We start from the raw sequence: 57,228 nt of genomic DNA, 5'->3' as shown, positions 1-57,228 counted from the left end.
AAAGCAGCTGAATGGATTTCATCCTTCTTCTTTCCGTTTACATACAGGATAATTTTGCCTTTTTCTTTGCTGCTTTGCTTTCTAAAGGACACATCCTGCACAATACATTCAATAAAAACGTCTTTTCCTTTTATTTGATGCCTTACAAAAAAGGGATCCCTGGCAGAGCTTTCCACACCCGAAACCGGCACCGGCTGTTCTGCTTTAACGGCATTCACAGCAGGATTGGCTTCCGCTTTTGTTTCGGGCTCAGGAATATCTTTCTGGCACGCTGCAAGAACAAAAATAACCAGCAATATAAAAAAGTATATTTGCCTTTTCATTATTTTACACTCCTTTAGGATGTCTTCCGTAACGCTCTAATAAAGTTAGTGTTTGCCCGGCTGCTTATTTTTACTCTATAACAAATAAAAAGCTTCCTCGTGTGCGAGAAAGCTTTCTAATTGGATTGAGAATTCATGGCCTGAAACATGCTCATCATCATGGAGGCCATTTGCACTCCATTCGTGAATTTTTCAACCTGATGTGGAATTGTTTTTTTATAATAGTGCAGTGCGGCCACTTCCAGAGATTGAATTTCGTTTGGATTTCTGCTCAATTTTCTATACCAATAAGGCTGCTCACGGATAAATTGCCTAAGATCCTGCTTTTGTTCAAGATACTCGACGATATCTTTTCTCATCTGATTAACCCCTTAATCCTTATTAAATGTAAAAGGGCTGCTTGGTTTAGTCATACTTGGCTTTGAGCCTCCCGATGGTTTCTGGCCGCCGCCTTGAAATTGCGAAATAACCCCCTGCACAGTTGAAAGTGCCTGGCTGAGATTAGTGATGTAACCCTGCATTTGATTCGCATCCATTTGCTTAAGGGTACCCATAATGCTGCCCATCCAGTCACTTTTTTTCTCTTCGGTCTTTTGTGTATTTTCTTTGTTTTCTCTATAAGAGTCCCACCTTGAATCTTCTTCCCCAAGCAAATACCAATCCTCATATAATTCCTGCCACGTTGCATTACCATCCCTGACTTCTTTGATGATCCGGGGATTCTGTTTAACAAACTCTTTAAACTTTTCAACAGAGGGATGAAGCTTCGTTTTGGACATAAAATATCACCTCGTTCTAATGCAAATGCCTATAATACCATATGAATATGAATGAAAAAGGTGAATATTTATATCTGCTTTATTGGTCCATTAAAATTCAAAAATTCAGCCATTAATGGTAATATATGAATGCAGAAAGATATTGAAAGGTGAATAATAATGAAAAGAGATCTTATGGAATTATTTGATCAGTGCACCAGGAATGCCACTGACGAAGAATTAACCGCATTAGAATCCCTGCTTTTAGGTTTTCATAAAAAACAAACCGGTCAAAACAGCTCTTATATTGGCGGACTGCTCCATATGGAACGGCATATAACTGAAGATGAATGCATACTGACAGTTCCTTTAAGTAAGATTGTCAATAATCCGCTCGGAATTCTCCATGGGGGAATAACCGCTACAATTATTGATTCTGCCATGGGAACACTTGCGGCTTCGCTTCTTCCTGAAGGTTTTGGCGCTGTTACGACACAGTTGAATATTCATTATCTTGCAGTCGGCAAAGGGGAATACGTAACATGCAGAGCGACAATTGACCATAAGGGAACAAAAAGCATGGTATTATCTGCAGATGTACTCCGTTCTGATGGAAGAAAAATTGCACAGGCAACAGGCAGCTTTTTTATCATTGAAAAGAAAAATGTAAATAATTAAAGGCAGGTGGAAAGATGGTCACCGCTATCGTTATTCCAATTATTTGCCTTTATTTTTATTGGCTGACAAAAAAGGAAATGCGGGAAGGCTATGAGAAGTGGGTGAGCCTTGCAGAGGTCCCCGAGGAAGCCATTATTTCAGGCGAAGTCGTCCATCTTAGCGATAGCAGACAGCGCTATAATTACAGCCGCTATGTACATGTTCTTGAACTGACCGTCCAAACAAAGAGCCTCAAGCATTCAAATATAAAAAAAATTACTCCTTTAATGACTAATGCTTCAATTCCTTCTGTCAAGATCGGTGATTCTGTCCACTTGTATGGAAATTGGAAAGATGACTATTTTCAGGTTGGCCGGATTCAGATTGCTAATAGTAAAAAAGAGCCTTAATTTAGGCTCTTTTCATTTTTTAGCTTCTCCATCAGCTTTTTTTATGAAATTTTGCGTATAATGCTTTTTATAAACTCCAACTCCAAGATGGGTAAACTCTTCTTTCAGCAGACTATCCCGATGGCCTTTGCTGTTAAGCCAGCCTTCAACAACAGCGGGAGCATCTGTATAATTTGCAGCTATGTTTTCCCCGGCCTCCTCATATGAGACCTCCGCAGCTTCAAGCCGGTCCGCCAAATCGCCGTAAGTTTTAGAAGTATGAGAAAAGTCTTTTGTTTCATACATATCTTTGCTATGAGCTAAAGCTGCCGCTGCAGTCGGATCATCCCATTTCAGCGGCTGTAAATGATGGCTGACTCTTATAACATTGGTAATGTCGAAAATTTGCTTCTCTTTCGCTCTCTCCACATCGTCTTCAAAAGCAGGAGAAGGCAATGGGGGCTCCAATAATTCACCACGGTAAACCATTTCATACGGGCGAAGCTTTATTAAAGTGGCTGCATCCATTAACCTCACGCTGGAAAGCGTCCCTGTAAATCTATCTATATTAAGCTGTGCATAGTATTCACCAACCATAACAAGCGGCCTTGTATTAAGGTCATCTTCAGATAACTCGAAACGGTATGAACTGTCTTTTACTTTAAGACTGAATTCTGTTTCAAAAAAGACGGATGAATATAATTCACCAATTGGCTGCCCTATTTTGAAAGGGTAAATGTCTGAATGTTCACCTGTCGCAAACAAACTAACCACTTTATTATTGCTGACGCCAGCCTGAATATACTCAGCGCCGCTTTTATTATATATCCACCAATCGTATCCATAAAAAGAGGGATCTATTCTGGACGGCTCTCCCAAACTTTCTTTAAGCTCCCCAGCTGATTTTCCCATTAGTGAGGCCACACCCTTTTCAGGGAACCCTGTATTGGAAGATAATTTATTTTCCTTATTATTTATATCCTTAATTGTATTTTCCTGACTGACAAGGATTTCCCCTTTTTCTTTACGCCCAATATCGATGTAAAAGCCTGCTGCCAGAAAAATGCAAATCAATACTAAAATTCGGAAAAGTGCTCGCAGAGAACCGTACCTCCCTTCTTTTACTCGCTGTATTTAAGGAAATTTAAAGTATAACATGCAGGCGTTCTGCTAAATGGAATCTAAATAAAATTATTGCATATATACTATTAATCATACCATTAGGTGTATTGTTTATCTATTATAAATAAGTTCCGTAACAGCATTTGCTGCAAAAAAAAAGAACACCCAGGTGGTGTCCTCTTAATGCTGTGCTTCAGATTCGTGTTTAGAAATATCAGTAAGGGCTTCTCCAGCCTGGTCATCTGTTAAATGACGCACGGCGAAGTCACCTAGTGAAACTATCCCAACAAGCTTGTCACCTTCCACAACAGGAAGCCTGCGAATCTGATGTTCTGCCATCAAACGGGCTGCTTCCCGAGCCTCTGTATCACTTGACACAGTTACTAAATGGCTGCTCATAATATCTTCTACTTTAGATGAAGCAGGGTGTTTTTCTGCCACACAGCGAAGAACAATATCCCGGTCGGTGATCATTCCGACGAGCTTATCACTATCCACAATCGGGATAGCACCTACGTTTAATTCTTTCATCTTAACTGCCACTTCATAAACATTGTCCAATAGTGAACAGCTTTCAACCTGGTCTGTCATAATATCGCGGATTTTTTCCATTTTTTATCCTCCTTCATTTTTTTCAACAATGAATATGGTCCAATAGTGACCGTGCAGGCCTCCTTGACAATATCCGGCACCGATATGGGTTGCCTTTTTGTTAAGAATATTTTCCCGGTGGACCGAGGAATTCATCCAGGCAGCAAAGATTTCATCAGCTGTTTTATAGCCCGCCCCGATATTCTCCTTAACGGTGAAAAATGAAATCTGCTGATTCCTTAACATTTCTGTAGGATTTCCATATGTAGGAGAATTATGTGAAACATATTGTAATTTCATCATATCCGAAGATTTTTTTTGGGCTTCAGCATTCAGCTGCAAATCTACAGACAACGGTTTTAGACTTAATTCCCTTCTTTTTTCGTTGGCGAGTCTCATAAGTTCATTTTCATTCTCACCCATATTTGGAAGAGCTATCTTCTTTCCATGGTCTGGAATGATAATCATTTCACCTGGAAAAATTAAATCAGGATTTTCTATCTGAGGATTGCTATTAATAATTTCCTTCAGATCTTTCTGAAATCTAAGGGCAATTTCCCAAAGAGTATCTTTTTGCTCAACTCTGTAATCTACAGCAGCACCTGCAGGCTGAGGTGTAAAGAATATTAGAAAAAATAAGATGCTGATGGCTTTGTATTTCTGCAATTGACGCTTCCCCTTTCACAGTTTTGCAGCTGCTCAGTTCCATTTGCTCAAGATATGCCAGACAGACGTTAAATATGGCATTTCAGCTAACGTTCTTTGACAGATGAATGTTTTCTTGCATGAATCCGTTGCAAGTTACGCTTTTTTCTACTATTATTAAATTTGAGATAAACTTGTTAAAATTATGCATGGATCCGTTCATCAGAACCATGGATTGTTTTCAGGAGGGACAATTATGAAATTTGAAAACACAGGTCTGGAAAATAATAAAGCAGACTTAACCCGCTTAGATGAAGTAATGCTTTCACACGGCCTTGTCCGTGAAGGGCAATGGGATTATGAAAGAGTTACATATGACCGTAAATTCGAATTAAAAGAAGGCGTTTTTTACCTTCGTGTATTTGGATATGCTGCTGAAGGAGATGTAGGAGCCCATAGAGCAACTATTCAGCTTATGACCCCGCTGCTAGGCAAACATTACTATCCGCACGGTGTAGAATACGGCGAAGGCGAAAGCTTCCCTAAATCATTAGTAAGCCAATGCGAAAAAATTCTTAGTGAAATTAAAGCTGAAATTGACCAATTTGCTGAGTAATTTTTGCTAAGATTACAGAATGTTTTTTCTGCATAAAAAGACGCATGAACATCATGCGTCTTTTTTATATCAACTTTGGACCCGCTAAATTTAATTTTCTGAAAGAGCGCTTCCTGCAGATATAATTTTTTGGACTGAGAGATCCACTCTTTTTACCTTCAGTCCTGTAAAATGGACAATCTCATCCTTGATTTCTTTCTGAATCCGGAGAGTTTCCTCCAAAATATTTTTTCCATTTACTATGTTAAGCTTAATTCTCAAATATACTTCAGTGTTCTTAAAAGTTATGGAGATTGGTTCTTCTTTTCTCTTAAAGAAAGTGAATCTTTCATGCTTAAGAGGAATAACATTTTTTCTTTCCTCCAGGCTGGATTCTACGATTGCGGAGATTATATCACTGGCTGCCTGAATCGTCTCGAAGTCAAGATGGGCGTTATGCATCTACCGTTCACTTCTTTCTTTACGATTTTTAATATACGGGCAATAATCTCTCAGCTTTAAACCGTTTAATTTTTTGTTTTTATAATATTTAATGCATACTATAATCAAAGTGTTACGGTCTTTTGATGGTTAACAAAATTGGGAAAGGGGACTTATTTTGTCTGCAATATTCACAAAACGTTTTTTATTAATATTGATTGCTGTAATTCTTATAACTGTCCTTTTTTATTTCATTTTGCCTGTTTCTGTTCCGCTGATTGTTGCATTTATTACTGCATTAATCCTGGAGCCAGTTGTGAAACTGCTGCAAAATAGAATAAAAATAAGCCGAAGAGTATCCGTGCTGATTACTTTTCTGGGATTTGTCCTCTTCATTGGCTTATCAGGTTACTTTATTACGACAAAAGTGATTACTGAAGCCATTAAACTTGTTGAAAATGCTCCTATGTACATTAATGAAATTACAAAAGCATGGCTCAGGGCAGAAGCGGACTTTTCCAATGCCGCCAAAGACCTTCCTAAAGACCTTGTTGATGAATTAAGCAACCAGATTCAATCCTTCTTGAATAAAACGAAGAATGACCTTGTCGCTTACGTAAATATAGATAGCTTAAAAGCACTTCTGACAAACATCCCGAATTATCTTGTCAGTTTCATCGTATATTTGATTGCCTTATTTTTGTTTTTAATAGATCTTCCGCGATTAAGGAAAGGCTTGTATAATCACCTTACAGAAAAAACAGCAGATAAAGTCAAGTTTATGACTTCACGGCTCTCTTATGTCGGGTTTGGCTTTTTCAAGGCTCAATTTCTTGTAAGTGTGATTATCTTTATCGTTTCACTGATTGGATTATTATTCATCAATCCAGAAATGGCATTGATCATGTCTATAATCATTTGGGTTATTGACTTTATCCCTATTATTGGCTCCATTGTCATTCTAGGCCCATGGGCATTGTTTCATCTGCTGACAGGAGATTTAGCTATGGGGACACAATTGGCAATTCTTGCAGCCGTCCTCTTAATTATCCGGAGGACAGTTGAGCCAAAGGTAATGGGCACCCATATAGGGCTATCTCCGCTTGCTACGCTAATAGCCATGTATCTAGGCCTGAAACTTATTGGAATACTGGGCTTCATCATTGGCCCATTACTGGTCATTGCCTTTAATTCCGCAAAAGAAGCAGGACTTATTAAGATGAATTTCAAAATATAAACTTAATAAAAAAATAAAAAAGCGTCCGCCTGGACGCTTTTTCTTTCCTGCAAACATCTCAACTTAGTTTCCTTAAAAAAAGTCATAGAAAAAGGACTTTTGCACAGGAATTTTTCCTTCAAGTATTTCTGCATCATTTCTTGGACCTTTAATTTCACCTAAATCATATAACTCCATTGGCCTCTTATAGCCAATTATAATCGCTGAAAGGGCATTGATAGACATATGAAGACCCCGTGCTGGAGGGTTAGTGCATTGGCTTCCTGCTTTCTCTTTAAACACCCTGACACCTTCGTCAGCAATTAGGTAACTTCCATTATTCCATGGTGCATGGTGATCCTCAATATGCAGAAAGACATTTTCACTATATTCATTGAAAGAATATTGGCCGAGACACTTTTCAGCATTGACGATTCTCCCCATAAAGTACGGAAAAACCTCCATTTTTAAATTAGGCTGATTCAGGTAATAAGGAAATGGATCGTGTACTGAAGTAATGATCTTTACTTCCTCAACCATCGAATCATGCTGACAGATAAAATTCCATAAGTTCAATCTGGCTTCCTGATATAAAGCTGCGAATTCTTCGATATCCATTCTATTGTCTTTTACCTTAAATAATATATAGCCCTGTCCTTCACCTGATTCGTTAAAATACACCGCAATCTGGTAATCAGAATACACAAAGTTTTCCCACCAGTATGTGTCTCTTACAAGCCCTCCTGAATAACGCTGCATATATTCTTTATAAATCTTTTCGATGGTTAATGTGTGCTGGTTCTTAGTAAATCGCTTAATGGTCCCTGAAGATTTTCCCGTCATTTTTAAATCTATTTTCTTAATATGCGTTTTCTTATATTCAGTGAATATCTCCCATCCGTATTTTCGATAGAAAGAAATATCAAATGGATGCAAAAATGAAAATAGCTGATCCTTATTATTCATCTCGGCTAAAGCGTGCTTGATCAGACTGCTTACATGCCCCCTTCTTCTGAATTCCGGATATGTTGCCACACCAGCAACACCTCCCATATCCCATTCAAAGCCATTAATATGAACTTTCAGGGGGATGATGTGAAGTTTGGCAGCCAAACTTTCCCCTTCCCAGATACCAAAAATGGCATGATTTTTTAAACGTTCCATCCTGGCCGGGATGTCAGCTTCAGGCACATTATACTGGAAGGCATACATGGAAAGCTTCATGGCCTCAATATATTCATTCTCTGTTAATTTACTTACCGACACAAAATTCACTCCCAATTAAATATCATTCATAAATATTCGCCATATACTTATTAAGTCCTTTTAATTAAGAAGTGGATAATTTTTTGGGCATAAAAAAAATACCGCTAAACAGCCAGCGGCATCTCATAACCTGTTACGTACCCAGGATTGCTTTTATAACTGATGTGGTTTCTCCTCCATGGTAGAAAACATACAGCAGCAGATAGACTGCAACACCTGTTATGCCAGTAAAAAACCAGACCACACTGGTTATCGGTCCCAATTTCCTATGTGCTGCCACTTTATTTTTATAGCCCGTATATAACGAGATAATTCCTAAAACTGCCCCAACAGTTGCCAGGGTAATATGGAAAATTAAGAAAATCGTATAATAAATTTTTATATCATCAGGGCCGCCAAATGCAGTATTCCCAATAAAAACAGTTCTGCTGGCATAAATGATAAAGAAAATAACAGCAAACACAGCAGCCAAAGTCATTGTTTTCTTATGAGCCTCAAGCTTTTTTTTGCTGATTTGTACCCAACCAATCGCAACCGTTATTGCACTTAATACAATAAAGGTCGTGCTTATGGTAGGGAGTATAGGTAATGAGTATTCCATAAATTATTCCTCTCTCCACTATCAGTTTAAAATTCATCTTCACGGTATTATTTATCACAAGGTTCATTTTATTAAAGTGTACTATATTTTTCAACAAACTGTATGAGCTTTTAATAAAAGTTCCTTAAATGTTCAATATTTGTTTCATTCCATGTGATCATGATCATTGCAATATACATTTTTTACTTTTTCAAAAAAATAAACTCCAGCCTCTGACTGGAGTTATTTTTTATTTTACTAAATGCGGATTTAATAATGCTTCTTCTTCTGAAGGCGTAATTTCCTGTTCTTTTTTGTACCAAGCATAGAAGATTTGCGCAAGAATAAAGCCATATACAATTTCCTGGATAATCTTCATGATGACCCCGCCAAGCTGCTGATCGTGTATAAGAGACATTGAATTGAACATTTCCGGCCCGCTAAGATTCAGGCTTGCCAGTGTCGCAGAAGGAACACATAACTGAAGGGCCTGTGCCCATGCATTTGGATCAGAATATGTGCTGTACATTGGAGTATCTGCAAAAATGATCAGAGCACATGCAGGAGTCAATAAAACACCATTTGCAAAAATATATCCTACCTTTTTCAAGCCGTCCAGTGACTCCATTTCAGGAAGCTCATTAATAGTCGGCCACCACATAAAGATTGCCAGAAGAAACAGGCCAGATGTATATACAGTATGAAACATCATATCCGTTTTTACCACGTCAAAAACATCTGGTATGTGGTATATAGAAAATACTCCATTAAACAGAATAATGGCGATTAATGGCTTTGTAAAAATACTGAATACAGGTTTAATAGCTTTGTGATTAATCACTCTTCTCCACACCCACTGAGGGGTTCCCATGACTACAAGGGGAGGAACAACTAAATACAGGATAGCCATCTGTATCATATGGGCATAAAACATTAAATGGCCCATCAGGTCCAGCGGAGAGCCTTTGATCGCATACAACACAATCATAGCGACTGTAAAATACCCACCCTGCCTTTTAGTTAATGGCTCACTATCTTTGAACTTTCCACGATACTTTACTGTTAACATAAAGTATCCTGCAAGAATCAGTGCTACAAATAAAAAGAAATATGGACTCCAAAGTGCACGGAAACCGAATATTTCCAAAGACATGCTATCACCTCATTAAATATTGCTCAATCGGCCTTAAACGTTTCCAATACTAAGCGATATTGACAAGTACTATTATACTCTCTTCAGTCTGCAATCTCAATAAATCGGAAATTGGGTATTTGCAAATACTTCATTACATAAAAAGAAAATCGGCCAACAGCCGATTTTCTTTTTGAACTTACCACCAAATAACAGTCAAGAAAGTAATGATAGTGATAAATCCGACAAATGCTCCTGAGTATAAGAACAAAGACGGTGCTTCATGACCTTTGTGGCTCATATGCATGAAATAATATAATTGGAAGATTACTTGCACAAGAGCAAGAATCAGGATGAACGGCACTATAAACCATCCGGAGAAACCTTCATAACCTGCTGCTACGAACGCAACAATTGTCAGGAAGATCATTAGTGCAAATGTGATAACTTGATGTCTCATCTCTTCTGCACTTTTTTTGCGTCTATATTCAATGTCTACTCTTGGGTTACCTGAGTTTGGTTGTTGATTGGCCATCAGTTTATCCCACCATTCCCATTAAATATACTACTGTAAAGATGAAAACCCAAACAACGTCGATAAAGTGCCAGTATAGGCTGGCTACATAAAACTTAGGAGCATTGTAAAGGTTCAATCCTCTTTTGCTGTTGCGGATCATCAAAGTAGTGATCCATAATAAACCGAATGCCACGTGAGCACCATGGAATCCAACTAACGTGTAGAAGGCTGAACCAAAGGCACTGCTTGTAAAGCTATGATGGAATTCATGTACATAGTGATTGAACTCGTAAATTTCCAAACCAAGGAATCCAAGTCCAAGCAAAACAGTAATTCCAAGCCATAGCTGCATTTTTTTGAAGTTGAAGTTCTTCATGTGATACATAGCATATACGCTTGTGAGCGAGCTTGTTAATAGCAGCATTGTCATAATAAATGCCAATGGAATTTCAAACAAGTCTTTCGCAAGAGCCATGTCACTGCTAGGAACTTTGTCTTTTAAAGCAAGGTAAGTGGCGAATAGGGAGGCGAATAAAACCGTCTCTCCCCCAAGGAAAAACCAGAAACCTAAGAATTTGTTCTTGGCTTCGAGGGTTTGCTTTTCAGGCGAAGCAGGCCATGTTTCATAAGTCATTTTTTGTTCAGTAGCCATTATGCCTTAACCCCCTTATCATTATTGTCTTCCAAATCTTCTTTATGAATGTGGTATCCATGATCATCCTTGACAGAACGAACAAACATGGAGCCTAGAGTAATAAGCATACCCACAATTAGTACTGGAATACCCCAGCTGTGTTCTTCGTGATACATTGCACCAAATGCAGCAACAAATAGTCCGAAAGAAATCACAAAAGGAATGAACGAGTTGTTTGGCATATGGATGTCACCTAGCGGCTCTGCAGGCGACATGCCTTTTTTGCCTTCCATTTTTTCAAGCCAGTATGCATCAAGGCCGCGAATCAGCGGAAGCTGCTTGAAGTTATAGAATGGAGGCGGTGAAGGAATGGCCCACTCTAAAGTACGGCCGTCTCCCCAAGGATCATTGCCAACTTTTTCATTTTTAACGCTGGTAATAACAACATTTATTAACAAGATGATTACTGCAGCTGCCATGAAGAAAGCACCAACAGTACTTACCATATTCGACGTTTCAAATCCCTGTCCAGGAAGGTACGTGAAGATACGGCGCGGCATTCCCCAAAGTCCAAGGAAATGCTGGATAAAGAATGTTAAATGGAATCCAATAAAGAATAATACGAACGTAATTTTTCCAAGGAATTCGTTTAACATTGTACCGAACATTTTAGGCCAGTAAAGGTGAGCACCCGCAAATAGTGCAAACACAACACCGCCGACAATAACATAATGGAAGTGGGCCACTACAAAGTAGCTGTCATGGTACTGGTAATCCTGTGCAGCAGACGCCAGCATAACACCAGTAACACCTCCGGCTACGAATGAAGGAATAAAGGCAATAGCCCAAAGCATCGGTGTTGTGAAAGTGATGCTTCCTCCCCACATTGTAAATAGCCAGTTAAAGATTTTAATACCGGTCGGTACTGCAATTGCCATTGTTGCAACAGCAAAGATCGCGTTTGCAATCGGCCCCATACCAGTTGTAAACATATGGTGAGCCCATACCATGAATCCTAAGAAACCAATAAGAACCGTTGCGAATACCATTGAAGAGTATCCGAAAAGGCGCTTTCTTGAAAAAATCGCAAAAATCTCGGAGAAAATACCGAAAGCCGGCAATACCAAGATGTAAACTTCAGGGTGTCCAAAAATCCAGAAGAAATGCTCCCAGATAATTGTGTTACCGCCCATAGCAGGATCAAAGAAGTTAGATCCAAACATACGGTCGAAAATTAACAGGAATAGTCCTACTGTTAAAGCAGGGAATGCAAATAAAATCAATGCTGATGTAACAAATGTAGCCCAAGTGAACATAGGCATACGCATGTATGTCATACCAGGGGCACGCATGTTAATGATGGTAACAAGGAAGTTGATCCCCCCGATTAACGTACCCGCACCTGATATCTGCAGTCCAAGTGCATAGAAATCGATTCCATGCCCTTCAGAAGCAATTGATAGAGATGCATAAGAAGTCCATCCGGCATCAGGAGCTCCTCCTAAGAACCATGACAGATTCAAGAAAACTCCACCAAAGAAAAACAGCCAGAATCCTAAAGAATTCAAGAATGGGAATGCAACGTCACGCGCACCAATCTGAAGTGGCATAACAGCATTCATAAAAGCAAAAATCAGTGGCATAGCCGCCAAGAAGATCATCGTTGTACCGTGCATAGTTAAAATTTCATTATACAATCCGGCACTTACAAAGTCATTATTTGGTACTGCAAGCTGGATACGGATGAACATAGCTTCCAATCCGCCAAGCAAGAAGAAAAATCCGCCAGCTATAAGATAAAGGATTGCGATTTTTTTATGGTCAACTGTAGTTAAGTAATCCCATAAAACCGCTCCGAAACCTTTTTTTTGTGCTAAGGTACTCACAATTTTACCTCCCTTTTCAAAAAATCCCCTATTGTTCCATAACTTTCAAGCCCATTAAATATTCTGTCAGGGCATCAAGCTCTTCTTCAGATAATTCACCATAAGTACCTGTCATTTTATTGCCAGGTTTGAATGTTTCCGGATCTCTTAACCAATCCTTAAGATCTTCTTCAGTATGATCAAGGACACCGGCAATACGGTCACGATCACCGAAGTTTGTTAAGTTAGGAGCTAAACGGGCTGCTTCAGGAGCAGTGTTTGCCGGAGTTACAGCATGACAGCCGATACAGCTGTTATTGAAGACTTCCTGACCATCTTGAGCCAGATCTGTCTCTGCCTTTTTAGGTTCTTTTACTTCTGCCATCGCAGTTGCCCATTGATCGAACTCATCACGTGGAACCGCTTTAACTTTGAAATCCATTAATGCATGGGAAGGACCGCAAAGCTCAGCACATTTTCCATAAAAGTAATTGTCCGCATCAGCAGCCTTTTCACTGTCAAACTTCAGCCAGAACTTATTCACGTTGTCCGTGTTCGTATCCAGCTTACCGCCTACAGCAGGAATCCAGAAGGAGTGCTTAACATCAGAAGCAATAAGATTGAAATAAACTTTTTCATCCGTTGGCACAACTAATTCCTGGCCAGTGATAATTTCCTGGTTTGGATACTCAAATTCCCACCAGTATAAGTTTGCACGCACATTAACGACAAGTGCATCTGTTTTACCTTCTTCATTCTTCTTTTCCATTGGGCCTACATCAGCAAGCTTAAAGGTAGCTGAAACTGTCGGTACAGCAAGAATAAGAAGCAAAAGAATAGGAATAACAGTCCAAATGATTTCCAGTTTGTGGCTTCCTTCAACTTGTTTTGGAATTCTGTCGTCCTTGCGGCGGAATTTAAAAACAACAATAAAGAAGATTACTGTTACGACCGCAATTACTCCTACCATTATTACAGTACTTAACACCATCAAATCAAATTGTGTCTGCGCCACTTCGCCGGCAGGTTTTAGCGTAGATAAATACGGTTTGCCGGAGCAAGCGGAAAGAATGAGCGCCATCATTGCAAACAGAGAAAAAAGACGCCACTTTGCAAGCCTTTTCATAGCTTAATCAAACCCCTCTTTCGTAAAGATTTCATTTTTTGAATTGTTTGATCAAAAAATATGGATAAATCCCCTCTCGTTATTAACGAAAGAAGGAATTTCCTAACTAAGTTAAATAAGTGTGATAATTACCATGGCTACAAACATGATGGTCAGATATTGCAGGGAGTATACAAACATTAATGTAGCCCATTTAATATCATCATTAAACTTCCTTGCATATAACCCAGTCATTAACCAGCCGATGTTTAAAACCTCAGCAAGTATTATGAATGGCAATCCAAGTGATGGCATAAGAAACGGCAGCGGTAATAATGCTGCAATCCAGATATAAATATGCCATTTAGTGGTTTTAAATCCTTTTACTACTGGGAGCATCGGAACTCCCGCAGCCCGGTATTCCTCTACCCTTCTCATTGCCAGTGCATAAAAATGAGGAGGTTGCCAGATAAACACAATAGCGAACAGCATCCAAGCCATAGGATCAAGATTACCATCTGCAGCGGCCCACCCAATCAGCGGGGGAACTGCCCCTGAAATGCTGCCTGCAATCGTATTGGAAACAAACCTGCGTTTTGACCACATTGTATATAAGACAACATAGCTGAAAACACCAATTAATCCAATTACAACTGCTGTTGCTGTTGTAAACATTAAAAAGGCCGTACCAAGGCCAATAAGCAGAAAACTCAAAAGTGCAACCTTGCCTGGGTTCACTTTCCCAGTAACAGTTGGCCTCCCTTTTGTCCTTTCCATTAATGGATCAATGTCGCGGTCAATATAATTATTTAAGCTGCAGGAGCCCGCAATAATCAATGAGGAGCCGATTACTGTATAAAGAACCAGATCCAGATTATTGAAAAATCCTTTTCCTGAGAAATGCAGTGCAAGCCAAAGACCGGTGAAGGTTGTAATCAGATTGGAATTTACAATGCCAATTTTGATAAGAGCAAGGAAGTCTTTCCAAACTGTTGTCTCAGGTATATCTTGTTGAAGGCTTCGCTCTCTGTTCTCGATAGAAGCATCACTCAAAGCCCGTGAGTCAGACATATCTTTTCCTCCTTAATTCCTTATCGCGAACATTACACCTACTATAAAGTATAAATGCACTGAAAGCCATATTCACGATAAAAAACGAGGGGTGAACCCTGGATGAATAATAACCATACTAATAGTTTTCTACCATTAATAATGTATTTAAACTGTTTACTATCTAAATGAATCTAAACCATTTCTCTGTATATTAAATCACACTTTAAAACTCTTTTGTGAATTTTTTTAGAATAATTTATGACTAATTTGTGTCAAAGTCTAAATTCACTTAAAGAAAGGGTTTATTTTTGAGATAATAAAACTGTTTCAGAAAACTAAGAAGGAATAATATACTCACTTTTATGTATTTTGGCTTACTTTCCGCGACAGGGGACATCCATTTTATACCCCCTTTATATTTCTAGCAAACTCTATTATAAGTTTCAACCTTTTTTACTGTAATTAACTTTATAATTTTTATAACTGTTGTAAAAAGCTTTTTATTCCTGTACTATCGAAAAAGTAAATGGACGCACATTCATATATGGCTTTTTATAGAATCTTTGTTAAGATAGATAATGGACAAATACGCAGTAAATCAATTATGACACTAATATTAAACCTAGAATATTTAAAGAAGGTGAAAGGCTTTGCAACGATCTTTAAAATGGCTTGCTGTTCTTACATCAATCGGCATGCTTTTGGTTTTGCTGGGCGGTGCCCTGGTAACGAAAACGGAATCAGGAATGGGGTGCGGGAAATCGTGGCCTCTTTGCAATGGCGAGTTAGTTCCCACCGATATTACTCCTGAACTGATTATTGAACTGGCACATAGACTGGTTTCAGGCGCTATCGGATTTATGGTTCTTATATTATCGATTTGGACATGGAGAAAAATAGGACATATTAGAGAGACAAAGTTTTTAGCGCTGACTTCGCTTTTTTTCCTTATCCTGCAGGCTTTAATAGGCGCTGCCGCAGTAGTCTGGGGGCAATCTGATTTTGTGCTCGCCCTTCATTTCGGGATATCTTTAATATCATTTGCTGCTGTACTGCTCCTGACTTTACTTATTTTTGAAGTTGATAAAAAATTCGAGGCAGAAAAGCTTATTATCGATAAAAGAATGAGGAAACATATTATTGGAGTTTCTTTATACAGCTATGCGGTTGTTTACACCGGCGCACTTGTGCGTCATGTAAATGCCAGCCTTGTATGCCGTGACTGGCCGCTTTGTATAAATGGATCTTCCGCACTTCCGGCTAATATGTACGAATGGGTGCAAATGGGGCACCGGGCTGCCGCGGGATTAATTTTCATATGGATTGGTTACATTACCTATCTGGCCATTAAACATTACAAGAACCAGAAGGTAATTTACTGGGGCTGGATTATTTCATTTATCTTAGTATCACTCCAGGTTGCCGCTGGAGCATTGGTTGTTTTAACCAGACTTAACTTGTATATAGCTCTTGCACACGCCTTCTTTATTTCCTGCTTATTTGGAGTACTAAGCTATTTTATCCTCCTGTCTTCACGAAGCAGAAAAAATGAGCTTGCTGTTTCAGCAGTTAAGGAAAAAGACAAAAGTGATGAATCTGCTATCCCTACTTTTACTTCCATTCCATAAATACACTAAACAAAAGAGCTTCGGCAAATGCCGAAGCTCTTTTGTTTATTTTAACAACTCTATCAGAAGGTCTCCAGTTTGAATTGCTTCACCATTTGAGACGAAAATATCCTTTACAGTTCCAGAGAATGGTGCCTGTACAGTAGTTTCCATCTTCATAGCCTCTGTAATCATTAAGTGATCGCCTTTTTCGACTTTTTCACCTTTTTCTACAAGTAACTTGATGACAGTTCCCGGCATGCTGGCTGCAATATGGCTTTCATTGTGCGGATCAGCTTTTGCCTTCGCTGCGGCTGTAGCTTTTATGCTTTCGTCTTTTATGCTTACTTCACGCGGCTGGCCATTTAGCTCGAAATACACAATTCTTGTGCCGTCGGCTTGAGGCTGCCCTATCGAAACCAATTTAACTATTAATGTTTTACCTGTTTCAATTTCAATTTCCACTTCCTCACCAAGTCTTAGACCATACAGGAATGTAGGGGTATCAAGAACAGAAATATCACCAAATTGATCGCAGGTCTTAATATAATCCATAAATACTTTTGGATAAAGTGCATAGGCAATTGCGTCAAAGCTTGTAACCTGCCTGCCCAATTCTTTAAAGAGTTTTTCTTTTAAAGCATCGAAGTCTACATCTTCAAGAAGCTCTCCCGGTCGGACTGTGATTGGCTCCCTGTCTTTCAATATGACCTTTTGCAGTTCAGCCGGGAATCCACCATATGGCTGTCCCAGGTAGCCTTCAAACAGCTCTACAACTGAGTCTGGAAAATCCAGTGATTTCCCTTTATTCAAAACATCCTGTTCTGTCAGCTGATTCTGGACCATAAATAACGCCATATCACCAACGACCTTGGATGAAGGTGTAACTTTAACAATATCACCAAACATTTGATTCACACGGGAATACATGTCCTTAACTTCATCCCACTTATCCCCCAGGCCTACTGCTTTAGCCTGCTGCTGAAGATTACTGTATTGTCCGCCAGGCATCTCATGCTGATAGACTTCTGAATGAGGAGCTTTCATCCCGCTTTCGAAGTCCTGGTAATATTTGCGCACATCTTCCCAATAGTAAGATAATTGCTCGAGCGACTGGATATCAATTTTTGGCTGTCTGTCATTTCCCTGCAGCGCGTAATAGAGAGAGTTCGCACTTGGCTGGGATGTTAAGCCTGCCATTGTGCTCAGGGCCGTATCCACAATATCCACTCCAGCTTCAATAGCCTTTGCATATGTGTAAATTCCATTTCCGCTTGTATCATGGGTATGAAGATGAATTGGAATGTCAACAGTTTCTTTCAATTCAGAAATAAGAGTATATGCTGATTGCGGCTTCAATAAACCAGCCATATCTTTGATGGCCAGTATATGTGCTCCCTGATTTTCCAGTTCCTTTGCCAAGTCTTTATAGTATTTAAGATTGTATTTCGTTCTGGCAGGATCCAGAATATCACCTGTATAGCACATAGCGGCTTCAGCAATTTTCCCAGTCTGGCGCACAGCATCAATTGCGACTTCCATCCCTTTAACCCAGTTAAGGCTATCGAAAATCCGGAATACATCGATGCCTGCGTAGGCCGATTTTTCTACGAACTCTCTTATTACATTATCCGGGTAGTTTTTATACCCGACTGCATTCGAAGCACGAAGAAGCATCTGGAATAAAACATTTGGCATTTTTTCCCGTAATGTCAGTAATCTATCCCAAGGATCTTCTTTCAGGAATCTGTAAGCAACATCAAAAGTTGCACCGCCCCACATCTCAAACGAAAACATATCGGGAAGCAATTTTGCTGTCGGCTCTGCTATATGCTTCAGGTCATTAGTTCTTACCCGCGTCGCGAGCAGAGATTGATGCGCATCACGGAAGGTAGTATCCGTAATCAGGACTTCTTTTTGTTCTTTTATCCATTTAACCAGCCCTTCAGGACCTTGATTATCTAAAATTTGCTTAGTTCCATCCTGGTAATCTGTACTGTATTTTAATCTCGGTACTCGAGGCTCTTCAAATACCGGACGCTTCTTCTTTTCAATTCCCGGAAATCCATTTACCGTTACATTCCCGATATAATTCAGCATCTTCGTCCCGCGGTCTTTCTTTTTCGGGAATAGGAATAGCTCAGGAGTTTCATCAATAAATGATGTATCATACTCACCGATTAAGAATTTCTCATGTTTTACAACATTCTCAAGGAAAGGAATATTTGTTTTAATACCCCTGATACGAAACTCCTGAAGGTTCCTCACCATTTTTGATGCTGCCTGCTGGAATGTCATTGCGTGCGTTGAGAGTTTAACAAGCAGCGAATCATAATAAGGAGTGATTACTGCACCCTGAAAACCATTTCCCGCATCGAGCCTCACACCGAAACCGCCGCCTGATCTGTATGCCATTAACCTGCCAGTATCGGGCATGAAATTATTTAGAGGGTCCTCTGTTGTAACACGGGATTGAATGGCATAACCATGTACATGAATATCTTCCTGTTTTGGAACACCAACTTCTTTGCTGTGCAGCGAGTAGCCTTCAGCCACCATGATTTGCGTTTGTACAATATCGACACCTGTTACCATTTCGGTGATCGTATGCTCAACTTGCACACGCGGATTTACTTCTATGAAATAAAACTGGTCACCTGAAACCAGGAATTCCACAGTTCCTGCATTTAAATAATCTACATTCTTCATCAGGTTGACAGCAGCCTGGCATATCTCGTCTCTCAAACTCTCCGGGAGTGAGACGCAAGGAGCAACTTCAACAACCTTCTGGTGGCGCCTTTGGACTGAACAATCTCTTTCATACAGGTGAACAATATTTCCTTCATGGTCACCGATGATTTGAACTTCGATGTGCTTTGGTCTTTCTATAAATCTTTCAACATAAACCTCATCATTCCCAAAAGCTGCTTTTGCCTCTGATTTGGCACGCTCATAGGATTCCTTTACTTCTTCAAGGTTCCTTACGATGCGCATGCCTCTTCCGCCGCCGCCAAGTGAAGCTTTAATGATAATTGGGAAGCCATGATTTTTACCAAAGCTAATTACTTCGTCCAGGCTTTCTACTGGACCATCACTGCCGGGTATAACCGGAATTTCTGCAAGCTGGGCTTGAGTTCTTGCCTTAACTTTATCTCCAAACATATCCAGATGCTTTGAAGTCGGACCGATAAATATGATGCCTTCTTCCTCGCACCGTTTTGCGAATTCAATATTTTCAGATAGAAATCCGTAGCCAGGATGAACGGCATCAACATCACTGCTTTTTGCTATATCAATGATTCCTTCAATGTCAAGATAGGCATCAATTGGTTTTTTGCCCTCCCCTACCAGATAAGCTTCATCCGCTTTATAGCGGTGGTAGGAACCGGAATCTTCTTTCGAATAGATAGCTACCGTGCGAATATCCAGCTCTGTGCAGGCGCGGAAAACACGAATGGCAATTTCTCCTCTGTTGGCTACTAATACCTTGTTAATTCTTCTGCTCAAACAAAACACCCCGTCTTTATGTATTTTTTGGCAATATTCTGCCAAATCTAAGTTGAGGCCGGGCGGGTATTCCGTTAACCGGCCATAATAACTTTGATTGGCATCCCCCTGATGGAAGCAATTATGTAATCAGCATCTGCTGATTGATATATAAATAAAGCACTGTGAAGTTATCTGTGCTTATTTATGAATAGAAAATGTTTTTTCGGAAGCCATGTCCATGGATTCCGGATTTGTCTCTTCATGTTTATGTTTATATTTCTTTTCATAATTGACGAACATAGAAACATTCACTAGAATTCCCATTGCAATCGAAAGCTGAAGCAGGGATGACCCTCCATAGCTTATAAAAGGAAGTGTAACACCAGTGAGCGGCATAACACCCGAAATTCCCGCAAGATTAATGAACGCCTGAATTCCTATCATGGCGGAAATCCCGATAGCAAGCAAGCTGCCAAAAGCATCTTTACACTTTAAACTGATAAAGATTCCCCTCAGTACAATGTACCCGAGAAGCAAAATGACAAAACCTACTCCAAGTGCCCCGAGTTCCTCAGCAATTACGGCCATAATGAAGTCTGTATGGGCTTCAGGAAGATACCCAAGTTTTTGTATACTCTCACCAAGGCCCAGCCCTTTTAACCCGCCTGCACCGAGGGCAATATAGGAATTAGAAAGCTGATATCCAAACTCCGATCCAAAGGGATCTCTAAATGCTTCTACCCTCCCCATTCGATAAGGCGCAAATATCTTATCTTTTAATAGAAGGATAAAAGGAGCAGCCAGCAATACACCGAAAAGCCCCAATTTAAATATGTTCTTAAAATTCATGCCTGAAGTAAAGATCACAGCTCCAGCCACAAGCAATATAATCATGGACGAACCAAAATCAGGCTGTACAGCAACCAGGATTACGGCAAGAATCAGATAAGCAAGCGGGGGCAGAACACCTTTGTTAAATTCATTAATATAGGGCTGCTTCTTTGCATACACTGCAGCCAAATATATAATGACTGAAAGCTTGACAAACTCTGCAGGCTGAAGGCTTCTTTTTCCGATTTCAAACCAGCTCATAGCTCCGCCCGCTACTTTTCCAAAGATAAATAACGCAATTAGGCCGAATAACGACAGAAACACCATCGGAACAAGAAATTTGTTGCTTTGCATAGCTTTGTATGGAAATAGAGCGACAAAAACGAAAACAATGCCTGAGATAATTAAATTCATCTTTTGTTTATTGTAGAAAAAGTCGCTTTCCTGATCATAAATCTGCACAGCTGTTACCATGCTTGCACTGAAAACCATAATGAGTCCAAAAACAGCTAACAGGGCTACAGCTATTATCAGGGTATAATCATATGATTTTAATATTTTTTTTAACATCCAGCCCTCTTCCCTTATCTTCTAAGTTTATTACTTATTCTACTATAGTATTGAATATCCTGCTTTGAAGAAAAGAAAAGTTAATTTAAATGTAACACAGCAAAGAAAATAATTCTATAATTATGTTATACTATTTTTAAATTAAGTTATACAATATTGAGCATTCTTTTCTTTTGGATATACTAATACCCATTCTTATAATAATACGGTTATAAAAAAACTCAAACATTCTATGGAAGATGTTTGAGTTTTTTATTTTTATTTTTTTACTGAAGCTTCGTGGAGCATGGACAGCTCCCTTTCCAATTCATCTAAAATAGCCTTGCCTTCTGTCTCTTCAATTAATCCAAGACGGACAGCAAAATCTATTTCTCTGGATAAGCCAAACATCTGGGTATCAAGAACTTCCTCATATAGAGGGCATTGAGGCATGGTTAGATTATCCATTTGCACCTTTATTAACTTTAATATTTTAGCAGCATCTGCCTTCAAAAGGGCATTTGCTTTTTCTTTGTGATCAATAATCATGTCAGAAGCCAACTTTCAATCCCTCCATTTCCGAGCGATTATCCTATCTATAAATTTTATACTTAAGCATGGAAAAAAGCAAGGATAATAAGGGATTCGATAGAGAAATGATTACGGCATCAATTCAGAATGCACGAATAAGGCATGTCATCAATTATTGCCTGTATGACAAGCGCCTTAAAAATCTGTATACTTAAATCATACATATATTTAGAATAATAGCTGCTGCCAGGAGGTTCAATATGGAAAATATTATTGCTTTCAAAGGAAACGTAAAATATCAAATCACCTTAGATCCGGGAGTCTGGATATTTGATGACCGAAGGCTGGATTTGACAACATACTTTATGCAGGAAAATATCAGAAAAAATGAACTTGAGGAATATACTAAAGCTGTCTCAAAGCATTGGGATAGAGAAATCATGGAAGGCGCAGTTTTCCCTCCAACACTTAAAACAGAAAAGAAATTTGAAAAAGAAAAGGTCCTGACAGGCACATTCGGTATACCTTTTAAACCATTCCTAATGAATGCAGAGCCGGATGAGAGTGCAGAAATCGTTGTTATTGAAAGTGAAGATGGTGAAACCAGATTGACACTTTCTGAAGCCGAGGAATTAATATTGGGGTTCTCAAAGGATGGAAAACCATTAAAAGAGGATGGGCCAGTTCATGCCTATCTTGGGGATGGCAGCAACCAAAATTCCCCCATAAAAAGAGTGAAAGCTTTTAGAGTGGAATAACCGGAGAGGGCGATTTGCATCGCCCTTTTTCTTCGCAGTCTCTCCCCCGGCATGAAACCCCCAGAATCACAAATTCTGTCATGCAGGCTATAACAGGTCAGCAGCAAGCTGGGCCAAGCCAGATCTCTCACCTTTAACAAGTTTGACATGACCTGAGATAACCTGATCTTTAAATCTTTCCACGACATAGGTGAGACCGTTGTTATAAGCATCCAGGTAGGGATGGTCAATCTGCTCGGGATCTCCCATCAGTACAATTTTACTCCCTTCCCCTACCCTGGTTAATATGGTTTTTACTTCATGCTTCGTCAGGTTCTGAGCTTCATCAATAATAATGAATTGATCCGGTATGCTTCTGCCTCTGATATATGTCAGAGCCTCCACCTCAATCGAGCCCATACCTGCCAATATGGCATCCAATTCACCCGGCTTTTTGACATTAAACAGGTACTCCAGATTATCGAAAATCGGCTGCATCCACGGTCTTAACTTTTCCTCTTTTTCACCCGGAAGAAATCCCAAATCCTTGCCTACAGGCACAATAGGGCGGGCGACCAGCAATTTTTTGTACTGGCCATAATCTTCTGTCTGCATTAAGCCCGATGCCAGCGCCAAAAGAGTTTTTCCAGTCCCCGCCTTACCGATAAGCGTAACAAGCGGCAGGTCGTTTCTCAGCAACAGCTCAAGAGCCATTGTCTGCTGCACGTTCCTGGGCTTGATCCCCCATATATGGTCATGATCAAAAATGAGTTTTTTCACTTTCTTTCCACTTTTGTCCACAATACCAAGTGCAGACGATGAGGAACCAAGCGCATCTTTCATCACCAGAAACTGATTCGGATAGAAAGGATGATTTGCTATTTCAGATAGCGGCAGTTCTCCTTTTTCATAAAAACGGTTCATAATATCGAGACCTATATATACCTCCAGAAACCCAGGATATAAATGATCATTCTCAACTACACGATCACTTAAGAAGTCCTCTGAAATTAGCCCGATAGCATCCGCTTTAACTCTGACAAGGGCATCTTTGCTTACCAGGATTACCGTTCGTCCATTTTCTTTTGTCTCTTCCTCCAAGGATAAGTTTTTTGCAACTGCCAAAATCCGATTATCATTCGTTTTTTCTACAAAGATCTCCTGAAGTTCATGAAATGATCTATGATTTAACTCAATTCGCAGGCTTCCGCCATTTTCAAGAGGTATTTTCTCATGGAGCTTACCTGTCTCCCTCATGCTGTCAATCAGCCGGGATACTTGCCTTGCGTTCCTCCCAATTTCATCCATATACCTTTTCTTAGAATCAACCTCTTCCAGGACTACAGCCGGAATGACTACTTCATTATCTTCAAATGAAAATATGGAATTAGGATCCTGCAACAAGACATTGGTATCTAATACGTAAATTTTACTCAATATGATGCCTCCTGCTCCTCTTGTGTCTTGATAAAGCAAATTACAAAAGCAAGGTCCCCTGCCTGCAGATTTGCAGTTTCATGAAAAAGATCACCTTCATTCCTGATGGATTATAATCCTGTTGGTTTATATTATTCAGCCTTCGAAAGATGTTGATTAATTAGGAAGAAAGGCTTTCTTATGAAGTGGACAAATCTATCTTGGTAAAAATATATGTAATGCCGAATAAAGATAGAAGAAATTTTGCACAATAACATTAAACAATCCTCAATATTCCTGAACCTGAAAAAGTTCAAGCTTTCATTTTCAGGAAATTTTGATGTCCCGGAGGTGTCAAATATGAATAAATGGCTGCTGTTATGGATGACAGGATTACTATTAACAGGGTGCGGCATGATCAACAATGAAGCCCAAGATCAACAGGAACAGAAAAACATCAACTCCGTAAATGTTAAAAATAGTACAATACAGGAAGTTGACAGAGAGACTGGACAGCAGGTTTCCAGGCATCTTGTCAATTTGGCTGTCCGAGTTCCCAATGTCAATGATGCAACAGCTGTTGTACTTGGACGCTTTGCAGTAGTTGGCGTAGATGTAAATAAAAATCTCGACCGTTCTGAGGTCGGATCAATCAAATATTCAGTTGCCGAAACTCTTAAAAATGATCCTCATGGTGCAAGAGCAATTGTAGTGGCTGATCCGGATATTAACGCCAGGCTTCGGGAAATAGCCGCTGATATTCAAAACGGAGAGCCCCTGCAGGGAATCATGAATGAACTGGCAGATATCGCTGGCCGGCTAATGCCTGAAGTCCCAGCCGACCTGGTTGATCCTAAAAAGGAAAATGAGAAAAACGCAACCGAAGATCCAAAGAAAAGACTCAACAATGATCAGGAAAAACAGCTTGAACAAAAACAGGAAAAACACTCAAATTATTATAAGTAAAAGTGACTCCACCGATGGCATTTATTATTTAGCGGTAAAACGGCTGTAAGAACAACAAAAGCTTAGTTCCCTGGGGAACTAAGCTTTTTTCATTGCCTCCATTACCTGTTTGTCCAAACGGGCTGCTGCATCTTTATCGTATGTTTTGTCATATTGAGGTTCGACAGTGATTTTAGAGCCGTAAAACATGACATCACGGACTTCCTTCACAGTGATGACCATAAGAGCGAGCTTTAAAGGTACGCCTTCCATCTTTTCAGCCTTAACCGATGCTTCACCTGCGATGGAGTATGTAGATTCATTCGCGATAATATTCAGAACAACTTTGTTATTGCTATTTATGTTTTGAACAATTCTTGAACGGTTATCAACTGCAAAATATAATGTTTCGTCATCTTTTGCCAGTATCCATGAAATCGCATTAACATTAGGTCCGCCAGTTTCAAAGTCAATAGTGGCAAGTGTGACGAAACGTTCCTTTTGCAATTCGTCATATAATGGTTTGATTAATTTCGGTTCTACCTGATTTGCCATTCTTTTCCCTCCTTTATTAATTTCATCATAGTATGATAACGCTTTTCTTTCAACTTATAACATCTCTTCTACACGTTTGATTTAACCTGCAGCGCTTTCTATACTAATATAAACTAACACATAAAACCCGATACGGGATGACCGTAAAAAAATTTATTTGCCGCAAAGCATTCGAATCAGACCTTAACTTATACTATAATGGTAATAACAACAGTTAAAACAATATGAGGTGTCCCATGCGAGTAAAATGTGTACTATGTGATAAAATTGAATCCATTGAAAACGAGTCCTTACAGGCTAAACGTCTACGCAACCGCCCAATTCACACATATATGTGCAGACCATGTGAAACAAGAATTACAGAAAAAACACAAAAAAGAGCTGATACCGGAAACTTTAAGCTATATCGGAGCAAAGTCCAGGAGGAAGAATGGTGAACTGCACACCATTCCATGAACAGCAAAAAAGCCGCCCCAAACATTTTGTCTGGGCGGCTTCTTTTAATCCTCCGGATAATTTACATATTTTTCAGGTTCACTTTGAATCTGTTTAAGCATTACTTCTATCAATTCACAGGGAAAACGGCTCTTATTCCGTTCTTCACCCTTTGTGTAATGCACATAATACATCAAATCATCTTTTTCAAAGTGAATATCGGAAATATTATGCTCTTCCGAAAGAATCTCAAAGAACATTCTTTCTGTGTCTGCTGCTGCTGTATCATCCGGACGATCCTCACAGACAATTTTTATCGTCAGCCAGTTATACAGTGAATCCTGCAAAGACTTCATCTCAGCATCTCCCTGTTATTCCGCCTTTGCCTGTTCCTTCTTTTCCTGGTTAAGGCGGATTTTGTAAATGATCAAGATTAATGCAGCCACAACAAGACCTTCTGCTACAGGAAGGAATACTCCAAGAAATGTCAGCATCGTACAGCCTAAAATCAAGAAAGTGTATATCATAGCTGATTTTAAAATTGGGAGTTTCTTGGCAAATCCTAATTTAAATACCAATATTGACAGCAGAACAATTGTTATATAAAGAAGCCACATTCCAGTTGTGGGATTCTCATCGACTTTGAACAAAGCAGCAAAAAAAGACAGGCGCTGTGATACATCCATATCCTTATCTCCTCCCCCTTCTTAAGTCTTAGTTAGTTTCAGCGTATTTCTTCTTCTTGGCCATTCTTTCTCTTTCGTTCTTATCAAGAAGTTTCTTTCTCAGTCTGATTGACTCAGGTGTTACTTCAAGCAGCTCATCATCATTCAAGTATTCCAGAGCTTCTTCAAGTGTCATGATACGCGGCTTTTTAATTACATTCGTCTGATCCTTATTAGCAGAACGGATGTTTGTCGCATGCTTCACTTTAGTGATGTTTACAGTAAGATCATTTTCACGAGTATGCTCTCCCACAATCATGCCTTCATAAATTTCAGTACCCGGCTCAACGAAAATTGTTCCCCGGTCCTCAACTTGCATAATTCCGTATGTGGATGACTTGCCGCTTTCCATAGACACCAGGACACCTTTGCTGCGTCCGCCAATTTGACCTTTAATTTCTGGCTGGTAGCTGTCAAATGTGTGATTGATAATACCATAGCCGCGGGTTAGCGTCATAAATTCGGTGGAGTAGCCGATCAGTCCGCGGGCAGGGACATTGAATGTCAGTCTTACTTGACCATTGCCGTTATTGACCATATCAAGCATTTCACCTTTACGGGTACCCATAGATTCAATAATCGATCCAGTATTATCTTCCGGCACATCGATTTGAACACGTTCTACCGGTTCACAGCGAACACCGTCAATTTCTCTAATAATTACTTCCGGCTTAGAAACCTGCAGTTCAAAACCTTCACGGCGCATATTTTCAATAAGGATCGATAAATGCAATTCTCCACGTCCGGATACTACCCAGGCGTCAGGTGAATCTGTATTTTCAACACGGAGACTTACGTCCGTCTCAAGCTGTGCACGAAGTCTTTCTTCAACTTTTCTTGAAGTAATATATTTGCCTTCTCTTCCCGCGAATGGACTGTTGTTAACAAGGAAAGTCATTTGCAGGGTTGGTTCATCTATCCTTAGAACAGGAAGTGCTTCCTGATGCTCGACAGGGCAAACAGTTTCCCCGACGTTAATGTCTTCCATTCCGGAAACGGCAATAAGGTCTCCAGGATAAGCTTCCTGGATCTCTTCACGCTTAAGTCCGAAGAAACCAAAGATCTTTGTAACCCGGAATTGCTTAACAGAGCCATCAAGTTTCATTAAAGCAACCTGCTGTCCGACCTTGATTGTTCCCCGGAATACCCGGCCAATTCCAATTCTCCCCACATAATCATTGTAATCAAGAAGTGCTACCTGGAATTGAAGCGGCTCTTCACGGTTATCAGCAGGTCCAGGAATATGTTCAATGATTGCTTCATAAAGAGAATGCATGTCATCATCCTGCTTGTCAGGGGTAACACTTGAAGTTCCTGAAATAGCGGATGCATAAATAACCGGGAATTCAAGCTGATCTTCATCTGCACCAAGTTCAATGAACAAATCGATTACCTCGTCAACAACTTCTGTTGGACGGGCAGATGGTTTGTCAATTTTATTTACAACAACGATTGGCGTAAGTTTTTGTTCCAAAGCCTTTTTAAGAACAAAACGCGTCTGCGGCATACATCCTTCATATGCATCGACAACTAATAATACGCCGTCAACCATTTTCATGATACGTTCAACTTCTCCGCCGAAATCGGCATGTCCTGGTGTATCCAGAATGTTGATTCTTGTATCTTTATATTTAACTGCAGTGTTTTTAGCTAAAATCGTAATACCGCGTTCTCTTTCCAGATCGTTTGAATCCATCGCACGCTCTTCCACGTGCTCATTTGAACGGAAAGTTCCGGACTGTTTTAAAAGCTCGTCAACCAATGTTGTTTTTCCATGGTCAACGTGGGCTATAATCGCAATATTTCGAATATCTTCTCTTAATTTCAAAAGATTTCCTCCTATTTATCAAAACTGAATCAAATTCATTTTTCAACATTTTTCACAACTGATACATTATATCACAATTACTATAGAAACCTAAAAACTTTTTGTGTAAAATAATGTTGAGAAGGATATATTTCTGAAAAATTATACTGCCGGGCAGTATATTCTCTACATATTTTTCACCAGTATTTAACTAAATTAATCCTCTTGGGAGTGAAATTATGAAGAATATCAAGTGGCCTTTATTAGCCTTTGCTATAGGAGCAGCTATATGCATGATGGGTATTGGCGTTGCGGTTGCTGAAAGAAGCATTTTAGGGATTATCTTGTCCATCATCGCTTTAGTATTTGTGATGGGATATGGTTTTAAGACTAAGAAGAAAATGAGAGAAGAAGGTTTGTTATAATGAAAAGCTGCAGCGGTTGGCTGCAGCCTTTTTTCATATTAATGGACAGACCATTATTAAAAATTCCCGGCCATCGTCGGAAGCCTCCGACTTAAACTGCTCAAATCCGGCATCAGATAAAAAGCAAATCCAATTGTTCCGATTTTCAGGAACACCAGCAAAGAAAGACTTTTCGCCTTTTTTCTTTAATTCAGCGGCCAACAGTTCGATAACCGCTGTTCCGATTCCTTTTCTTCGCATTTCTTTTTTAACCAGGATCGTACCGAGCCACGGCTTCCGGTTAGAAGGGGATAAATTCACATGGAAAGTGACGGCTGTTCGTTCTCTGTTAATTCGCCAAATTCTCCACTCACCATTTAATTCATGATGCCTGGCCATATAATTGCACAGGTCATTCCCGCATTTTTCTTCTTCTTCCCAGTCCGTGCTATCCTTAATGACTTCTATAAAAAAGGGCAGGTCTTCCTCTGTAAACTTGCTGCTTGATATGTTACCAATTGCCATTTTTTAAGTATTCTTTCATAATTTGCTGATGCAGCCCTGGCTTAGAGACAAAAACAGAATTGTTTTCAAGGTAGTTCAGCTCCTCACCTTTAACGGTTGTAGCAATTCCTCCCAATTCTTCAATCATAATCACTCCAGCAGCGAAATCCCATGGAGCCAGACGCATGGTTATGTAAGCATCAACTCTCCCGGATGCTATATATGCCATTTCCATTGCTGCTGAACCGTAGGACCGTGTCCCCCTTGCATTTCGTACAAGTGGTGCCAGCAGTGATGGATCAATCCTTCTATTTTCGGTAACCCATGTGGCATTCAATCCAATAATCGCTTTTGACACATCCGTTTCCTTTAAGGGAGGAAGTTCCAAATCATTCATGAATACACCATGCCCCTTCATGCAATGATATAACTCGTCATGAACTACATCATATATTAATCCGATTTTGCCTTTTCCATCTTCATAGATGCCGACTGAAATGGCAAAGTTTCTCTGCTGATGGACAAAGTTCATTGTTCCGTCAATCGGATCAATAATCCAGACGATTCCATCCAGGTCATTTAGCTTATCACCAAAACCTTCTTCACCGAGTATCCGGTGCTCAGGGTATTTTTCATTTATTTTCTTTATGAAGAATTGTTCTGTTTCCTGGTCTATATCTGTCACTAAATCATTCGCATTTGACTTGGTGGTTATGGTCAGAGTTTTGCTGAACGAATTTTTAATATTCCCGCCCGCCTCTTTAATCAAGGCTTTGGCATATGTATGAATCTCACTCCAATTTGTCATGGGTCAGCCCTCCGCATGTGATAGCATTAAAATATTTCTAGCTTAAATGAATTAGCAAGGTTCTTCAAGTTATATACTCTCCAATGATAGGGGGTATCATTTCCGGGTAAATAATTATTTGCCGAAAACCAGCCGTGATTTGTTGATTAAAAATAATAAACGAACTCCTCATAGCGTCATGGAGTTCGTTTCTAATTTTTTCGTCTTATTTGCATTTTTTCTGCCTTTTCTCCTTTATCGACAATTCAACTTAAAGTGCTTTTAATCTAAGAAGTTCCTGCCTGATTTTTTCCAGCTTTAGTTTAGATTGTTTTTGAAGGTCTTCATTCTTTTCTGACATGGCATCAAATAAAGTAGCAAGCTCATAGTCCATTTCCAGCCTTAAAACCGCTGTCCTTTCCCTATCACCATTTTTCTTTTTCACTGTATTCATTAGTTGTTTCATTAGACAGTACACCCCTTCCAAAAGTGTTTAATTTTCTGATTATTTTTACTTTTATCATATGAAGGACAATTCTCGGTTGCAACTAATTTGTGCGATAACCTAAAACTTTATTTCGCCAATTCTATAGGGCTTTAAATTTTTGGATTGTTCCCGGTTATGCTACAATATTTGACAAAGCATACAGGAGGTCAGCATATGTCTTTTTCCGGTTTTACAAACGATGATTTTGATGTCTTTAAAATAGATGGATTGGATGAAAGAATGGACAGGTTAAAATCTGTTATTAGGCCTAAATTAGAAGAATTGGGCCGCTATTTTGCACCATCCCTCTCAAACCTGTCAGGAGATGAAATGTTCCCTCATGTTGCCAAACATGCGAGAAGAACAAAGAATCCGCCAAATGATACATGGGTCGCATTTGCAAGCAATGCGAGAGGGTATAAAATGCTTCCGCATTTCCAGATCGGATTATGGGAAACGCATGTATTTATCTGGTTTGCCATCATCTATGAAGCACCAGATAAAATGGGTGCAGGCAAGGTGTTTGAGAACAGCCTGGACAAAATTTATAAAGAAATACCCAACAATTATGTCTGGTCCGGCGACCACACAAAACCAGATGCTGTTTTGCATGAGCAAATGGACAAGGAAGAATTGAGATCCATGTTTCAGCGTCTGCAAAATGTAAAGAAAGCGGAAATTCTTTGCGGCTATCATATTTCTCGGGAAGATGCCGTTCGCATGTCACCTGATCAGTTTATTGAAAAAGCTGAATCTGTATTTAGAAATTTATTACCCCTATACAAATTGGCATAAACATGTTTTCAGAACGTGGATTTGGCAGTAAAAAAACAAAACCTTCAGCAAGTTGAAGGTTTTGTTTTTTTTCAAATCTATTTCTCCATTTTTAATTTGTCCCCGGCTGAACGTTCTTTAGCCAATTTTACTGTCCTGTAGGAGGAATAGCCGCTTTGTTCTTCAAAGTCATCGCAGATGTTTTTCTCCTGAGCTTTCCCAGGAACGATTTCCTTGAAGCGTCTATATGCATTCATGAATTGTTCCCGCTCAATTCCTTTTTCGTATGCCATTTCAATGCTTTCAAAATATTTTATAACATCCACTATTTCTTCTGTTGACCAATCCTGGTCGATCGGGTACTGATATTCCATTGCCTTTCACCTCATTTATGATATTCATGATGCATTTTATCATTAATTAGTCCATTTCGCCCTGATAGTTTCACCTTCCGCTATAATCCGCTCGAATAGTTCTTCCACGGAGGGGATATCCTTAATTAATCCCATAACTTGTCCAGCCCATGCAAACCCTTCCTGATCTTTCCCTTCATATATATATTTCTTATTAGCATTCCCGCTAATGTAATCTTTTAACTGCTCATAGCCGCCGTTTTGTTTTTCGATTTCCAGTATCTTATCCGACCATGGATTCGCAATCACCCTTGCAGGTGCACCTATAGTTCTTTTAATGACAACTGTGTCATTTTCTGTTCCTTCGACTAAGCGGTTTTTATATAATTCAGATGCATGGACGCATTCCTTTGTTGCAACAAATCTTGTCCCCATTTCAATCCCCTCTGCTCCAAGACTTAATGCTGCCATCAGCCCCCTGCCGTCTCCTATTCCTCCTGAGGCAATTACAGGTATGGAAACAGCATCAGCCACCTGAGGAACGAGTATGAAGGTTCCAATATCATCCCTGCCTAAATGCCCTCCGCCTTCCTGCCCTACAACCATCACTGCGTCAGCACCAAGCTCTTCCGCCTTTACTGCCTGCCTTTTTGCTGCCACAAGAACAAGCTTCTTAACATTTACACCCTTTAATTGATCAAAAATAGGTGCAGGATTTCCTCCTGTCATAGAAATAACGGGAACTTCTTCTTCAATGGCTATATCCAGATAATCAGAGAATGGCCTTCCATGCTGGCCAATAGCAAAATTAACCCCGAATGGCTTATCTGTCAATTTCTTAACCTTTTGAATCTCGTCCCTTAATTTTTCCGGGCTGCTGAGAGACATTGCGGTAACCTGCCCTAAACCTCCTGCATTCGAAACAGCGGCAGCCAGATCTGAATAGGCAAGATGGGCAAGGCCGCCCTGTATAATTGGATATCTAATTTTCAGTAATTCTGTCACACGTGTATTCCAGTTCATTTATGGACCCTCCATTTTCTTTATAACGTTTTATTTCGATTTATATGGTTTAAATTCCTGTTAACTTCTAAAACTAAACGGAAAACTGAATTGTGGAGGCGAATGTCCGGAAACGACACGCTTTAACAGAATGGAAAAACAATAGAACTTTCTATGCAAAGGGATTGAATAATGCTATAATGCAAATGTTTTAAATCAGCTTGAGCTTTCTGAAATATTATTATTAAAGAGGTGTGGGAATAAGTTGTCTCAATACAAAACACCGTTATTCAGCGGTTTGCTTGCACACGCAAAGAAGGATCCCGTACAGTTTCACATACCCGGCCATAAAAAAGGAGCGGGGATTGATCCGGAATTCAGGGAATATATTGGAGATAATGCACTTGCCATTGATTTGATCAATATTGGCCCGCTTGATGATCTCCATCAGCCAAAAGGCATTATTAAAGAAGCCCAGGATCTTGCAGCTGAGGCTTTTGGAGCGGACAAAACATTTTTTTCCGTTCAAGGAACAAGCGGAGCCATCATGACCATGGTTATGGCTGTCTGCGGTCCCGGGGATAAAATTATTGTTCCAAGAAATGTTCATAAATCTGTCATGTCTGCCATTGTTTTTTCAGGCGCAACTCCTATCTTTATACATCCTGAAATTGATGAAAACCTGGGCATATCTCATGGGATTACAACTGAATCAGTATCGAAAGCCCTTGAACTTCATCCGGACGCAAAAGGGGTATTAGTGATTAACCCTACTTATTTCGGTGTTTCGGCAGATTTGAAGAAAATCGTCGAAATAGCACATTCATATAATGTGCCTGTACTTGTGGATGAAGCCCATGGTGTGCATATTCATTTCCATGATGAGCTGCCCTTATCCGCCATGCAGGCAGGTGCTGATTTAGCCGCAACATCTGTCCACAAACTGGGCGGGTCCATGACGCAAAGTTCAATTTTAAATATGAAAGGAAATCTTGTTTCGGCCAAAAGGGTTCAATCCATTTTAAGCATGCTGACAACAACTTCCACTTCCTATTTATTGCTTGCCTCCCTGGATGTTGCCAGGAAACGTCTGGCTACAGAGGGAAAGGAACTCATTCAAAAGACAATTGATTTGGCCCAATCCATTCGCCGCCGCATCAATGAGATTGACCGGCTCTATTGTGTCGGTGAAGAAATACTGGCAACCAAAGCTGCGCATGACTACGATCCGACCAAATTGATTATTTCAGTCAAAGAGCTTGGCATGAATGGTTTCGATGTGGAGAATTGGCTTCGGGAACATCATAATATTGAAGTAGAGATGTCTGATTTATATAATATCCTTTGCATTGTTACCCCTGGTGACTCCGAACGGGAAGCCGATATTTTAGTTTCTGCTCTTGCCGAACTCGCCAGTGAGCGCAAAGGGAATACTGAAAAGCTTGAAACTCAAGTGCTTCTCCCTGATATTCCCGTTTTATCGCTTACACCTCGTGATGCATTTTATGCTGATACAGAGCTTGTTCCATTTGACGAGTCTGAGGGGAGAATAATTGCTGAGTTTATTATGGTTTATCCGCCTGGGATACCTATTTTTATTCCGGGAGAAATCATAACCGGGGAAAACCTCCGTTATATTAAAACGAACATGGAAGCTGGACTGCCGGTTCAGGGACCAGAGGATTATGATTTCAAGTATCTTCGCGTTATTGAAGAGCATAAAGCCATCAGATAATATGCAAAAGAGCCTTCCATTTAGGAAAGGCTCTTTTTATGGTTAATGGCTATTTGTTTGTCTTCTCTGTTTTTTCTCCGTCACAGCAATTGCATTTTTTTGAATATAATACGGTTACTTTTTCATCCTCAAAGTGATCAATAGTTGAATTGCAAGCCTGGCATACGATTGTACCCATCTTTTCATTCTCCTTTTCAATGAGTTTTGTTTGAAAGCGCTTTATCTTTAAATCTATAATAATATAACATTATTAATTTATCAAGCCTAATTGTATAACATAATCATTGTTTTATTTTGGCATTCTCCTTATAATCACTGAAACTCTTCATTAATAGTATGTCATAATATACAAAAACAGACCAATTATGGCCTGTTTTTGTATATTATTTTAGTCGTATTGTTCTTCAAAACGGGCACCTGGGATTGCTTCTAAGAAAAATTCGCTTAAATCTGCAGCCTGTTCGTATAAATCAAGCTTGAATGCCTTTTGCAAGTATTCGATGTCTTCGAGATCTTTAGGGTCGAGGAGAGTTGAGCGGCCTGTCTGCATACAAATAACCAGAGGCTTGGAAAAGAAGAGGTTTGTATATACGATTCCAAAATCATAACGTGTTGACTCCGTTGTAAAGCCAACAAAACGTACATTCACGTTTTCATGCTCATCATAGAGCTTCTCAAAAAAATCCATAAGATTCCTCCTTATTTATAATAATATTTAGAATATTATTATAATTCATTATAGGCTCTTTGACAAGTAATATAAATTTACCTTACTATTTTAAGTTGTCATAAGATTTTATCTAATGCTAGAATGGAAGAGGATGTTCATTACCATAATTATTGGGATAATGGGGGGAAAGAAGTTGGCAGCTAATTCATTTATCAAGCTGGTTCCTTCATCAGCTAAGGAAAAGATTTCAACAGAAGAGCTCAAAGAACTTTTTTTATATTATAGGGATATTACTGGAAAAACAGGCAGTCAGATTAAATGGGAATATGATGATGCCGCTTTTCCTTATGAGATAAAAGAGAAGCCTGAAGCAAAAGGAACCTGGTTTTACCTGCATTCTCAACATGACCGATATAACGCTATATTGCTTGGCATTGACAAAGAAAAAGTGAAGGATGAAGACGGTTCTGAACGTGAGCAGACTTACATACAAGTTACATTGCCGGAAGGTGCAACATTCGGAGATAAAGGCAAAGCAAATGAATTTTGCAAATTCCTCGCTAAAAAACTTCAAGGTGAATTGCATCTTTTTAATGGAAGAATCATGTATTTTTATAAAAGAAAATAATTGATTTCTTAAAAAATGAGAACAGCAGCGGCTGTTCTCATTTTGTTTCCGTGCTGATCAGAACTGGGTCAACTGGTGTAAATCCTTTATTCCTAAGCCCCTTCACAATATCCTCTAAGGCTTCTTTTGTCCATTCCCTATCATGCATCAATAAGTTTGCTCCTTTCGATAAATAGGGTGAATTAACCATTATATCTGCTAAAGCTTCTTTTGATTGATATTCCTTCTCCCAGTCATATCCGTATGTCCAATTCATAAGCACCATGTTTTCATCTTCAGCAATTTTCCTGCTGTAGTCTGTAATAGACCCGAATGGTGCCCGGAAGAATTTTGGCCTCTCTCCAATAATCTCCTCAACTCGATCATTAAGGTCAACAATCTCTTTATATTGCTGCTCTTCAGGTAAGCTTTTCAGGTTTAGGTGGCTATTTGTGTGATTGCCAATAGCAAAGCCAAGTTCATGAATTTCCTTCAAAACTTTTGCTTCTTCCGGGGTATCTATGAAATGCCCATTAACAAAAAAGATTGCAGGTGCTGAGAGTTTCTTTAAAATTCTGGCCATTTCCAATGCATTTTTATCAGGAGCATCGTCAATGGTCAGTAATACAACTTTTGAATTGGCCTTATTGATTGGTTCTATTGACCAATTATTTTCATTTATCTTGTATTGCGGTTCTGGCAGGGATACCGCTTCTTCCTTCGGCTTTTCACCGGCATCAGCTTGTGTTTTTTCTGTTTTAGCTGCGGGAACATTAGAATGATCAGCCAAGTTATTTTCTTCTTCTTTTTCAAATTCTGATGGCTTATCGTCATCTGCAGAAAAATCCGTACATGCTGTCAGGTTTATAACGAAAATAATACAAATAAAAAATATAGCTTTTTTCATTGTTACCTCCTTAATGCATATTTCTTTAAACTCCCTTTCATAAGTGTTAGTATGTTACATGGCCTTATTAAAAAAGTAGTTCCCCTTAGGAAATCTTTCTATTACCTACTGATTTTACCCGAAACAGTCTCGTTTTGAACATTAAAAGTAAACTTTAGAAATTAGATTGGATATCTACATCCTTTCGATTTTACTTTAAAGTCTGTTTCCGGGAAGCTGCTCTCCCCTGCTGAGCTCCAATTGCTTAAAAAATCAAGCAAACACTATCAGGAAAGCGGGATATTTAAATGCCTGCCTTTTTAGGATTGGAAGTTTTACAGAAGTATTTTATTTAGGTTTATTTTATTGAGACTGGAGGGATTTGATGAAGAAACTGACACCCGTTTTTACGGTTTCAGTCATATTCACAGCAATATTTATTATATGGGGATTAGTACCGAAGACCATACTGCCAAAAGGCAACCTGGATTCTGTTACAGCATCTGTTCAGGGATTCATATTGGAAAAGTTCGGGTGGTTTTACCTTTTATCAGCTTCTATCTTTTTAATTTTTTCAATCCTATTAGCATTCAGCAAGTATGGAAATATTCGTCTGGGAAAGGATGCAGACAGGCCCGAATATAGCTACTTAAGCTGGTTTGCCATGCTTTTCAGTGCAGGGATGGGAATTGGCCTGGTTTTTTGGGGAGTTTCGGAGCCAATGTATCACTACTTTGCGCCACCTTTCCTAGACGGGCAGACACCAGAAGCAGCAAGAGCTGCCATGAGGTACTCTTTCTTCCACTGGGGGCTTCATCCATGGGCTATTTATACAGTTATTGGGCTTGCACTTGCTTATTTCCAGTTCAGGAAAGGCGCACCGGGAGTTATCAGTTCCATTTTAAGGCCAATTTTGGGGAGCAAAGTGGATGGTCCAATTGGAGTATTAATTGATTTTATAGCCGTCTTTGCTACTGTTTTTGGTGTTGCAACATCATTAGGTCTCGGAGCCATTCAAATTTCTGGCGGACTTTCTGAAACATTTGACAGCATCGGCAATAATTTCACCACTCAATTGGTTATTATTTTGGTTGTGACAATCTTGTTTATGGTTTCAGCACAAACCGGTTTAAACAAAGGAATAAAATACTTAAGTAATTTAAATATTATATTAGCTATCTCGTTACTGCTATTTCTGCTGTTTGTTGGGCCTACAAACTTTATTATGGATCTGTTTACAACGACGATTGGCTCTTATCTTCAAAATCTTCCTTCCATGAGTTTCAGGCTTAGTCCATTTGATCAGGAGCTGACATGGTTTCAGGATTGGACCATTTTTTATTGGGCATGGTGGATTGCCTGGGCGCCATTTGTCGGCACATTCATAGCCAGAATATCACGCGGAAGGACAATAAGAGAATTCGTCATCGGCGTGCTTGCTGTTCCTACCTTATTTGGAGCGCTTTGGTTCTCAGTTTTTGGAGGAACAGGCATATACCTTGAATTCTTTGAGGCAAAGCCTATTATGGAAACAATCGACCAGCAGGGAATGGAAGTTGCACTGTTCGCTGTGTTTGATAACTTCCCTTTCAGCACTGTTCTAAGCTTATTGGCTATATTCTTGATCAGTACATTCTTTATAACTTCTGCAGATTCAGCTACCTTTGTTCTTGGGATGCAGACGACAAACGGAAGCTTGAACCCTCCGGGCAAAGTGAAATTTGTCTGGGGCATTATCCAATCTGCTTCTGCTGCCATCCTTTTATGGACAGGAGGGCTGGAAGCACTGCAAAGAGCTTCTATAATAGCTGCACTTCCTTTTACTATCATTATGCTTTTAATCGTGCTATCGCTGGCTAAATCGTTTAAAGAAGAAACCATATCAAAAAAAGAGATGATAAAGACTAAAAAAATCGGCACCTGAAAATGGGTGCCGATTTTTCTGCTTGTCACATTGCCAATTACCAATGTGTAATGTATGACATCGCTAAATGAAAAGAAGCATATAAGCTTAGGCTCATAACAGTGACCATAAATGTTTTCTTTGCTGACTTAATAACCCAATTCCCAATATTGATTGCCAAATAGAAGAAAACAAAAAACATAATAACTTTATATACGAGCTGATCATATTTTGACAGCCACTCAATGAAAGTATATCCACTCCAGATTAACATCTGCAACAAAAGAGCTGTATAAATCTTCATACACTCCACCACCAAATTTTTTAATCCTTACCCGTTTTTATAATAGAAGAAACACTTGTGTTTGTAATATATGTTGAAAAGGATATTCTTATTTTTCATTTCTGTAACATTTGAATGACAAGCTAATATTTCCATTTTCCATATGATAAAATACTCATAATTATTATGAATTGCTCACCTTCTGTCAAAAGGATGGAAAATTTCAATGACTTCTATACTGTTTTGCAGTCTTATGTAAAAAGGTGGAATTTATTATAAAGTGAGGGCAAAAGGATGAAAGGTCTGCCATTGTTATTTATTACTGCACTCTTGTTTGTGACCTCTTCATGCAATCATAAGGAAGTAAAAGAAGAGCTGAAGATAGACGACAATGTTAAACAGCTTATTTTTTTTACTGATAAAAAACAATATGAGCAGGAAATCTCCTATTATGATGCCATCATCGAATTAAAGAGAAGCTATCCTGAACTAATTAAAGATATGAAAGTGATAACAGCAGCTGAAGCGAGTCACTTAAGCAATTATGAGGTAGAAAACTGTCCTGCCATGCTGCTGGTGTATCAGGACAAAGTTTTAGTAGAAATAAAAGGCACTGTATCTAAAGATAAGATCATTTATCCGCTCGCCAAAGCCATGGATAAAAAGATCGAAAAACCGTAATCATCCATAAAAAAATCCTTCCCTGGCAGGGAAGGATTTTTTTATATTATTATTTTACAATGTGTATTGGGCTTCCAATAGCAACTTCTGCTGCTTCCATTGTGATTTCACCCAATGTAGGATGTGCGTGAATAGTCATCGCAAGATCTTCTGCAGTCATGCCTGCTTCAATAGCCAATCCAAGCTCTGCAATCATATCTGATGCACTAGCACCGGCGATTTGCGCACCAATTACAAGTCCATCCTCTTTGCGTGTCACAAGCTTTAAGAATCCGTCAGTGGAATCAAGTGCAAGGGCACGGCCGTTAGCTGCAAATGGGAACTTCGCTGCTGTTACTTCGATTCCTTCTTCTTTAGCCTGCTGCTCAGTATAGCCTACAGAAGCTAATTCAGGCTCAGAGAATACAACCGCAGGGATAGCCAAGTAATCAATTTCTGCGTTATGGCCTGCAATTGCCTCAGCTGCAATCTTGCCTTCGTAAGAAGCTTTATGAGCTAATTGAGGACCTGCAACAATGTCACCAATCGCATAAATATTGCTCACACTCGTACGGCATTGTTTATCAATTTCAATAACACCGCGTTCAGTCATCTTAACGCCGGCTTGCTCTAAGCCAAGTTCGTCTGTATTTGGACGTCTTCCGACCATTACAAATACATAATCTGCGTCAAGAGACTTCTCTTCACCTTTTTCTTCAAACTTAACGGTAACTCCATTTTCATTCTCTTCAACACCCTTAGCAAGTGCCTTCGTAATGAATTCAACACCTTTTTTCTTCAGGTTGCGTTTAACAAGAGATGTCATTTGCTTCTCAAAGCCGATTAGAATATCATCTGCACCCTCAAGGATCGTTACTTGTGAACCAAAGTTCGCATATGCTCCTCCAAGCTCGATTCCGATAACACCGCCGCCGATAACGACTATTTTCTCAGGAATTTCCTGAAGAGCAAGAGCGCCTGTTGAATCAAGAACACGTTTAGAGAATTTAAACGTCGGCAATTCAATTGGGCGGGATCCTGTTGCAATAATTGCATTTTTGAACGTGTAAGTTTGTGCTGAATTTTCATCCATTACACGAAGGGTATTACCATCAACAAAGTAAGCTTCACCGCGCACGATGTCAACTTTATTTCCCTTTAATAGTCCTTCAACTCCGCCTGTAAGCTTCTTGACTACACCGGATTTGAATTCTTGAACTTTTGTAAAGTCAACTTTTACATTTTCAGCTGTAATTCCCATTACATCTGAGTGCTTAGCATTTTCGTAGCGGTGGCCTGCTGCGATTAAAGCTTTTGAAGGGATACACCCAACGTTTAAGCAAACTCCGCCCATATTAGCTTTTTCTACGATTGTAACTTTTTGTCCAAGCTGTGCTGCACGAATTGCTGCAACATATCCCCCTGGACCCGCACCGATGACTATAGTATCTGTTTCGATTGGGAAATCTCCTACTACCATTTGTAATTACGCCTCCATTAACAATAGTTCTGGATCGTTCAGTAAACGCTTGATGTGATTCAATGCATTTTGTGCAGTTGCTCCATCAATAATTCTGTGGTCAAAGCTTAGTGATAATGCCAATACTGGAGCAGCAACAATTTCTCCATCTTTCACGACCGGCTTTTCAGCAATGCGGCCAATTCCTAGAATGGCAACTTCAGGGTGATTGATGACAGGAGTGAACCATTGTCCGCCTGCAGAACCGATATTTGTGATTGTGCAAGAAGCACCCTTCATTTCGTCTGGAGCAAGCTTGCCGTCACGTGCTTTACCAGCCAATTCATTGATTTCATTTGAAATGGCAAATGTAGATTTGCGGTCAGCATCCTTAACAACTGGCACAAGAAGACCTTTTTCAGTGTCTGCCGCAATACCAATGTTATAGTAGTGCTTCTGGATAATTTCACCCGCTGCATCATCAATTGAAGTATTTAGTGCCGGGAATTCACGCAATGCACTTGTTAATGCTTTTACCACATAAGGAAGGAATGTAAGCTTAATTCCTTTATTCGCTGCAACTTCTTTAAACTTCTTGCGATGTGCAACAAGTTTCGTAACATCAATTTCATCCATTAATGTAACGTGTGGAGCTGTATGCTTAGAGTTTACCATAGCTTTTGCAATAGCCTTACGGATTCCGCTCATTTTCTCGCGAGTTTCCGGATATTGTCCAGCAGGAATCGCTTGTGCAGCTGCCGGTGCAGTTTCTTTTGCTTCAGCTTGTGGTGCAGCTTCCTGAGCAGGCGCTTCATTAGCTTGAGCACCGCCATTTAAGAATGCATCAATGTCATCTTTCTGGATACGGCCATTTTTGCCGCTTCCAGCTACCTGGCGAATATCTACGCCTTTATCACGAGCGTATTTTCTTACTGAAGGCATTGCAATAATGCGGCGGTTAGGATCCACATCCGTGTCAGAAATAACGACGCCTTCTTTTGGTGCCTCTTGTGCAGGAGCTTCCTCTTTCTTTACATCCTGTCCAGCTTCAGCAGTAGCCTGTACCTGTGCTTCTGTTTTTTCTTCTTTAGGAGCCTCATCTTCATGGTCTCCCTTGAATTTAAGATCTTCATATCCTGGAGCATCAAAAGTGATCAAAACTTGACCTACAGTTGCCACTGTACCTTCTTCAACAAGGATTTCTTCAACTTTACCTTTAACTGGCGAAGGAATTTCTACAACCGCTTTATCATTTTGAACCTCACAAAGCACGTCATCTTCTTGTACTTCGTCACCCGGCTTTACAAACCACTTGACGATTTCACCTTCATGGATACCTTCACCGATATCAGGCAATCTAAATTGGAATGCCAATGGAATTCACCCTCCTATTATTTCAATCGTTCTAGTAAAACACGTCAGGGGGATATTTTCCCCCTTGTGTCATTAGTTATTCAATTAAAATTCAAGTACTTTTTTAGCTGTTTCAATTACATCTTTATAGTTTGGAAGCCAAACTGTTTCAGCCTGCGGGAAAGCAAATACCGTATCTGGTGCAGCTACACGCAGAACTGGTGCTTCCAGACTAAGAATTGCACGATCATTGATCTCTGCCACTACACTTGCTGCAATACCAGCTTGCTTTTGTGCTTCCTGAACAACAATGGCTCTTCCTGTCTTTTCAACAGAAGCAATAATTGTTTCAATATCGAGAGGTGCGACAGTACGCAAGTCGATAACTTCGGCAGATTTTCCTTCTTTTTCAAGTTCTTCAGCCGCTTTTAAAGACTCATGGACCATTGCCCCGTAAGTTACGATTGTCAGGTCTGAACCCTCACGTTTAACCTCTGCTTTGCCAAGCGGAATTGTATATTCCTCTTCAGGTACTTCCTGGCGGAAAGAACGATACAATTTCATATGCTCAAGGAAGATAACAGGATCGTTATCGCGAATTGCTGAGATAAGCAGCCCCTTTGCATCATAAGGAGTTGCCGGAATAACAACCTTTAGTCCAGGCTGCTGCGCCATTAAACCTTCAAGGCTGTCAGCGTGCATTTCAGGAGTATGTACCCCTCCCCCGAATGGTGAACGGATCGTAACCGGTGAATTATATCTTCCGCCGGAACGGTAACGCATACGTGCCAGCTGACCGGAAATAGAATCCATTACTTCATAAACGAATCCAAAGAATTGGATTTCAGGTACCGGACGGAAGCCTTGTAAACCAAGACCGACAGCCAGACCGCCGATTCCGGATTCAGCTAGCGGTGTATCAAATACACGCTCTTCGCCAAATTCTTTTTGAAGGCCTTCGGTAGCACGGAAAACGCCGCCGTTAACGCCCACATCTTCACCGAATACCAATACATTCGGATCGTTGCGCAATTCTGTGCGAAGAGCATCAGTAATTGCCTGAATCATTGTCATTTGCGCCATGGCTTACTTCGACTCCTTTTCTTTGTATATTTCATACTGTTCTTTTAGGTTGTAAGGCATTTCTTCATACATAATGTTCATAAGGTCAGTAACCTTTTGCTTAGGTGTATCATCAGCCTTTTTAATAGCTTCTTTAATATCTTCTTTTGCTTGTTCAATTACTTCGTTTTCCATATCTTCATTCCAGATTCCTTTGTCTTCAAGGAACTTGCGGAAACGAACAAGAGGATCTTTCTTTTCCCATTCATTATCAAGGTCAGAAGTACGGTAGCGTGTTGGATCGTCTCCAGCCATTGTGTGCGGTCCGTAACGATATGTCAGCGTTTCGATTAATGTAGGACCTTCACCATTCAGCGCACGTTCACGAGCTTCGCGAACAGCTGCATATACAGCAAGCGGATCCATGCCATCAACCTGAATTCCTGGAATACCGGCCGCCACTGCCTTTTGTGCAATTGTTTTAGCTGCTGATTGTTTTTCAACAGGAGTAGAAATTGCAAAACGGTTATTTTGCACAATAAAGATAGCAGGTGCTTTGAATGCTCCTGCAAAGTTGATACCTTCATAGAAGTCACCTTGTGAAGCACCGCCGTCGCCAGTATAAGTGATGGCAACCTTCTTTTCACCGCGCTTTTTCATGCCAAGGGCAACCCCTGCAGTCTGAATATATTGTGCTCCAATGATAATCTGAGGTGAAATAACATTTACACCTTCAGGGATATTTCCGCCTTCGAAGTGCCCGCGGGACCATAGGAAAGCCTGGTATAACGGAAGGCCGTGCCAAATGATTTGAGGCACATCACGATAACCTGGAAGAATAAAATCTTCCTTCTCCAGTGCAAAATGAGATGCAAGCTGAGAAGCTTCCTGTCCGGCAGTAGGAGCATAGAAGCCCAAACGGCCTTGTCTGTTAAGTGAAATAGAACGCTGATCAAGAATGCGGGTATAAACCATGCGGCGCATTAATTCCTGAAGCTGCTCATCGCTTAAGTCAGGCATTGCTGAATCATTAACAACCTTGCCTTCTTCATTTAAAATTTGTAGAGTTTGGAACTGTTCTTCAACTGTTTCGAGCTGTTTTTTCGCATCGAATTGTGCCTTCTTTGTTTTAGAAGCCATATCAGTCACCCTTTCCTTTCATAAAAAGACGTTAATTAAGAGTTTTTATACACAAAATTTAGGTTACCCAAAACGAAGCCATATTAGATACACTTTCAAAAAGCAAAAAAGTACTTTTCCTGGCATGTTTTTATTAGCATCTCTAAATAGCAGAACGTTCTTTTCTGCCATATGCATACTTACAACTAGTGTTCCACAGATCACTTTTAAAAAAACGTCTTTCTGTTCATCTTTAACTATCATATTCTGTATCAGTTTATTTTGCAACAAAATTGATACAGAAATACTTACGAGATTTAGTTTAATACACCTTCAGGACCTTCGTCAATTACCTTGCTTTTTGTTTTTCACAGTTACCATACTAATTAAATTCTATATCAAATCCCATAACTGTATTAACACCTGCTCCCCATCTGTATTATAAAAAACTATTATATTTTCACGTGTTATAGTAAAGAAATTTCACCTGTCATTATTTTAAGATAAAGACGTCTGCATAAAATTAAGTAAGCGCAATCATAATGACCTGATGTCTCCCTGCGCATTAAAAGCCAAAAAAACAAAAAATGCCGCGCATTTATATGCCGGCATTAATCTTATTCTTTTGTATTTATTTCAAGCCCTGCTTCTTTATAGAAATCCAGTTTTGCTTCATTATACTCTTTTGTTTTTTCATTGAAATGCTTATTTGAAGACAGGATCTTTTCATACATTTCATTTATTTCGTTAATTTGATTTTCAAGCTGCTCGAGAGTAAGGTCTTCCTTTTTAAACATTGCATACAGCTCTTTATCCAGTTTAAGCGCTTTGGAATAGTCCTCATAAAGAGTGTCATGTATTTTATATCTGTCCATCATAATTTCGTGCAGTTTTTTTGCTTTATCTTTCAGTTTTTGACTCTCTATATCCTCTATGATCGGAGATAATGATTCAAATTCCTTTTTGGATGCCTGTATGCTTTTCTGCTCTTTCTCCATATGATTTTTCCGCTTATCCACAATCGAGGAAGCCTCATCAGACAGCTTCTTGATTTCCTCGAAGTCCTTCATTCCCAGGTTGATAATTTTATCGTATAATTCCTTTTCTCTTTTCTCCAGCTTTACTAGCGGTTCCTGCTGCTTTTCAAAGTCCTTTTCTTTTTTAACTACATTCTCCAGAACATCATACACTTCTTCCTCTGGTTTCGGCTTGTTCATACAGCCTGAGAGGAAGATAGCCAAGATTATAAAAACAAGCAACAGTCTGCTTTTGTTGAAAATTGACACGTTGAAACCTCCTTACTTATAACATTTTTAACTATAAAGGTACCCGCCCTGTTTGACAATAGCTCTTTGGTTTGACACTTTTCACAACAATTCACAGTTTGTCCTTTTTAGAAGTGTATTTAAAATTTATTCACTTCATTTTTCCTTTATGACTTGGGCAAAGGCCTACACCATCCATCATTTAAAACATAGGCTATATTAATCGTCCGATGTGGCAAGGCAAAAAGATGGACGATAATCTTACTTTAGGGAGGTTATCCTTCATGTACGGATATGGCGGATACGGTTATGGATGCGGTTATCCAGCAGCGGGTGCCGGCTGCGGCAGAGGTTTTGCGTTAATTGTAGTATTATTCATTCTCTTAATCATAGTTGGCTGCGCTTGCTGGAAGTTTTAATTACTTGAGAAGGTGCCCAAAAGCGCCTTCTCTTATTAACTTTTTTCCGCCGCTCTGATAGACTGAATATATTAATATTAACGTAATGCCTGGCAAACCTTCGGCTTTTCCATATGGTCTTTGTGCCATTAATTTAGCCATTTTTTTATTCTTTATTACATAGCGGGAGTGATAATCATGCTGAGCATGCAAGATATTATACGTGATGGCCATCCAACATTAAGGAAAATTGCCGCGGAAGTAAACATGCCTCCATCTGCAGAAGAAAAACAAACCCTGAGGGAAATGATGGAATATGTGAAAAACAGCCAGAATCCTGAGCTTGCTGCTAAATATGGATTAAGGGCAGGCATTGGATTAGCTGCTCCTCAAATTAATATTTCCAAGAGGATGATTGCTGTCCATGTAACCTATAACGGCGAGCTCTTCAGTTATGCATTCTTCAACCCTAAGATCATCAGCCATTCTGTGCAGCGGTCTTATCTGGCTGCAGGAGAAGGCTGCCTGTCTGTTGATGAATCCATACCCGGTTTTGTACCCAGATATTCAAAAGTTACTGTTAAGGGCATTGACCTGGATGGCAATGAAGTAAAACTCAAGCTGAAAGGGCTGCCTGCGATTGTCTTCCAGCACGAGATTGATCATTTAAACGGAATTATGTTTTATGATCACATAAACAAACAAAATCCGTTTGAGCCAATCGAAAATGCCATTGCTGTAGAACGATAGAATGCCCGAAGCATTCGCAGCATTACAAAAGAAAGCCTCCAGCTATGAAAACGGAGGCTTTTTCTCTGCTATATTAATTGGAGTTCTTTTAGTCCCTTCCAGATTCCTTCCTGGTCCACTCCTGATGTTACGTGGTCTGCTGCTTTCTTAACCACTTCTTCTGCATTGCCCATTGCTACCCCCGTTCCGACAGCATTCAGCATCTCTATATCATTGAGCCCATCTCCAAAGGCATATACATCCTTCAAATCAAATCCAAGCCTTTTAATCATTTGCTTTATCCCTTCAGCTTTGGACCCGCCAGCAGGCAATACATCTACGGAATATGGATGCCATCTGATAAAGCCAAAGTCAGGATATGCAGATGAAGAAATATACTTTTCCTCATCTTTTTCCTCACAGAACAGCAATGATTGATATAATTCCCTGCCGCTGTAAAACTCCCGGTCTTCCTCAGGATGCGGGAACTTTAAGCTCCCCATGCTTTCCTCTATAAATGGATGATGGGAAATTGAGGCTTTCATTGTTTTCTCATTCATAAACACTAATGGATGTCCGTTTGACTGTGCATGCCGATATAGCTTTTCAATTTCAGCTGTTTTTAGAGGATTACGGTATATCGGCTCGTTTTCAAATACAACATATTGTCCGTTAAAGCTGACAAATGAATCAATATCAAGCTCACTGCGCAAGTTCTCATACATGAAAGGAGCTCGGCCGGTAGCAATCGCCACAAATGTCCCATTCTTTTTCAGCTTATCAATTGCCTCTTTCGTACTATCCGGCAAATTTTTTTCGTGATCCAACAAGGTCCCATCTATATCAAAGAAAACAATCTTTTTCATATAAAACAATCTTCCTTTCAAGCAATATTCTGCTGGCTTTTATTACATAATTTATCGTAATAAAACACTAAACCCATAAAGTAAAAAAGTCAATTTCATTGCTGGAAAGAATGGTAATTTCCATTTTTACCCACGATAAATTCAGTTATTTTACCATATAATATAATTAATAAAAGCGGAATCTCCTTGCCCGCGAAGAACGCAGACTATAAAAAGCAGCCCGGTGGAGCTGGACAGCTGTAAAAAAGCCACATTAATTACAAAAAACGTGTGAAAACGTCCTTGCTGCCTTTACTTTGGACAAGGATCGTTTAAAATAGAAAGTAAGGAGTTGATCCACTATGTTAAAGAAGCTGAGAAAGAAGCTTTTAAAACAGTGGAATGAAATGCTTCGAAAAAAATCTATTGCCTGACAAATTTGAGCCCTTCAAACTTGCGAAGGGCTCCTTCCTTATTGTAAATTGGTTATCAGTATACTTTTTTTACATAGATTCGGAAGCGTATTAGCATCTAAAAGAATTAATATTCATATCCCGCAGGAAAAAACATGTAATACATGTTATTATTTTATATATTAGATAAAAGTTTTTTATCGGATTAAGGAGAGATAGAAATGATTTTCAAGGTATATTATCAGGAGTCCAAGACAGAGGTACCGGTTAGGGAAAAAACAAAAACGATCTTTGTGGAAGGCGATTCTGAAAGAGACGTTCGAAAAAAGCTCGCTGACCGCAACTATAATATTGAATTTGTAGCATCTGTTCAAGGAGATTTCCTGGAATATGAAAAACAAAGTGAAGACTTTAAAGTATTGGAGATTGAGTAATTTATGAAATTTGTTAAAAATGATCAAACAGCCGTTTTCGCCCTGGGCGGACTAGGTGAAATCGGAAAGAACACTTACGCGGTTCAATTCCAGGATGAAATTATCCTGATTGATGCCGGAATCAAATTTCCGGAGGACGAGCTTCTCGGAATCGATTATGTTATTCCTGATTACACTTACTTAGTTAAAAACGAAGACAAGATAAAGGGATTATTTATTACCCACGGACATGAAGACCATATTGGAGGAATTCCATACCTTCTAAGAGAAGTCAATATACCTGTTTACGGCGGAAAGCTGGCTCTTGGACTTCTGAGAAATAAACTTGAAGAACACGGTCTTTTAAGACAGACTACTCTTCATGAAATCAAGGAAGATGATATCATTAAATTCAGAAAAACTTCCGTGACTTTCTTCAGAACAACTCATAGTATTCCTGATTCATATGGAATCGTTGTCAAAACACCGCCAGGACAAGTTGTTCATACCGGGGACTTCAAATTTGATTTTACCCCTGTAGGAGAGCCTGCGAACCTGACGAAAATGGCCGAAATCGGTAAAGAAGGCGTCCTTTGCCTGCTTTCCGACAGTACAAACAGTGAAATACCAGAATTCACCATGTCTGAACGCCGAGTTGGCGACAGCATTCATGACATCTTCCGCAAGGTTGAAGGACGGATTATCTTTGCCACATTCGCTTCTAATATCCACCGTCTTCAGCAGGTGACTGAAGCAGCCGTTACAAACGGCAGGAAAATTGCTGTCTTTGGCAGAAGTATGGAAGCAGCCATAAATATAGGACAGGAATTAGGATATATTCAGGCACCTAAAGATACGTTTATTGATGCACATCAAATTAACAGACTTCCAGCGAACCAGGTGACCATTCTTTGTACAGGAAGCCAGGGAGAGCCGATGGCGGCCCTTTCTAGAATTGCTAATGGAACGCATCGCCAGATACAGATCATTCCTGGTGACACTGTTGTATTCTCTTCTTCACCTATTCCAGGGAACACCATCAGTGTCAGCAGAACGATTGACAGACTTTCCCGTGCAGGTGCCGAAGTCATTTATGGTAAATTAAGCGATATTCACACATCCGGACATGGCGGCCAGGAAGAACAGAAACTAATGCTTCGTTTAATAAAGCCCAAATTCTTCATGCCGATTCATGGTGAATACAGAATGCAGAAAATGCATGCCAAATTGGCTGTAGATTGTGGAGTAGAGGAAGAGAACTGCTTTATCATGGATAATGGTGAAGTTCTGGCTCTCAGCGAAGATTCTGCTCAGGTAGCAGGAAAAATCCCTTCTGGTTCTGTCTATATTGATGGAAGCGGAATCGGTGACATCGGAAATATTGTTTTGCGTGACCGCCGCATTCTTTCTGAAGAAGGTTTAGTGGTTGTTGTAGTGAGCATTAATATGAAGGATTTCAAAATTGCTGCAGGACCTGACTTAATTTCCCGCGGATTCGTCTATATGAGGGAATCCGGAGATTTAATCAATGATGCACAAGCACTCATCACAAAACACTTAAGCAAGGTTATGGAACGCAGAACAACTCAATGGTCAGAAATCAAGAATGAAATTACTGATACGCTTGCACCATTCCTATATGAAAAAACAAAGCGCCGTCCAATGATTTTGCCGATTATCATGGAAGTTTAAAAAACCCAAGAGCTATAAATATATACTAAAAAAAGGCTGTATCGCTCAAATGAGAGATACAGCCTTTTGCCTATTAAGACATCACTTTCTTTTCAAACCGGTTGATGTCCACGTCTGCTCCAATAACAATAAGAATATCGTCAAATTGTATTTTTTCATTCGCCTGCGGAGAAACGATAATTTCATTTTTTCTTTTAATTGCAACGATGTTGATTCCGTACTTTGCCCGGATATCCAGATCTATTATGCTGTGGCCGGCCAATTTTTCATTAGCTACGATTTCTACTATGCTATGTTCATCAGAGAGTTCCAGATAATCCAGTACATTATTTGAAACAATACTATGGGCAATCCTTCTGCCCATATCCCTTTCAGGATGAACAACATGATCGGCTCCAATTTTCCTCAATACCTTAGCGTGATAATCATTTTGCGCCTTAACCGTAATCTTATTAACTCCCACCTCTTTTAAAATCAAGGTAGTCAGGATAGAGGCCTGAATATTATCTCCAATCGCTACAATGACATGGTCAAAATTGCGTATTCCCAAACTCTTGATTACGGATTCGTCAGTAGTATCGCCAACTACTGCGTGCGAAGCAACTCTCGCAAATTCATTCACACGGTCTTCATTAACATCAATCGCCATAACCTCCATACCTTCTTCAGCAAGAGCATGGCAGATGCTTCCTCCAAAACGTCCAAGTCCGATTACAGCAAATTCTTTCTTCATCCTATCTTCCCCCAGCAAAGTTAGCAATATAGACAATAATACCATAATAGCGTACACAGCTGAATAGATAGCTATTAGAATTACTTCCTGGCAGAAATAAAACCCCCGTCTGGAGGTTTTAATCTATTCATTAAATTGCTTCCAGCATATTAAATTGTGCCTTAACTAAATGGAAATATTCACCTTTTGCATTAATCAATTCCTCATGATTCCCCTGTTCTAAAATATTTCCATGATCGAGCACGAATATTTGATCGGATTCCCGAATAGTCGATAGCCTATGGGCGATAATGATAGCCGTTCTGCCCTTTAAAAGGGTCTTTAATGCCTGCTGGATCTTCATCTCTGTCTCTGTATCAATACTTGCTGTAGCTTCATCAAGTATAAGAATACGCGGGTCTGCAAGCAATGCGCGGGCAAAGGAGAGCAGCTGCCTCTCACCGACCGATAATACATTCCCTCTTTCCTCCACTTCGGTTTCATATCCCTTTGAAAGTTTTTCAATGAATCCATGTGCACCGACAGCTTTGGCTGCTTCCACTACCTCCTCATCCGTTGCATCAGGCCTGCCAAAACGGATATTATCGCAGATTGTGCCGGAAAATATGAAAGTATCCTGCAGCACAACACTGATTTGCTTGCGCAAACTTGATAAAGAAACATCCTTTAAATCATAGCCATCTATTTTTACAGTGCCTCCTGTGGGATCATAAAAACGGCTGATTAAATTCGCTATCGTTGTTTTTCCAGATCCTGTATGACCGACAAGTGCTGCTGTTTGCCCTGCTTTTATCATAAGGGAAACTTCATTTAGTGCTATTCTTTTTTCATCATAAGAAAAAGTGACATTCTCAAATTCTATCTTGCCTTCTATCTCCTGCAAATTCACCGCATTGTTTCTTTCTGATACAATTGGCTTCTCATCAAGAAACTCAAAGATTCTTTCAGAGGAAGCCATCCCCATGAGCAGCTGGTTATAAACCATACCAAGACGGGAAATTGGCTCCCAGAACATCCCTAAATAAAAGGCAAAAGAAACAAATACGCCGATCGATATTGACCCTGTCTGAATCAGATGGGCTCCAAACCAAATCAAAACAGCAGTACCCAGGGCATTGGTCAATTCAACCAGCGGTCTGAACATAGCGTTTTTCTGGGAGGCAACCCTCCAGCTTTCAAAGTTTTCTGTGTTCACACCATCAAAGAATGCCATATTCTCTTTTTCCTGTGTAAAAGACTGGGTAATCCTTATTCCCTGTATACTCTCATTTAAGTGAGAATTCAATTTGGATTGTTTTAATCGGACAGTTTGCCATGACCTGCGGATATTTCTCCGCAAACTGGTTGAAATAAAAAACATGATGGGCAGGATGACCATTATTGCCAAGGTCAGTTCCGGACTTAGTGTGAATAAAATAATGAAAATCCCTGCCAGCATGATCAAATCCATCAGCAGATTTATGACTCCATTAGTAAAAAGCTCCTGAAGAGAATTAATATCATTCATGATCCTTACCAGTATGGATCCTGCTGAGCGCTGATCAAAAAACCGATGCGAAAGTGTCTGCACGTGTGTAAATAAATGTTTTCGAAGATCGTAAATAATATTTTGGCCAAGCTTATTCATCCATTTAATCCTGAAGTAGTTTGCAGCGTATGAAATGGTGTAAAGCACTCCAATCAATGAAACCAGGATGGCAAGCAGCCTGCCGTCTTTTTCAATTAATGCCTTATCTAACGTATACACACCAATCAAGATAGGAATGATTAGTCTGACTGCCGTATTTATTAATACCATTATAACGGAGAGCGGGAGTAAATTTTTCCTGTACGGCTCCATATAACTGAATAATCGCAGCATCTGCTTCCAATTAAATGGCTTCTCGATCACTTCGTCAGCAGAATATTGGAACCTGTTTAACACTTTGTCATTTTCTGTTTTAGTTTTTTTCAAGGACGCACCTCCTAGCCTGCATTTGATTGGAGAACCTTATCCCGGTCCTGATATTGAATATCGTAAATCCGCTGATATGGGCCATTATTATTAAGCAGCTTATCATGTGTCCCCCGTTCAGCTACTCTCCCGCTATCAAGCACAAGTATTTCATCTGCATGCTTAAGGGAAGAAATCCGATGGGCAATGATAAAAGTAGTTCGATCAGCCATTACTTCTTTCAAAGCTTTTTGTATTCTGAATTCTGTTTCCATATCCACGGCGCTCGTTGCATCATCAAGAACTAAAATGCTTGGATCAGCACAAATAGCCCTTGCTATCGCTATCCTTTGCTTCTGGCCGCCTGAAAGCCCCATGCCCCTCTCGCCAAGAACGGAATCGTATTGATCAGGTAGCTCCATGATAAATTCATGAGCCTGTGCACGTTTGGCAGCTTCAATAATTTCCTCCATTGTTGAGTCAGGCTTCCCAAAAGCAATATTTGCTTTAATCGAAGAAGAAAACAAGAAGGATTCCTGAAGAACAAAACTGATGTTTCTTCTCAGAGACTGAAGAGAGTAATCCTGCACATTTATCCCATCAATCATCACACTGCCTTCAACTGGCTCATAAAACCTTGTCATAAGCTGCGTTAAGCTCGTTTTACCTGATCCCGTAGAGCCGATTAACCCAATTACCTTTCCCGCCTCAGCATGAAAGGAGATATTCGATAAAGCATCATTGTCATCCTTTGTATATTTCAGGGTAACATTGCGGAATTCCACCTCTCCCTGCAAACGTTCTGCATTAACACATGAATCAGTATCCTCAATCTCATTATCTGCTTCAAGAATCTCAATGAGCCGCTCTCCGGAGGCTTTTGCCTGTGAAAATAGGTTAACTATAAAGCCTAAGTTCATAATTGGCCACATAATATACCAGACAAGGCTGTAAAAGGCGACAAGTTCCCCTGGATTCAGACTGCCGGCCATAACAAGATAACCGCCGTAAGCCAGAAGCAGTACAACACTTAAATTGCCGAGAAATTCCATTAACGGGAAGTATTTGGCCCAAATATCGGATGTAAAAAGATATTTATCCTTATAATCGCTGTTAGAGCCGTTGAATTTATTAATCTCAAAGTCTTCCCGTGATAATGACTTCACAGTATTAATACCGCTTATATTCTCCTGAACCTTTGTATTCAGGCGCCCGAATGATTTCCGGATGCCCCGGAAAGCCGGATGTACAGCCTTGTCGAATTTAAAGGTGACTACTGCAAGAAAAGGCAGGGTAATAAGTGTGACAATAGTAAGTGGAACAGAATAGTAAAACATAACCGACATACTGATGAGGATCAATAAACAAAAACGAATGAGTTCAGAAAATCCGAATGAAAGAAAGAAACGGAATCCCTCAACATCTGCAGTGAGCCGGGACATTAAATCTCCTGTTTTTGCATTATCATAATACCTGAAAGGCAGAAACTGCAGTTTTTCATAAAGTACATTTCTAAGCTTATAGACCGATGTGATTCCAAATAAATCACCCGTGTACTGATGGATATAAGTCGCCGCCCCCTTCACGGCCATTATGGCAATAAAGCCTAAAGCCAAATAAGAGATCCACCCATAATTTCCTCCAATGACAACTTCATCAATGGTCACCTGCAGGATCATTGGATACACAACCGTTATCGCTGTCACAATAAACAGAAAAAATATGGACCAAATAAAGTAATGTTTAAATGGCCAATAATATTGCTTTAACTTTTTAAATGTTTCCATCTGCATACCCCCTTTTAATTTGCGGAAAAATTAGAAAAGTTAGAACGTAATATTAAATATATCGAGTTTCGAAGTATTTTTCCACCCCTTTTTGGTTGATTTAGCACTTTTTTTATATTCATTTTTAGAAGCAGGAATCTGTTGTTCTCTCAAGTATTGAATCTGCTGGGAGGCTAACCGTTTGCATCTAAATCACTGTTGCGATAGAATGATGACTTTAATAATAATGAAAGGACAGTGGAAGATGGAAAATCTGAATTTTTCACAATTAAATTGGGAAGCCCTGCTGATTGATGCTGGCCTTCTTCTATTAAAAATTGCTGCTATCTATTTTGCATTTGTGATTGTTAAATCAGCTGGGAACAAAATCATCCAAAAAAGCTTTGAGGGAATTGCGAAAAAGGAAAGAATATCTCCCGGAAGGTCGAAAACACTTCTAAGTCTTGCTGAAAACATATTCTCCTATGCTCTTATTTTCATTTTCGCTGTTACAATTCTGCAAATTTTCGGGATAAAGGCAACTGCCATTCTTGCTGGTGCCGGAGTAATCGGTTTAGCAGTCGGCTTTGGAGCACAGGGTCTTGTCAGCGATGTAGTAACAGGATTTTTTATCTTGCTGGAGAGGCAAATTGATGTAGGCGATTATGTAACAACTGGAAGCTACTCAGGAATAGTGGAGCAGATTGGATTAAAAACCACTCAAATTCGAGGATTTGACGGAACTTTACATTATCTGCCGAACCGGGAGATTACCAGTCTGAGCAACCATTCACGCGGAAACATGCGTGCACTGGTGGATATAGGAATTTCTTATGATGACAATATTGATGAAGCGATCGCAGTCCTTCAGGAAGCATGCGACAGGATCGCTCAGGAAAACCAGGCGATTGTTGAGGGCCCGAATGTCATTGGCGTCCAAACATTAGGTTCATCTGATGTTGTACTAAGAATCATAGCCAAGACAGAAAACATGGAACAATGGACTGTCGAACGGCAGCTTAAAAAAGCACTGAAGGAAGCTTTGGAAGCCAGCGGGATTGAAATTCCATTCCCCCATCAGGTGCTTATTCAAAAACAGGCAGGAACAGATAGTGCTGCCGGATAAAGTGAAACTTCAATCAGTGGGGATCTTTATCCCCACTGATTGTTAGTTGTACCAATCGGGCCTTTACGGGCAGTTTGACCCCTCCTTATCCCCCTTTGGCTCCTCTGAATCTTGTAATAGGGATTTTACTGCCCGTTAGACTGCGATAAAGCGAAAGCAAAAAAGCTGATTTCGCAGATCCTAAAAGGGTTTATGAAATCAGCTTTTTTATAGTTATATATGCTTTAGCCTTTATATTTTAAATATGCTGCAATCAATTCAATTGCAGTTTCGATTGCATTTTCATTTGGATTCAGTCTGGCGTGATGAAGTCCATATTCTGAGTCAACGCCAAGCCAAAACATGAAGCCTGGAATTTCTTCAAGCATATAGCCGAAATCCTCACCTGTCATGGCTTCACGGCATTCAACCACATTTATGTCTGTATTCGTGCGTGCAAAATCCATGAATTCCCTTGTTAAGGTTTCCTCATTGTAAACCTGATGATACATGCTTCCGTAGTCGATTGAAGCTTCACATTCATACCCCACTTCAATACCTTTAACAAGTGCCTGAATTCTGCTTTTTACCTTTTTCATTGATTCTGGAGACAGAGTGCGAATGGTACCTTCAAGCCTTGCTTTTTCAGCTATGATGTTTTGAACAGTGCCACCTGTAATTTTTCCAACTGTAACGACTGCGCTGTCAAGGGGATCAACGTTCCTCGAAATGATGGACTGAAGCTGGCTGACCAGGGTACATGCTGCCACGACCATATCATTGGTATTATGCGGATATGCGGCATGCCCCCCTTTTCCCTTTAAATCAATAAATAGCTCCGACGTATTTGCAAAAAGCAAGCCTTCCCTCAATGCGATGGTTCCGACAGGATATTCCGGAGCAATATGGAGGGCCAATATCATATCCGGCTTCCATTCCTTCATTATTTCAGATTTAAGCATAGGTTCTGCCCCGCCAGGCCCTTCTTCAGCTGGCTGAAATATAAACAGTAAATCATCGTTAACGCGTTCTTCTATGAATTTCGTTATTAGGCCAAGTGCAATTGACATATGAAAATCATGTCCGCAGGCATGCATTTGCTCATTATGCTCTGATTTAAACGGCAGGCCTGTCTCCTCTGTAATTGGGAGGCCGTCTATATCAGCTCGATAACCAATCAGCCTGGAGGAATTCCTGCCTTTGATTTTCACAAAAATACCCGTTTTCCAAGGTTTAATTTCCAAATTGTCCTGAGGGAGAGAATACAGGTAATCTAATAGAAACTGCTGTGTTTTAAATTCACGGAACCCTAACTCCGGTATTTTATGCAGCTCCCGCCGTAATAAAACGAATGGATTGTTTGAGACCAAAC

The 57,228-nt window shown here is 39.8% G+C and carries 61 protein-coding genes (1 of these 61 running past the window's edge); 19 read left to right on the top strand and 42 right to left on the bottom strand.

Translation table 11 applies throughout. From position 1 onward, the window contains the following. From ACTHRG_RS00890 to ACTHRG_RS00880, 3 genes are all read right to left on the bottom strand, one after another. Positions 1–323, bottom strand: the 5' portion of a protein-coding gene (locus ACTHRG_RS00890) for a hypothetical protein (RefSeq protein WP_076261521.1). It extends 109 nt beyond the left edge of the window; 323 of the gene's 432 nt are visible here — the first part of the coding sequence; it begins with the start codon at positions 321–323; the stop codon falls past the left edge of the window. Positions 324–439: 116 nt separating this feature from the next. Further along, the gene (locus ACTHRG_RS00885) at positions 440–682 is read right to left on the bottom strand and encodes a YlbE-like family protein (protein WP_048011183.1); all 243 of its coding nucleotides are present in this window, start codon (positions 680–682) and stop codon (positions 440–442) included. Between the two features lie 12 nt (positions 683–694). Beyond that, positions 695–1,102, bottom strand: coding sequence for a YlbD family protein (locus ACTHRG_RS00880; protein ID WP_076261523.1), 408 nt, complete (start codon positions 1,100–1,102; stop codon positions 695–697). 159 nt (positions 1,103–1,261) lie between these two features. Here ACTHRG_RS00880 and ACTHRG_RS00875 point away from each other — a divergent pair, with 159 nt between their 5' ends. Both ACTHRG_RS00875 and ACTHRG_RS00870 read left to right on the top strand, forming a co-directional pair. Further along, the gene (locus ACTHRG_RS00875; protein WP_076261525.1) at positions 1,262–1,759 is read left to right on the top strand and encodes a PaaI family thioesterase; all 498 of its coding nucleotides are present in this window, start codon (positions 1,262–1,264) and stop codon (positions 1,757–1,759) included. Positions 1,760–1,773: 14 nt separating this feature from the next. Next, positions 1,774–2,148 carry a hypothetical protein gene (locus ACTHRG_RS00870; RefSeq protein ID WP_076261527.1) on the top strand — a complete coding sequence of 125 codons (375 nt, stop codon included), beginning with the start codon at positions 1,774–1,776 and terminating at the stop codon, positions 2,146–2,148. A 12-nt stretch (positions 2,149–2,160) separates the two neighbouring features. Here the strand turns inward: ACTHRG_RS00870 and ACTHRG_RS00865 are convergent, their stop codons facing one another. From ACTHRG_RS00865 to ACTHRG_RS00855, 3 genes are all read right to left on the bottom strand, one after another. Further along, positions 2,161–3,228 (bottom strand): CAP domain-containing protein, encoded by a 1,068-nt coding sequence (locus ACTHRG_RS00865; RefSeq protein WP_076261529.1) that lies wholly within the window; start codon positions 3,226–3,228, stop codon positions 2,161–2,163. A 201-nt stretch (positions 3,229–3,429) separates the two neighbouring features. Continuing rightward, positions 3,430–3,861 carry a CBS domain-containing protein gene (locus tag ACTHRG_RS00860; protein ID WP_076261531.1) on the bottom strand — a complete coding sequence of 144 codons (432 nt, stop codon included), beginning with the start codon at positions 3,859–3,861 and terminating at the stop codon, positions 3,430–3,432. Between the two features lie 3 nt (positions 3,862–3,864). Continuing rightward, the gene (locus ACTHRG_RS00855) at positions 3,865–4,506 is read right to left on the bottom strand and encodes a CAP domain-containing protein (RefSeq protein ID WP_076261533.1); all 642 of its coding nucleotides are present in this window, start codon (positions 4,504–4,506) and stop codon (positions 3,865–3,867) included. A gap of 235 nt (positions 4,507–4,741) precedes the next feature. Here ACTHRG_RS00855 and ACTHRG_RS00850 point away from each other — a divergent pair, with 235 nt between their 5' ends. Then, positions 4,742–5,101 (top strand): YugN family protein, encoded by a 360-nt coding sequence (locus tag ACTHRG_RS00850; protein ID WP_076261535.1) that lies wholly within the window; start codon positions 4,742–4,744, stop codon positions 5,099–5,101. A gap of 90 nt (positions 5,102–5,191) precedes the next feature. Here ACTHRG_RS00850 and ACTHRG_RS00845 read toward each other — a convergent pair whose 3' ends face one another. Further along, positions 5,192–5,542, bottom strand: a complete 351-nt coding sequence (locus ACTHRG_RS00845) for an Asp23/Gls24 family envelope stress response protein (RefSeq protein ID WP_076261537.1) — start codon at positions 5,540–5,542, stop codon at positions 5,192–5,194. Positions 5,543–5,699: 157 nt separating this feature from the next. Here ACTHRG_RS00845 and ytvI point away from each other — a divergent pair, with 157 nt between their 5' ends. Continuing rightward, positions 5,700–6,758: a sporulation integral membrane protein YtvI gene (gene ytvI, locus ACTHRG_RS00840; RefSeq protein WP_076261539.1), complete on the top strand. Its 1,059-nt coding sequence runs from the start codon at positions 5,700–5,702 to the stop codon at positions 6,756–6,758. A gap of 72 nt (positions 6,759–6,830) precedes the next feature. Here the strand turns inward: ytvI and ACTHRG_RS00835 are convergent, their stop codons facing one another. From ACTHRG_RS00835 to cyoE, 8 genes are all read right to left on the bottom strand, one after another. Beyond that, positions 6,831–8,003 (bottom strand): GNAT family N-acetyltransferase, encoded by a 1,173-nt coding sequence (locus ACTHRG_RS00835; protein ID WP_440230432.1) that lies wholly within the window; start codon positions 8,001–8,003, stop codon positions 6,831–6,833. 133 nt (positions 8,004–8,136) lie between these two features. Continuing rightward, complete coding sequence (locus tag ACTHRG_RS00830) at positions 8,137–8,604, bottom strand: DUF420 domain-containing protein (RefSeq protein ID WP_035328690.1); 468 nt, start codon at positions 8,602–8,604, stop codon at positions 8,137–8,139. A 229-nt stretch (positions 8,605–8,833) separates the two neighbouring features. Then, positions 8,834–9,736 (bottom strand): cytochrome c oxidase assembly factor CtaG, encoded by a 903-nt coding sequence (gene ctaG, locus ACTHRG_RS00825; protein WP_076261543.1) that lies wholly within the window; start codon positions 9,734–9,736, stop codon positions 8,834–8,836. 178 nt (positions 9,737–9,914) lie between these two features. Beyond that, the gene (ctaF, locus tag ACTHRG_RS00820; protein ID WP_076261545.1) at positions 9,915–10,250 is read right to left on the bottom strand and encodes a cytochrome c oxidase subunit IVB; all 336 of its coding nucleotides are present in this window, start codon (positions 10,248–10,250) and stop codon (positions 9,915–9,917) included. 4 nt (positions 10,251–10,254) lie between these two features. Further along, positions 10,255–10,884, bottom strand: coding sequence for a cytochrome (ubi)quinol oxidase subunit III (locus ACTHRG_RS00815; protein WP_076261547.1), 630 nt, complete (start codon positions 10,882–10,884; stop codon positions 10,255–10,257). Then, on the bottom strand, positions 10,884–12,752 hold the full coding sequence (ctaD, locus tag ACTHRG_RS00810) for a cytochrome c oxidase subunit I (RefSeq protein ID WP_076261550.1): 1,869 nt from the start codon (positions 12,750–12,752) through the stop codon (positions 10,884–10,886). Before ctaD ends, ACTHRG_RS00815 begins: the two co-directional genes overlap by 1 nt. A 28-nt stretch (positions 12,753–12,780) precedes the next feature. Continuing rightward, positions 12,781–13,857, bottom strand: coding sequence for a cytochrome c oxidase subunit II (coxB, locus tag ACTHRG_RS00805; RefSeq protein WP_076261553.1), 1,077 nt, complete (start codon positions 13,855–13,857; stop codon positions 12,781–12,783). 111 nt (positions 13,858–13,968) lie between these two features. Continuing rightward, a complete protein-coding gene (cyoE, locus tag ACTHRG_RS00800; RefSeq protein WP_076261555.1) occupies positions 13,969–14,907 on the bottom strand; it encodes a heme o synthase in 939 nt (312 codons plus the stop codon). Positions 14,908–15,539: 632 nt separating this feature from the next. On the opposite strand from cyoE, the gene ACTHRG_RS00795 reads away from it, so the two are divergent. Next, positions 15,540–16,517 (top strand): COX15/CtaA family protein, encoded by a 978-nt coding sequence (locus ACTHRG_RS00795; protein ID WP_076261557.1) that lies wholly within the window; start codon positions 15,540–15,542, stop codon positions 16,515–16,517. 45 nt (positions 16,518–16,562) lie between these two features. Here the strand turns inward: ACTHRG_RS00795 and pyc are convergent, their stop codons facing one another. From pyc to ACTHRG_RS00780, 3 genes are all read right to left on the bottom strand, one after another. Then, complete coding sequence (pyc, locus tag ACTHRG_RS00790) at positions 16,563–20,003, bottom strand: pyruvate carboxylase (RefSeq protein WP_076261560.1); 3,441 nt, start codon at positions 20,001–20,003, stop codon at positions 16,563–16,565. A gap of 180 nt (positions 20,004–20,183) precedes the next feature. Beyond that, positions 20,184–21,386 carry an FtsW/RodA/SpoVE family cell cycle protein gene (locus ACTHRG_RS00785; RefSeq protein WP_076261562.1) on the bottom strand — a complete coding sequence of 401 codons (1,203 nt, stop codon included), beginning with the start codon at positions 21,384–21,386 and terminating at the stop codon, positions 20,184–20,186. 258 nt (positions 21,387–21,644) lie between these two features. Continuing rightward, positions 21,645–21,926, bottom strand: coding sequence for a YlaN family protein (locus ACTHRG_RS00780; protein WP_061793419.1), 282 nt, complete (start codon positions 21,924–21,926; stop codon positions 21,645–21,647). Between the two features lie 230 nt (positions 21,927–22,156). Here ACTHRG_RS00780 and ACTHRG_RS00775 point away from each other — a divergent pair, with 230 nt between their 5' ends. Then, positions 22,157–22,654 carry a hypothetical protein gene (locus tag ACTHRG_RS00775; protein WP_076261565.1) on the top strand — a complete coding sequence of 166 codons (498 nt, stop codon included), beginning with the start codon at positions 22,157–22,159 and terminating at the stop codon, positions 22,652–22,654. 87 nt (positions 22,655–22,741) lie between these two features. On the opposite strand, the gene ACTHRG_RS00770 is transcribed toward ACTHRG_RS00775, so the two are convergent. After that, a complete protein-coding gene (locus tag ACTHRG_RS00770) occupies positions 22,742–24,073 on the bottom strand; it encodes a PhoH family protein (RefSeq protein WP_175609154.1) in 1,332 nt (443 codons plus the stop codon). A gap of 336 nt (positions 24,074–24,409) precedes the next feature. Here ACTHRG_RS00770 and ACTHRG_RS00765 point away from each other — a divergent pair, with 336 nt between their 5' ends. Then, positions 24,410–25,015 carry a YhcN/YlaJ family sporulation lipoprotein gene (locus ACTHRG_RS00765; protein WP_076261638.1) on the top strand — a complete coding sequence of 202 codons (606 nt, stop codon included), beginning with the start codon at positions 24,410–24,412 and terminating at the stop codon, positions 25,013–25,015. Positions 25,016–25,093: 78 nt separating this feature from the next. Here ACTHRG_RS00765 and ACTHRG_RS00760 read toward each other — a convergent pair whose 3' ends face one another. Further along, a complete protein-coding gene (locus ACTHRG_RS00760; RefSeq protein ID WP_076261568.1) occupies positions 25,094–25,549 on the bottom strand; it encodes a pyridoxamine 5'-phosphate oxidase family protein in 456 nt (151 codons plus the stop codon). 236 nt (positions 25,550–25,785) lie between these two features. Between ACTHRG_RS00760 and ACTHRG_RS00755 the strand changes: the two genes are divergently transcribed. Beyond that, a complete protein-coding gene (locus ACTHRG_RS00755) occupies positions 25,786–25,986 on the top strand; it encodes a YlaI family protein (RefSeq protein ID WP_035328651.1) in 201 nt (66 codons plus the stop codon). A 63-nt stretch (positions 25,987–26,049) separates the two neighbouring features. Here ACTHRG_RS00755 and ACTHRG_RS00750 read toward each other — a convergent pair whose 3' ends face one another. The 3 genes from ACTHRG_RS00750 to typA are packed head-to-tail and all read right to left on the bottom strand — an operon-like array spanning position 26,050 to position 28,537. Further along, on the bottom strand, positions 26,050–26,340 hold the full coding sequence (locus ACTHRG_RS00750) for a hypothetical protein (RefSeq protein ID WP_076261571.1): 291 nt from the start codon (positions 26,338–26,340) through the stop codon (positions 26,050–26,052). A gap of 15 nt (positions 26,341–26,355) precedes the next feature. Beyond that, positions 26,356–26,670 carry a YlaH-like family protein gene (locus ACTHRG_RS00745; protein WP_035328645.1) on the bottom strand — a complete coding sequence of 105 codons (315 nt, stop codon included), beginning with the start codon at positions 26,668–26,670 and terminating at the stop codon, positions 26,356–26,358. Positions 26,671–26,698: 28 nt separating this feature from the next. Then, positions 26,699–28,537 (bottom strand): translational GTPase TypA, encoded by a 1,839-nt coding sequence (gene typA / locus ACTHRG_RS00740; protein WP_035328642.1) that lies wholly within the window; start codon positions 28,535–28,537, stop codon positions 26,699–26,701. A gap of 218 nt (positions 28,538–28,755) precedes the next feature. Here typA and ACTHRG_RS00735 point away from each other — a divergent pair, with 218 nt between their 5' ends. Further along, positions 28,756–28,941, top strand: a complete 186-nt coding sequence (locus ACTHRG_RS00735; RefSeq protein WP_061793421.1) for a YlaF family protein — start codon at positions 28,756–28,758, stop codon at positions 28,939–28,941. A 33-nt stretch (positions 28,942–28,974) separates the two neighbouring features. Here the strand turns inward: ACTHRG_RS00735 and ACTHRG_RS00730 are convergent, their stop codons facing one another. The 3 genes from ACTHRG_RS00730 to ACTHRG_RS00720 all read right to left on the bottom strand — a co-directional run bounded on the left by ACTHRG_RS00730 (position 28,975) and on the right by ACTHRG_RS00720 (position 30,677). After that, entirely contained in the window at positions 28,975–29,445 is a 471-nt protein-coding gene (locus ACTHRG_RS00730) for a GNAT family N-acetyltransferase (RefSeq protein ID WP_076261574.1), read from the bottom strand. Further along, positions 29,432–30,232 carry an inositol monophosphatase family protein gene (locus ACTHRG_RS00725; RefSeq protein ID WP_076261577.1) on the bottom strand — a complete coding sequence of 267 codons (801 nt, stop codon included), beginning with the start codon at positions 30,230–30,232 and terminating at the stop codon, positions 29,432–29,434. The genes ACTHRG_RS00730 and ACTHRG_RS00725 overlap by 14 nt, the downstream gene beginning before the upstream one ends. A 250-nt stretch (positions 30,233–30,482) precedes the next feature. Beyond that, entirely contained in the window at positions 30,483–30,677 is a 195-nt protein-coding gene (locus ACTHRG_RS00720) for a hypothetical protein (protein ID WP_035328635.1), read from the bottom strand. A gap of 195 nt (positions 30,678–30,872) precedes the next feature. Between ACTHRG_RS00720 and ACTHRG_RS00715 the strand changes: the two genes are divergently transcribed. Then, positions 30,873–31,493, top strand: coding sequence for a YktB family protein (locus tag ACTHRG_RS00715; RefSeq protein ID WP_076261579.1), 621 nt, complete (start codon positions 30,873–30,875; stop codon positions 31,491–31,493). 77 nt (positions 31,494–31,570) lie between these two features. Here the strand turns inward: ACTHRG_RS00715 and ACTHRG_RS00710 are convergent, their stop codons facing one another. Further along, a complete protein-coding gene (locus ACTHRG_RS00710) occupies positions 31,571–31,846 on the bottom strand; it encodes a UPF0223 family protein (RefSeq protein ID WP_076261581.1) in 276 nt (91 codons plus the stop codon). A 42-nt stretch (positions 31,847–31,888) separates the two neighbouring features. After that, entirely contained in the window at positions 31,889–32,848 is a 960-nt protein-coding gene (locus ACTHRG_RS00705; protein WP_076261584.1) for an NAD(P)H-dependent flavin oxidoreductase, read from the bottom strand. Positions 32,849–33,092: 244 nt separating this feature from the next. Here ACTHRG_RS00705 and ACTHRG_RS00700 point away from each other — a divergent pair, with 244 nt between their 5' ends. After that, the gene (locus tag ACTHRG_RS00700) at positions 33,093–34,562 is read left to right on the top strand and encodes an aminotransferase class I/II-fold pyridoxal phosphate-dependent enzyme (RefSeq protein ID WP_076261587.1); all 1,470 of its coding nucleotides are present in this window, start codon (positions 33,093–33,095) and stop codon (positions 34,560–34,562) included. A 49-nt stretch (positions 34,563–34,611) separates the two neighbouring features. Here ACTHRG_RS00700 and ACTHRG_RS00695 read toward each other — a convergent pair whose 3' ends face one another. Both ACTHRG_RS00695 and ACTHRG_RS00690 read right to left on the bottom strand, forming a co-directional pair. Then, positions 34,612–34,740, bottom strand: a complete 129-nt coding sequence (locus ACTHRG_RS00695; protein ID WP_048010629.1) for a GapA-binding peptide SR1P — start codon at positions 34,738–34,740, stop codon at positions 34,612–34,614. Positions 34,741–34,950: 210 nt separating this feature from the next. Further along, positions 34,951–35,250, bottom strand: coding sequence for a DUF3055 domain-containing protein (locus ACTHRG_RS00690; protein WP_035328617.1), 300 nt, complete (start codon positions 35,248–35,250; stop codon positions 34,951–34,953). Positions 35,251–35,425: 175 nt separating this feature from the next. Between ACTHRG_RS00690 and ACTHRG_RS00685 the strand changes: the two genes are divergently transcribed. Next, positions 35,426–35,860, top strand: coding sequence for a DUF1885 family protein (locus tag ACTHRG_RS00685; RefSeq protein WP_175609152.1), 435 nt, complete (start codon positions 35,426–35,428; stop codon positions 35,858–35,860). A 37-nt stretch (positions 35,861–35,897) separates the two neighbouring features. On the opposite strand, the gene ACTHRG_RS00680 is transcribed toward ACTHRG_RS00685, so the two are convergent. Next, on the bottom strand, positions 35,898–36,746 hold the full coding sequence (locus ACTHRG_RS00680) for a polysaccharide deacetylase family protein (RefSeq protein WP_076261593.1): 849 nt from the start codon (positions 36,744–36,746) through the stop codon (positions 35,898–35,900). Positions 36,747–37,110: 364 nt separating this feature from the next. On the opposite strand from ACTHRG_RS00680, the gene ACTHRG_RS00675 reads away from it, so the two are divergent. Further along, positions 37,111–38,649, top strand: a complete 1,539-nt coding sequence (locus tag ACTHRG_RS00675) for a glycine betaine uptake BCCT transporter (protein ID WP_076261596.1) — start codon at positions 37,111–37,113, stop codon at positions 38,647–38,649. Positions 38,650–38,686: 37 nt separating this feature from the next. Here ACTHRG_RS00675 and ACTHRG_RS00670 read toward each other — a convergent pair whose 3' ends face one another. Next, positions 38,687–38,932 carry a hypothetical protein gene (locus tag ACTHRG_RS00670; protein ID WP_076261599.1) on the bottom strand — a complete coding sequence of 82 codons (246 nt, stop codon included), beginning with the start codon at positions 38,930–38,932 and terminating at the stop codon, positions 38,687–38,689. Between the two features lie 273 nt (positions 38,933–39,205). On the opposite strand from ACTHRG_RS00670, the gene ACTHRG_RS00665 reads away from it, so the two are divergent. Next, the gene (locus ACTHRG_RS00665; RefSeq protein ID WP_076261602.1) at positions 39,206–39,592 is read left to right on the top strand and encodes a small peptidoglycan-associated lipoprotein; all 387 of its coding nucleotides are present in this window, start codon (positions 39,206–39,208) and stop codon (positions 39,590–39,592) included. Between the two features lie 49 nt (positions 39,593–39,641). Here ACTHRG_RS00665 and lpdA read toward each other — a convergent pair whose 3' ends face one another. The 5 genes from lpdA to ACTHRG_RS00640 all read right to left on the bottom strand — a co-directional run bounded on the left by lpdA (position 39,642) and on the right by ACTHRG_RS00640 (position 45,850). Then, positions 39,642–41,051: a dihydrolipoyl dehydrogenase gene (lpdA, locus tag ACTHRG_RS00660; RefSeq protein ID WP_076261605.1), complete on the bottom strand. Its 1,410-nt coding sequence runs from the start codon at positions 41,049–41,051 to the stop codon at positions 39,642–39,644. 6 nt (positions 41,052–41,057) lie between these two features. Continuing rightward, positions 41,058–42,404 (bottom strand): dihydrolipoamide acetyltransferase family protein, encoded by a 1,347-nt coding sequence (locus ACTHRG_RS00655; RefSeq protein ID WP_076261608.1) that lies wholly within the window; start codon positions 42,402–42,404, stop codon positions 41,058–41,060. An 84-nt stretch (positions 42,405–42,488) separates the two neighbouring features. Continuing rightward, a complete protein-coding gene (locus ACTHRG_RS00650) occupies positions 42,489–43,466 on the bottom strand; it encodes an alpha-ketoacid dehydrogenase subunit beta (RefSeq protein ID WP_076261610.1) in 978 nt (325 codons plus the stop codon). 3 nt (positions 43,467–43,469) lie between these two features. Continuing rightward, positions 43,470–44,585 carry a pyruvate dehydrogenase (acetyl-transferring) E1 component subunit alpha gene (gene pdhA, locus ACTHRG_RS00645; RefSeq protein ID WP_076261612.1) on the bottom strand — a complete coding sequence of 372 codons (1,116 nt, stop codon included), beginning with the start codon at positions 44,583–44,585 and terminating at the stop codon, positions 43,470–43,472. A 596-nt stretch (positions 44,586–45,181) separates the two neighbouring features. After that, positions 45,182–45,850 (bottom strand): YkyA family protein, encoded by a 669-nt coding sequence (locus tag ACTHRG_RS00640; RefSeq protein WP_076261614.1) that lies wholly within the window; start codon positions 45,848–45,850, stop codon positions 45,182–45,184. 263 nt (positions 45,851–46,113) lie between these two features. Here ACTHRG_RS00640 and ACTHRG_RS00635 point away from each other — a divergent pair, with 263 nt between their 5' ends. Beyond that, positions 46,114–46,248 (top strand): YjcZ family sporulation protein, encoded by a 135-nt coding sequence (locus ACTHRG_RS00635; protein WP_076261617.1) that lies wholly within the window; start codon positions 46,114–46,116, stop codon positions 46,246–46,248. Positions 46,249–46,425: 177 nt separating this feature from the next. Continuing rightward, the gene (gene def, locus ACTHRG_RS00630) at positions 46,426–46,977 is read left to right on the top strand and encodes a peptide deformylase (RefSeq protein WP_076261622.1); all 552 of its coding nucleotides are present in this window, start codon (positions 46,426–46,428) and stop codon (positions 46,975–46,977) included. 68 nt (positions 46,978–47,045) lie between these two features. Here the strand turns inward: def and ACTHRG_RS00625 are convergent, their stop codons facing one another. Continuing rightward, complete coding sequence (locus tag ACTHRG_RS00625) at positions 47,046–47,822, bottom strand: Cof-type HAD-IIB family hydrolase (protein WP_076261625.1); 777 nt, start codon at positions 47,820–47,822, stop codon at positions 47,046–47,048. Between the two features lie 613 nt (positions 47,823–48,435). Here ACTHRG_RS00625 and ACTHRG_RS00620 point away from each other — a divergent pair. Continuing rightward, positions 48,436–48,648, top strand: coding sequence for a DNA-dependent RNA polymerase subunit epsilon (locus ACTHRG_RS00620; RefSeq protein ID WP_035328587.1), 213 nt, complete (start codon positions 48,436–48,438; stop codon positions 48,646–48,648). Positions 48,649–48,651: 3 nt separating this feature from the next. Next, the gene (rnjA, locus tag ACTHRG_RS00615) at positions 48,652–50,319 is read left to right on the top strand and encodes a ribonuclease J1 (RefSeq protein WP_035328584.1); all 1,668 of its coding nucleotides are present in this window, start codon (positions 48,652–48,654) and stop codon (positions 50,317–50,319) included. 73 nt (positions 50,320–50,392) lie between these two features. Here the strand turns inward: rnjA and ACTHRG_RS00610 are convergent, their stop codons facing one another. The 3 genes from ACTHRG_RS00610 to ACTHRG_RS00600 all read right to left on the bottom strand — a co-directional run bounded on the left by ACTHRG_RS00610 (position 50,393) and on the right by ACTHRG_RS00600 (position 54,772). Then, positions 50,393–51,052, bottom strand: a complete 660-nt coding sequence (locus ACTHRG_RS00610) for a potassium channel family protein (protein WP_061794223.1) — start codon at positions 51,050–51,052, stop codon at positions 50,393–50,395. Between the two features lie 130 nt (positions 51,053–51,182). Continuing rightward, positions 51,183–53,006 (bottom strand): ABC transporter ATP-binding protein, encoded by a 1,824-nt coding sequence (locus ACTHRG_RS00605; protein WP_440230431.1) that lies wholly within the window; start codon positions 53,004–53,006, stop codon positions 51,183–51,185. A gap of 11 nt (positions 53,007–53,017) precedes the next feature. Beyond that, entirely contained in the window at positions 53,018–54,772 is a 1,755-nt protein-coding gene (locus ACTHRG_RS00600) for an ABC transporter ATP-binding protein (protein WP_440230430.1), read from the bottom strand. A 244-nt stretch (positions 54,773–55,016) separates the two neighbouring features. On the opposite strand from ACTHRG_RS00600, the gene ACTHRG_RS00595 reads away from it, so the two are divergent. After that, positions 55,017–55,877 (top strand): mechanosensitive ion channel family protein, encoded by an 861-nt coding sequence (locus ACTHRG_RS00595; protein WP_440230429.1) that lies wholly within the window; start codon positions 55,017–55,019, stop codon positions 55,875–55,877. 224 nt (positions 55,878–56,101) lie between these two features. Here ACTHRG_RS00595 and ACTHRG_RS00590 read toward each other — a convergent pair whose 3' ends face one another. After that, positions 56,102–57,226 carry an N-acetyldiaminopimelate deacetylase gene (locus ACTHRG_RS00590; protein ID WP_076261636.1) on the bottom strand — a complete coding sequence of 375 codons (1,125 nt, stop codon included), beginning with the start codon at positions 57,224–57,226 and terminating at the stop codon, positions 56,102–56,104. Between the last annotated feature and the right edge of the window lie 2 nt (positions 57,227–57,228).

This window comes from Cytobacillus sp. SAFR-174, assembly GCF_051964675.1.
Taxonomy (GTDB): Bacteria; Bacillota; Bacilli; order Bacillales; family Cytobacillaceae; genus Cytobacillus.
This window is presented reverse-complemented; position numbering and strand designations above follow the sequence as displayed.

Coding starts and splice junctions, on each gene's coding strand:
- ACTHRG_RS00885 (WP_048011183.1), bottom strand. CDS start 682: ATGAGAAAAGATATCGTCGAGTATCTTGAACAAAAGCAGGATCTTAGG.
- ACTHRG_RS00880 (WP_076261523.1), bottom strand. CDS start 1,102: ATGTCCAAAACGAAGCTTCATCCCTCTGTTGAAAAGTTTAAAGAGTTT.
- ACTHRG_RS00875 (WP_076261525.1), top strand. CDS start 1,262: ATGAAAAGAGATCTTATGGAATTATTTGATCAGTGCACCAGGAATGCC.
- ACTHRG_RS00870 (WP_076261527.1), top strand. CDS start 1,774: ATGGTCACCGCTATCGTTATTCCAATTATTTGCCTTTATTTTTATTGG.
- ACTHRG_RS00860 (WP_076261531.1), bottom strand. CDS start 3,861: ATGGAAAAAATCCGCGATATTATGACAGACCAGGTTGAAAGCTGTTCA.
- ACTHRG_RS00850 (WP_076261535.1), top strand. CDS start 4,742: ATGAAATTTGAAAACACAGGTCTGGAAAATAATAAAGCAGACTTAACC.
- ACTHRG_RS00845 (WP_076261537.1), bottom strand. CDS start 5,542: ATGCATAACGCCCATCTTGACTTCGAGACGATTCAGGCAGCCAGTGAT.
- ACTHRG_RS00830 (WP_035328690.1), bottom strand. CDS start 8,604: ATGGAATACTCATTACCTATACTCCCTACCATAAGCACGACCTTTATT.
- ctaG (WP_076261543.1), bottom strand. CDS start 9,736: ATGTCTTTGGAAATATTCGGTTTCCGTGCACTTTGGAGTCCATATTTC.
- ctaF (WP_076261545.1), bottom strand. CDS start 10,250: ATGGCCAATCAACAACCAAACTCAGGTAACCCAAGAGTAGACATTGAA.
- ACTHRG_RS00815 (WP_076261547.1), bottom strand. CDS start 10,884: ATGGCTACTGAACAAAAAATGACTTATGAAACATGGCCTGCTTCGCCT.
- coxB (WP_076261553.1), bottom strand. CDS start 13,857: ATGAAAAGGCTTGCAAAGTGGCGTCTTTTTTCTCTGTTTGCAATGATG.
- cyoE (WP_076261555.1), bottom strand. CDS start 14,907: ATGTCTGACTCACGGGCTTTGAGTGATGCTTCTATCGAGAACAGAGAG.
- ACTHRG_RS00785 (WP_076261562.1), bottom strand. CDS start 21,386: ATGTTAAAAAAAATATTAAAATCATATGATTATACCCTGATAATAGCT.
- ACTHRG_RS00775 (WP_076261565.1), top strand. CDS start 22,157: ATGGAAAATATTATTGCTTTCAAAGGAAACGTAAAATATCAAATCACC.
- ACTHRG_RS00765 (WP_076261638.1), top strand. CDS start 24,410: ATGAATAAATGGCTGCTGTTATGGATGACAGGATTACTATTAACAGGG.
- ACTHRG_RS00760 (WP_076261568.1), bottom strand. CDS start 25,549: ATGGCAAATCAGGTAGAACCGAAATTAATCAAACCATTATATGACGAA.
- ACTHRG_RS00755 (WP_035328651.1), top strand. CDS start 25,786: ATGCGAGTAAAATGTGTACTATGTGATAAAATTGAATCCATTGAAAAC.
- ACTHRG_RS00750 (WP_076261571.1), bottom strand. CDS start 26,340: ATGAAGTCTTTGCAGGATTCACTGTATAACTGGCTGACGATAAAAATT.
- ACTHRG_RS00745 (WP_035328645.1), bottom strand. CDS start 26,670: ATGGATGTATCACAGCGCCTGTCTTTTTTTGCTGCTTTGTTCAAAGTC.
- ACTHRG_RS00735 (WP_061793421.1), top strand. CDS start 28,756: ATGAAGAATATCAAGTGGCCTTTATTAGCCTTTGCTATAGGAGCAGCT.
- ACTHRG_RS00730 (WP_076261574.1), bottom strand. CDS start 29,445: ATGGCAATTGGTAACATATCAAGCAGCAAGTTTACAGAGGAAGACCTG.
- ACTHRG_RS00725 (WP_076261577.1), bottom strand. CDS start 30,232: ATGACAAATTGGAGTGAGATTCATACATATGCCAAAGCCTTGATTAAA.
- ACTHRG_RS00720 (WP_035328635.1), bottom strand. CDS start 30,677: ATGAAACAACTAATGAATACAGTGAAAAAGAAAAATGGTGATAGGGAA.
- ACTHRG_RS00715 (WP_076261579.1), top strand. CDS start 30,873: ATGTCTTTTTCCGGTTTTACAAACGATGATTTTGATGTCTTTAAAATA.
- ACTHRG_RS00710 (WP_076261581.1), bottom strand. CDS start 31,846: ATGGAATATCAGTACCCGATCGACCAGGATTGGTCAACAGAAGAAATA.
- ACTHRG_RS00705 (WP_076261584.1), bottom strand. CDS start 32,848: ATGAACTGGAATACACGTGTGACAGAATTACTGAAAATTAGATATCCA.
- ACTHRG_RS00695 (WP_048010629.1), bottom strand. CDS start 34,740: ATGGGTACAATCGTATGCCAGGCTTGCAATTCAACTATTGATCACTTT.
- ACTHRG_RS00690 (WP_035328617.1), bottom strand. CDS start 35,250: ATGGATTTTTTTGAGAAGCTCTATGATGAGCATGAAAACGTGAATGTA.
- ACTHRG_RS00680 (WP_076261593.1), bottom strand. CDS start 36,746: ATGAAAAAAGCTATATTTTTTATTTGTATTATTTTCGTTATAAACCTG.
- ACTHRG_RS00675 (WP_076261596.1), top strand. CDS start 37,111: ATGAAGAAACTGACACCCGTTTTTACGGTTTCAGTCATATTCACAGCA.
- ACTHRG_RS00670 (WP_076261599.1), bottom strand. CDS start 38,932: ATGAAGATTTATACAGCTCTTTTGTTGCAGATGTTAATCTGGAGTGGA.
- ACTHRG_RS00665 (WP_076261602.1), top strand. CDS start 39,206: ATGAAAGGTCTGCCATTGTTATTTATTACTGCACTCTTGTTTGTGACC.
- lpdA (WP_076261605.1), bottom strand. CDS start 41,051: ATGGTAGTAGGAGATTTCCCAATCGAAACAGATACTATAGTCATCGGT.
- ACTHRG_RS00650 (WP_076261610.1), bottom strand. CDS start 43,466: ATGGCGCAAATGACAATGATTCAGGCAATTACTGATGCTCTTCGCACA.
- pdhA (WP_076261612.1), bottom strand. CDS start 44,585: ATGGCTTCTAAAACAAAGAAGGCACAATTCGATGCGAAAAAACAGCTC.
- ACTHRG_RS00635 (WP_076261617.1), top strand. CDS start 46,114: ATGTACGGATATGGCGGATACGGTTATGGATGCGGTTATCCAGCAGCG.
- def (WP_076261622.1), top strand. CDS start 46,426: ATGCTGAGCATGCAAGATATTATACGTGATGGCCATCCAACATTAAGG.
- ACTHRG_RS00625 (WP_076261625.1), bottom strand. CDS start 47,822: ATGAAAAAGATTGTTTTCTTTGATATAGATGGGACCTTGTTGGATCAC.
- ACTHRG_RS00620 (WP_035328587.1), top strand. CDS start 48,436: ATGATTTTCAAGGTATATTATCAGGAGTCCAAGACAGAGGTACCGGTT.
- rnjA (WP_035328584.1), top strand. CDS start 48,652: ATGAAATTTGTTAAAAATGATCAAACAGCCGTTTTCGCCCTGGGCGGA.
- ACTHRG_RS00610 (WP_061794223.1), bottom strand. CDS start 51,052: ATGAAGAAAGAATTTGCTGTAATCGGACTTGGACGTTTTGGAGGAAGC.
- ACTHRG_RS00600 (WP_440230430.1), bottom strand. CDS start 54,772: ATGGAAACATTTAAAAAGTTAAAGCAATATTATTGGCCATTTAAACAT.
- ACTHRG_RS00595 (WP_440230429.1), top strand. CDS start 55,017: ATGGAAAATCTGAATTTTTCACAATTAAATTGGGAAGCCCTGCTGATT.